Here is a 53,057-nt window from a genome sequence, read left to right as displayed (position 1 = left end):
CGTTGCGGGGCGGACTTCCTGTCCCGGGTGGAGGTCTTGCTGGCCGTGGCGGACTCGCCGGCGCGGGCGCGTTCCTTGTTCACGGTGCGCGCCGCGATCTCCTTCGCACGGCCCTCGGACGCTCCGCGCTTCTCGGCGCTCTCCTTGATGTGCTCGTACTGACGCTCACGCTTCGGACTCGAACCTCGCGGCATGGTGCTCTCCTCTCCCACCGGCGTGGCCGGCTCGCTCGGCCACCGGTCGTACAAGCCGGGTACCCGCCGTCCCTCGCTCTTCACGGTCACGGGACGGCGCGATCTCATCGCTGGTCCCTTTCAGCCCTGTGCGGGAGGGTAGGGGCCGGCCTTGAGCTGCCGGGCGAGGTGTTCGCAGCCAGGGTTTTCGTGGTGGAGGCAGTCGCGTCGGGGGTTTTGTCGAGATCCTGGTAGTGGGTGCCCTGAGTGGCTTCGCCGACCCAGTAGGTGACGGCGCCGGGAGCGAGGGAGAATCCGACGTCGTCGGGGCTCTGGAACAGGTCGGCGCTTGTGGGCGCCGCCTTCGTTTCCGACCACGCAGATCGCGGCGACCTTGCCGTGGGTGAGCATGCGGCCTTCGTCGTCGGCCTCGGAGATCTCCGCCTCCAGACGCTCGAGGACTCACTGGGCGATGGTGGAGGGTCGAATTCGTCGGCCTCGACACGGTCCTCGCCTGCTAGCTACCCCACTCCTGGTCAGGCGCTCGCGGCCTGAGGTGAACTGGGGGCCGGAGCCACGGAGAAGGCCCGGCCCTCACCTCCGCACAGCGGCAGTGGTGGGCAGCCGTCGTCACGGACCGGCCTTGGTGAGTGGCGGCAAGCGCCGCCTGCCGCGGGCCCAGCCGAGGGCGGCGGCGAGGAAATTGAAGATCCTCTGGTGCTCGGGGCGTACGGCTCGCAATAGTGGCCTCGGGCTACGACGTGGCGGACGGTGGCTCAGTGGTGCCGTACGCCTGCCTCCTCGCCGTATTCGCCGAGGATGACGACGTCGAGGGCCGCCCCCGCGAAGACTTTCACGGCGTGCAGGGCGTCGCCGAGGAGGTGGCGGTGGTGGCCTATGGAGAAGGCGGTCGCACCGCGGGCGGCGGGACCGTGAGGGGCCGGACCTGGGGTGAAAGTGACTGCGCTCATATATCCATCATGGGAGCTAATACCTCATATGGCGTCGGTCCAAGGTCTGAACCTCGACACCCCTCCGGAATCAGGGAACGATCAGTGGTTGGGGAGTCACCGACTGTTTCCGTCCGCGTGCCGCCGCATCAGGGTGCGGGGGAGCGCTCGCTCAGTGCTTTGAGCGGTCCGACACCGTGTCCGCAGTGCCGCGGCGGGGCTCTTGAGGGTGTGACCCACCGGTCTGCCCGGTGATCCGGGGCTGGCCGGCTACGCGAGGGCGGCACGGTCGTGGGCGTGGCCGGCGGGACGGGAACACCTGCGGTCAGCCAGGCGGCCTGGCGGGTGGCGAGCGTATGCCTCGGACACCGCGGTGTGCATGCCGTGCATCAGGGCTCACGTGCCGAGACCGCAGGCGGGTGACCGTCCCTGGTGGGCGAAGCTGGTGGGCGCTGAGCGGGCGCTTGCGTCTGCTCACGGTTGCCGGCAGCGGATCGGTGGCAAGGCCGTGAGGGAGCGTGACGGATGGCTCAATGTCGTTCCCGGCGGCCGCGGTGGGCCAACCGGCTCCGCGGATGGGGCAGCGCACTGGTGCGTCGCCGACGTAGGGCAGCCCTGGCGGCGTTCGCCCCGGGTGCGCCATGGACGCCTCCGCCCGGGTGGGCGGAGGCGGAGGCGAGGTAGAGCCCGGGGACGGGGGTCTCCGGGCGGCCGGTGCCGGGAAGGGGGCGAAGGGCCAGTTGCTGGTGCAAGGCCGTGGTTCCCCCGTTGATGGCACCCCCATGGAGGTTCGCGTCCAAGCTCTCCAGGGTGGGCGGGGCGAGAACACGGCGAGCCCTGATGAGGTCTCGGAAGCCGGGGGCGTAGCGCTCGACCTGTGCCTCGACGCGGTTCGCCATCGCCTCCTGCTCCCGGACGTCCCAGGTTCCGGTCAGTCCGTCGTCGCCGGCGTCGCCCCGCACTCGTTGCGGTACGTGCGTGTATGCCCAGGCGGACTCGGTACCCAGCGGGGAGCGCCTGGGGTCGGCGGTGGTCATCTGGCCGAAGAGGGCAAAGGGGTCGTCGGGGACGAGGCCCATGGCGATCTGTGCCGCGAAGCGGGTGAGGCCGTCCACACCCTCCGCGAGGTGAACGGTTCCCGCTTGCGTGGCTTCAGGGCAGGTCCAGGGCACCGGGCCGTTGAGTGCCCAGTCGACTTTGAAGGTGGAGAAGTCCCATTGGAAACGCTTCAGGTCGCGGAGCAGTCGCTCAGGGAGGTGCCGTTCGCCCACCAGGGAGCCGTACAGAGCCGGTGCGGAGACATCGGCCAGGACCGCTCTGCGAGCCGGGACCGCCTCACCGTCCCGGGTGCGGACGCCGACGGCCCGTCCACCGCGGATGACGACCTCGGTGACCTCTTCCCCGCAGCGGACGATGCCGCCGCGGCGCGCCAGGCGGCGGACGAGAGCGGAGGTGAGTGCCCCGGAGCCTCCGGCGGGAACGGGAAAGCCGTAGGTCTGGCCGAGCATGGACATGAGCCAGCCGAAGCCGCCGCTGCCCGCCGCCTCCGGTGCGAGGTCCGCGTGGAGTGCGTTGCCCGCGAGCAGAAGCCGCCCGCCTTCGCCGCGAAACTCCTCCTCGCCCAGACGCCGCACCGGCAAGAGCATGGTCCTGGCCAGTCGCAGCCCACCGGCCCCACGCAGTTGCAGCGCCAGCCGGGCTCCCGCGCGAAGTGGCGGGAAGGGGGTGAAGAGCGCGGAGAGGATGCTGCCCCGCACGGTTTCCCAGACCTCCCGCAATTCCTTCCACGCCTCCCCGTCGCCGACGGCGAACGTCTCCAGATTTGCGGCGGTCTCCTCCAGGTCGCGGCTGAGAACCGCGCATCGGCCGTCACGCAAAGGGTGAGCGAGCACCTTCGGGGCGTGGCTCCAGGTCAGCCCCTCCCGTTCCAGGTTCAGGCGGGCCAGGACCGGAGATGCCGCAGCGAGGGGATAGAAGGCGCTGAAGAGGTCGCTGGTGAAATCAGGGTCGACGCCACGGTCGTGTCGAACGGCTCCCCCGGGCTTGTCCTGGGCTTCCAGCACCTCTACGCTCCAGCCGGCGTCGGCCAGGAGGTTCGCCGCGACCAACCCGTTGGGGCCCGCCCCGATCACTACGGCATCAGGCATGCTCACTCCCGGCTCGGTAGGTGGCGTCGCCTTCAGGGACCGTCTCCGGGCCCCGACGCCGGTTCAGTCGCCGCGGGGCCGCGGTTGCGCGGTGAGGAGGGAGGGGTTCTCGGTCTCTTCGCACAGGCGGGCGAGACGGGCCAGCATCACGCGGTGCCGAACTTGTTGCACTGCGTCCAAGAGGCCGTTGTGCAGAGCGCCGCCCGCCCCGCGCAACGGGTGCTCGTCGAGAATCAGCAGAGTGTGCTCGCCCCACGGCCGTAGTTCGATCGCGATCCTGGCTGTTCCCAAGCAGCCGCTGTCCGCTTCGAGTTCGAGGACCGATGTCGGCTCGCTGCGGCGTACGACGGTCTGGTTGTCCAGGGTGAGCGGACCGACCTTGATGTGGTAGCGGAGGGTAGCCCCCAGTTGGGGCCACTGTCCCTCGCTCGGTTCGACCCGTGAGGTTCCGACGACCCAATCTCCGTACCGTTCCACGTCGGACAGAACCTCCCACACGTCCTCGGGAGATTTCCTGATCAACCGATGGCGTACGGCCATGTCTTCCTCCGAGGTCCGAAGTGTCACGCCGCTTCCTGGGTCTTCCACGCTAGGCCCCGGTACGGACTCCCGCGCGAGGGCGGCGGGCCGAAGGGGGCCCGCCGTTGCCCTGGCCGCTCTGTGTACGGACAGCGGACTGTTCCCAGAGGTGGAGGTGTCCCGCCTCCGGCGGGGCACGCTTGCGGGTGCGAAATGGTGCGGGCGCCGACATGGTGGTAAGTACTGGGCACAGCATGGGAGACGGACATGGCGAAGGATCATGAGCCCTCGAGGAAGCGGGACCTGTCCAAGGGCGACAAGGTCGCCTGGAACAGTCACGGCAGCAAGGCCTCGGGCTCCGTCGAGAAGAAGATCACCAGGCGGACGGAGGCTGCGGGTCGGACCGTGGACGCCTCACCGGACGAGCCGCAGTACGAGGTTCGCAGTGACAAGTCGGGACGCACCGCTGTGCACAAGCCCTCCGCGCTGAAGAAGAAGGGCGAGTAGTCCCACTGCTCGACAGGACCCGCGCGAGAGGCGGGGCACATCCGGGACTGGCCTCGAAGTGCGCGTATCCCGGCAGCCGGACGATGTGGCTGCCGGGATGCGGGCGCTACGCACGACTACTTGGGGCGGATCGCGTCCTTGGCCTTCTCCTTGGCCGCGCGCAGGTCGCCTTTGGATTCTTGCGCGCGCCCACTCGCGGCCATGGACTCATTGCCTACCGCGTCTCCGATCACCTTCTTGACCTTGCCTTTGGTTCGTTCACCCTTGGCTTTGGCCTTCTGGTTCGCGGCCATAGCTCTCACGCCCTGTCTTGCTGGAGGAGGATCAAACCTGGACTTACTCCAGGTTACGCCTTCGAATGGGGAGCTTCATTGACAATCCATGAGATATAGCCATTGAAAGATGAAAAGGGGTGTAGTCGGCGGCGGCAATCGGCAATGCACCCTGGGGCGTCAGCGGTGCCAGGCGACTGCCCTCGGGAAGTGAGGCGCCGGCGCATCCCGTGCCGCCGCTCTATTCGGCACGGCGTGCCTTGTGCCTGCCCACGTGCAACAGCGCGTGGGTGGGGAGACGGGTCAACCCGGTGGACTCGCGTGCGTGGGCCACCGGGCCGCGACACAGCGCCTGGAGCGTGGGGGCTGGAAGCCCGTGATCCGTCAGCGTGAGGGCGACGTTGAGCTGGGGGCCCGTGGCCCGTCCGGCCAGGTGAGCGTCGGCCTGCTCGACGTCGGGCAGAGCGCGCGCCTCCAAAGCCACGGCGTCGCCGAGGGCCCGCCCCCGTAGTTCGACGCTCTCGGGCGGAGGCGTGCCGCCCAGGTGCACCGCGCCGGGGCGGTGCCGCAGTTGGGCGAGAAGCCAGGTGAGGGCCAGGATCGCGGCCAGGGCCAGGACGGCGATGACGGCGGGCCACCACCACCAGCCCTGGTCGCTCCAGCGGACACGGTCGGCGTTGCTGAGCAGGACGTCGTGGGTCGTGGACGCGGGCCATCCGGCGGGTGGGCTCAGCCGAAGCCGGTGGTAGAGGTCGAACCCGGCAGCGAGGATCAGCAGGCCGCCTCCCAGCAGCACCACGCCGCACAGGCCCAGAAGGAGACGGTTGACGGTGGATCGACCGTTCATGGCGCGCTCCCGGTGCGATGTCAGTGAGTGTGGTGGTGCAGTCGGACCGTGACTCGTGGGGTGTGGGCCAGTGCGAGCTGTCGGCACTGCTCGCGCAGGGCCTGGGAGAGCTCGTCGCGAACGGCCGCCATGTCGCGGAATCCGACCTCCGCGCGGGCGATGACGCGACGGCGTCCGACTCGAACCCGTGCACGGCTGACACCGGGGACACGCATCGCAGCATCGCGCAGGACAAGGGCGGCGCTCCTGCGATCCAGCCAGGCCCCCAACTCCGGGGAATCCTCGGGTGCCCGCAGGGGCAGAAGTCGACGCAGTCCGGGTGTGACGGCGAGGATGAGCAGCCACAAGCCGAGGACGACGGCGACGGCGCCTGTGGCGAGCAGCCAGGGGTCGTCCACCGGCCGGGTGGTCGCCTCTTCGACGAGGCGGGTTCGCCACGCACCGGCCCGGTGTCCGGCACGCACCGCGATCACGTCGTAGAGCAGTGCGCCGACGACGACGAACACGATGAGAGCGACCAGAGCCGCCGGGATGCGGCGGGCGGACCACAGGCGGGACGATCTCGCCCCCAGACCCCCACTCGGCGACGGCTTTTCCAGGAGCACGTTGCTGCCGGGTTGCCCTCGGCCTGTTCCGGCCGATTTCTCGGTCGCCTCGGTGCGTTGTGGGACTGTCATGGTGTCCGACCTCCGTCATCGGTCGGTGGTGGTGTGCCGACCGGGCCCGCGCAAGCGCCGAGCAGGGGCGTCCGGGCGGTCGGGGCTCATTGGACGCGAGCCGGCAGCCCGGAGACGACAAGGCGCCGCACTGTCAGCATCACTTCGCTGATGTCCAGTCCGGTCAGACGGGCCACCTGTTCGCTGATCTCGTGTTGCAGCTGTCGGCAGGTGCCGGTGATGTCCGTGGGATACGGGAGGTCGACGGTCAGCGCAAGTCGTGCCGTTCCGTCGTGCGTGGTCGCGTGGGCTCTGGGCGCTGTGAGGTCTGCGCCCGCGTACTCGGGGCCGGTGATCCGGTGGAGGGCTGTGCCGGCCGCTCGTGCGGCGATGCGGGCGACGACGCGGTCGGGGATCACCGTCGCGCCCCGTTCTTCGGGCGGTGGTGCGGATCGGTGCGCCTCATTCTCGTGTCCGGCGCCTTCGGCCGCGGGAGGTTCGTCGGTGCGGGGGGCGGCGCTCACCGTTGCCGCCGGCTGAACAGGTCGACATCGCCCTGGAGGACGAGGCCGAGGACCAGGCCCGCCGCGCCCAGGACCGCGACGAGGAGGAAGGCCCAGAAGCCGCCGAAGTACCCTGCGAATCCCAGTGCCATTCCGGCTGCCAGCCCCACTGTCGCCGTGTTCATCGTCTGCTCACCTGTCCTTCGAGGGTGTTCAGCTGCTTTCGGCGGGTCCGACCCGCGGCCGGAGGTCACTGGACACGACCTTCGCTCGGCTCGGCATCGTCTTCGTCGGGCAGGTTCACGTCGTCGACGACGAGGTTCACCTCGACCACCTCGAGGCCTGTCATGCGTTCCACCGCGGAGATGACGTTGACGCGTACTTCCGAGGCCACCTCGACGATGGGGAATCCGTACTCGACGACGACGTCGATGTCCAGCGCCGCCTGACGCTCACCGACCTCGACCTTCACCCCGCGGCTGACACCGCCCGACCCCGTGCCGGGGACGCGCTCACGGACAGCTCCCATGGCGCGAGTCATGCCCGCGCCAAGGCTATGGATACCGGGTACTTCGCGGGCGGACATTCCTGCGATCTTGGCTACGACGCCGTCGGCGATGGTGGTCTGGCCCCGGGTTTCAGGTGAGGTGCCAGCACCGGTTGGACCCTTCAGCATGGTCGCGGAATCCGTAGTGCCGTCCGGTCCGGAAGCGGGACGTTCGGGGCTGTCCGTCATGACAGTCACCTCGCTCAGTCGATGCGGGCGCCGACGCGGCGTCCGTCACAAGGTTCGACACACCCTGGCCGCGATTCGTCACATAAATGCATGAAACAGCTTTCCGGCTCACGAGGTGGGCACTCGTACCAGAGCTCATGAAGCGGGCACTCGTACCAGAGCGGACAGGAGGTGCAGGCGTGCCACACAGCACCGGTCCTCCCCGGCGCCGGTCCGCCCGCGGCGCCCCCTCCTTCGGGCCTCCTGTCCCCGGTACGTCCGACGGACTGCTCTCCGCCTCGGACGAACTGCTGGCGACCCGCGCAGGCGAAGGTGACGAGCAGGCCTTCACCATTCTGATGCGGCGCCACAGCCGCTCCCTGCTCGCGCTGGCCCTCCACACGCTCGGGAACGCGCAGGACGCCGAGGACGCGGTGCAAGACGCTTTCACCAGCGCCTGGAGACGTCTGCCCGAGTTCCGGCACGCCTGTGCGTTCAGCACCTGGATGTACCGCATCACCGTCAACCGCTGTCTGAATTCCCTGCGACGTCGTCCCGCGCCGGTACCGTTGAACACAGTGGCCGAACCCGCTGCCGGCCCGGGCAGCTCGCCCGCGCGGGTGGCTGAGGAGGATGCCCTCGCCGACGCTCTGGCCGAGGCCCTGGGCAACCTCGAACCCCGTCAACGGGTCTGCTGGGTCCTGCGGGAACTGCAGGGACTGTCCTACGAACAGATCGCCCACGTAACGGGAACCAGCGAGCAGACGGTCCGCGGAAGGCTGTACCGGGCTCGCCGGTCTCTGAAGGAGATGATGGCCCCGTGGCGCTAGACGACCACCGCGCTCCTCCTCGGCCCACCGGCCGCCTCCCCGAGAAGTCCGAAGCGTCGCCCCGCGGCCAGAATCCCCCGCGTGAGGAGGCAGGGGACGCCGGTACCGCGGGCGCCCACGCTGCCGCCTGCCCCGACGACCGGGACTCCGTGGCCGACCCGGCGACGGACACCGCGACGAGGCTCCTGCGGAATCGGAAACCGCCGAGCACGCAGCGTCTCATCGACCGCGTCACGACCGTCGTCCGTGACGAGGCGTGGCTGGGGCCGTGGTTGCCCTTGGGTGACCGTACGGGCACGCTACGGATCACCGAGCAGGCCGCGTCCGTCGCCCTGAGACATGCCGCGGACGCCGTACCAGGCGTGACTGCCGCCAGTTGCCGTCTGGCCCGTGCCGATCAGGCCGCGGGCATGCACGTGCGCATGACGGTGACCGCTGGTCTGGATCGCCCGTTGCCTGAGACGGCAGGACTGGTGCGCCGCTCTGTAGTGGATGCCTCCGGCCAAGCCCTGGGCATCGCGGTGACGGCCGTCGACATCACGGTGATCGACGCTTACCGCACAGGCGCTTAGCAGAGCATCCACGACGGACCAGTAGTTCGTCTCCGACGGCGCCTTCGCCGACTAGTGAGCGCGCCGACCACGCGCGAACGGATTCGCCGAGACGCTCGGCTGCGGCCGGTCGAGCAGCACGTCGCTGGTGTCGGCCCCCGCCTCCGATGTCCTGCGATTGGCCGCGGCGACGACATCGCGGACCGTTCCGTGCGCCCGTCTGGTCTCCTCGACGTGCGCGATGCCCGAGATTGACCAGACTTGTAGACATGGCAGAAGAACGTCGGCCGCGTGCCGGGAAAGCCTCGACGGCAGCCACTCGCCGACCGCCACCCGTGAGGGGCGCCGGTCAAGCCGCGCGGGCCGCCTGCCAGAGCCTGGAGGGGCTGATCGGCCACCCCACGGAGGGCGTATCAGCGGTGAAGCGTGTCGAAGAAGGCTGGTGTGTCGTCGTGGACGTCCTCGAGCTGCCACGGATTCCGGACACGACGAGTCTCCTCGCCTCGTACGAGGTGCAGATCGACCAGGACGGCGAGCTCTTGGAGTACAGCAGGATCCGCCGCTATCGGCGTGGATCCGCCGATGAGTGACCCAGATTCTGCCGACAACCGGAAGGACGACCTATGCCTGCGACCACCTACTCCGACGAGGTAGTGGCGTGCCCACCACGCGCTGGCACGTTGTACGACGTGCTGGAACTCATTCTCGATCGGGGCATGGTGATCGACGTCTTCGTCCGGGTCTCCCTGGTCGGCATCGAGATTCTCAAGATCGACGCACGCATCGTCATCGCGAGTGTGGACACCTATCTGCGATTCGCCGAGGCATGCAACCGACTTGACCTGGAACGGGACTCCGGCAGCACCACCGTCCCGGAACTTCTCAGCGGCAGCGCCGCGAAGTCAATCGGCAAGCGAAAGGTCCGCAAGGCCGCGGACAGTGTGGGCGAGACCGTCCGCAAGGCGGTCGGAGGCTTGGGGGGCAGCTCCGACGACCACGACGAACACGACGAGGACGAGGAAGAACAGCAGGAGCGGCCGAGGAAGCGGCGCGCACCTGCCCGTGGCGGTTCTAGCCGACGACCTGTGAGGGCCTGAGCCGTGACAGCCGACGGGGTGTACGTGTACGCGATCACCGGGGCCGGAAGGCCGTTGCCGACCGACGCGCGCGGTGTGGGCAACCCCGCCGCGCGTCTGCGCACGATCCGGCAGGGCGGGATCGCGGCCGTTGTCAGCGACGCTCCCGCGAATCTTCGTGCCAGGCGACGCGACCTCCTGGCGCACCAGGAGCTCCTGCTGCGCCTGTCGGACCGAGGCCCGGTCCTGCCGATGCGATTCGGGATGGTGGCGCCGGACGAAGAGACGGTGCGCGGGCAACTGGAGGCCCGGGAGACGGACCACATGGCGGTGCTGGAACATCTCACCGACGCGGTCGAAGTCAACGTCAAGGCACTCCCGGCACAGAACGCGCTGGCAAGCCTCGTCGCGGAGGACAGGAACGTCCGGCGATTGCGCGACGAGGCGCGCCGGCGACCTGGTTACGAAGCCAACGTACGACTCGGTGAAGCCGTCGCGACCGCGCTGCGGAGCAGGGCCACCGAAGCCGGCCGGCGAGTACTGCGCGAACTCACGCCCCAGGCGCGCGCCACCGCCCCGGGACCGGACGTCCAAGGGTGCGTTCTCAACGTGTCGTTCCTCGTCGGTCGCGTCGACAGCGACGAATTCATGAGCGCCGCGGAGCAGTTCGCCAAGTCCCACCGGGACCGCGTCGAGTTGCGTCTCGCAGGCCCGTTGCCCTGCTACAGCTTCGTCTCCGTCGAGACCATCCGTGTTCGGACCGCGGGCGTCTGACATGGGACTGATCACCGGAATCCTCACACTCCCCATCGCTCCGGTCCGCGGCGTCGTCTGGGTGGCGGAAAAGCTCAACGACGCGGCGGAGCGCGAGCTGCACGACCCAGGGGTGCTCCGTGCCCAGCTGGCGATCCTGAACCGGGAGTTCGAAGAGGGGGACATCAGCCTGGAGGAGTTCGAACGAGAAGAGGAACGACTGCTCGACCGGCTCTATGCCGCACGGGTCGCTCCCGCACCGCACGATCGAAGGGGACACGCTCATGAATGAGAAGGAAAAAGTAACGCTTGCAGCCGCCGTAGTGGGCGGCTACGTGCTGGGGCGAACGAAGAAGGGGCGGCTGGCGCTGTCCATCGCGACCTACCTGGCGGGTCGGCGATTCGGTCTTGAACCTCGCCAGATCGCAGCCGAGGGGATGCGAAGGCTCGGGGAGATCCCTCAGTTCGCCGAACTGCAGGAGCAGTTGCGCGGAGAGGTCCTCGAAGCAGGGCGTAAGGCGGTGGCCGCCGCGGCCGACCGGGGGATGAGCACGCTGGCGGACGCCATCAGCGACCGCACGGCACGCCTGGGTGAGATCGCGGGCCAGGACGAGGAGGACGAGGAGGAGTACGCACCGGAAGAGGAAGACGAGGAGGACGAGGAAGAGGAGCAGCCGGAAGCCGAGTACGAGGACGACGAGGAGTACGAGGAGGAAGAGGAGCCGGAAGCCGAGTACGAGGAAGAGGGAGCGCAGGACGAGGACGAGGAGGAGGACGAGGAGGAGGAAGAGCCGGAAGAAGAGCCGGAAGAGGCGCCGCGGCCTCCGCGGCACCGCCGCAGTTCGCCCCGGTCCCGCAGGGCTTCCGCACCGACACCGCCCAAGAAGGCCACTCCCAGTCGTGCGGAGAAGCGCCGGTCGGCCAAGGCCGCGCCGGCCAAGAAGTCCGCCCCGGCGAAGAAGACGGCGGCGAAGAAGTCCGCGCCGGCCAAGAAGTCCGCCCCGGCGAAGAAGACGGCGGCGAAGAAGTCCGCGCCGGCCAAGAAGTCCGCCCCGGCCAAGAAGGCAGCCGCGAAGAAGTCCGCGCCCGCAAAGAAGACCGCGGCCAGGAAGACGACGTCGTCGAAGCGAGCAGCATCCAAGCGCGCCGATCGGCGGAGGTAGGCAGTCATGGCCAAGACGGAGAAAGACCAGCCCGCAGAGGAGACTTCGGGTGTGGATCAGCTTCGCGGCGAGCTGACCAAGTTCCTCTCCGCGCAGGTGGAGCACCTCGCCGAGAAGGCGGGGGAGAAGCTGACGGATGTCACCGGCAAACTGTCCGAATCAGCTGAGACCGGCTCGCTTCCCGCCATTGGATCTCGCATCCTTCAAGGTGACTCACCGCTCAAGGCGTTCGTCTCGGAAAAGGCCAAGGGCGTCAAGGACAACGTCGTGGGCAAGGTGAAGGACGCCTTCGGCGGAGGAAAGGGCAGACGCAAGTCCAGCGGCGGCAAGGTCATGAACATCATCGAAGTTCTCGATGTGGGAGTGCCCCTGCGGGACGCCTACGACTACTGGACTCAGTACGATCAATTCAGCAGCTTCGCCAAGGGCGTTCGCGACGTCTCGAAGAGCGACGAGGTCGGGAGCGACTGGAAGGTCAAGGTCGGCCCTTCCTCTCGCAGCTTCAAGGCGACCGTCCAGGAACAGATCCCGGACGACCGTATCGTCTGGACTTCCGAGGGAGCCAAGGGCACCACTCGCGGAGCGGTCAGCTTCCACGAACTGGGGCCAACCCTGACGCGCATCGTCCTGGTCGTCGAGTACTACCCCTCAGGGTTCTTCGAGAAGACCGGCAACTTGTGGCGGGCCCAGGGACGCCGCATGCGGCTGGACTTCAAGAACTTCCAGCGGTACGTCACGCTCACCAACGAGGAGCCCGAGGGGTGGCGGGGCGAAATCCGCGACGGCGAAGTCGTCGTGTCGCACGAGGACGCCGTCGAAGAAGAGGAAGCCGAGCAGGAGGAGGCCGAGAACGGCGAACTCGAGGGCGAGGACGAGGACGGTTCCGAGGAAGGCGCCGACTCCGCGTACGAGGACGAGGACGAAGACGAAGGCGCTTACGAGGACGAACCCGAGGCCGAGGAGGAAGAGGGTCCAGAGGGCGAGGAAGCCGAAGACGGATACGAGGACGAGGAGGAGGACGCCGAGGAGGAGGACGCCGAAGAGGACGAGAAGGCGTCCAGGAAGCCACGGCAGAGGCGACGCCGTGACTGACGTCGACTTCCGGCAGAGTTCCTATCCCGTCCCCGGCCCTCAGACCACCAACCTCGCCGACATCCTGGAACGAGTGCTCGACAAAGGGATCGTGATCGCCGGGGACATCAAGGTCGACCTCCTCGACATCGAGTTGCTCACCATCAGGATCCGACTCTTCGTGGCCTCCGTGGACACGGCGAAGAAAGCCGGAATCGACTGGTGGGAGAACGACCCGGCGCTCAGCTCACACGCTTCGCACAGCGCTCTGAAGGACGAGAATCGCGCCTTGCGGCAGCGTGTGGAGCAGCTTGAGTCCCAGACCCCGGATGAATCGTCGGAATAGTGAACCCGCGGCGACGATCCCACCCCAGCCAGCGAGGACCAAGGAGAACAGACGAAAATGACGGAGCGCGGGTCTGAGCGTTCGGACGCCAACGCCACCTATGTGTTCGCTGTCTGCTGGAATCCGGACCCGTCGGCCTTCCACGGGCTGTCAGGTGTCACCGACGAGGCACCTGTACGCATACTGCCACTGGAGAAACTCACGGCCATCGTCCAGACCGTCAGAGCCTGCGACTTCACCGACGAAGCCTGGCAGGTGCGCCTGTCCGACCGGCGGGAGCTGGAACGCTACGCCCGGGCCCACCATGATGTCGTCACCGCGGCTGCCGCGTCCTGTCCGACCGTACCTGTGCCGATGGCCACGGTGTATCACGGTGAGCGGAGAGCGAGTGATGCGCTCGGCAGCGAGTCGGACCGGTTCCACGCCGCGCTCGAGCGGATCGCGCACCACGCCGAGTGGGGCGTCAAGGTGTACGCGCCACCGTCCCCCGCGGACGACTCGTTCCGCACCGCCACCCCGAGCGCGGGACGTCGCCCGGCGCCAGGAGCCGGCCTCGCCTACCTCGACCGCAAGCGGAGTGTGCAGGTGCGTCGCGAACGGAGCCGGCACGAAACGCTGCAAGCGGCCGAGCAGGTGGATTCCGAGGTCAGGCTCCTCGCCGCGGCGTCTCGGAGGCTGCGTCCCCACGAGCCGCGACTCTCCGGAGAACGACGTAGTCAGGTCCTCAACGCCACGTACCTGGTCGCTGATCATCGTGTCGAAGAACTCGCTGAACTGACCCGGTCGTTGAGTAGGCGGACCGGGTTGCACATCGACCTGTCAGGGCCGTGGGTGCCCTACTCATTCGTCGGTGAGGTGTAGACCATGACGCACGACGTGGTGCCCTGGGACGATCCCGGACCGCTGAGTGGCCCGATCGGTGTACCTCTCGTCGACCTGTTGGACCGAGTCCTGGCGACCGGAGTCGTCATCAGCGGCGATCTGGTCATCGCCATCGCCGACGTCCCACTGGTGCGGTTGTCACTGCACGCCCTGTTGTCGTCCGTCAACGAACGTGTCCCGGCACCCTGGAGCGACGGAGGCCCACTGTGACCGGGTCCCGGCTCGACCTTGACCGCGACGAGATGGGACGGGACCTCGTCTGCCTGGTACTCACAGTGGTCGAGCTTCTGCGGCAGTTGATGGAGCGACAGGCGATCCGGCGTGTCGAACAGGGCGACCTCAGCGAGACGCAGGTCGACGAGATCGGAACCACCCTGATGATGCTCGATCAACGGATGACGGAACTGTGTGAGCAGCACGGACTTCGACCGGAGGATCTCAACCTGGACCTCGGGCCGCTCGGGACGCTGCTGCCACGAAGCTAGCGCCGAACGGGGAGGGCCGCCTCGTCGCCGGCGCCTCCTCCGGTCGGTCCGGGATTCACCAATAGTGCCGCCGGCCGCCCACGGCGTGCCCGACACCACCCAGAATCCACAGCACCACTCCGATGATGACCAGGACGATTCCGATCGTCCATAGAATGCCGATGCCTGTCAGTAGGCCCACGATGAGCAGGACAACTCCGAGGATGATCATATTTTCCTCCGGATGGGGAGCCGGCCCCCTCATCGCCGAGTCCCCGAGAATTCCGCCCGCAAACGCCGAGGGCATACCGACCTGCTGGGCTTCGCCGCCTCGCCGCCTCGCCGCCTCGCCGCCTCGCCCCATGGCCATCGACATGATCAATACGTACCATCGTGCAGAGGTCGATCCGCTGATTCGCCGTGTGGCGAGCGTCGTTCCGCCGTCGCTCCTGTCGGCCCTCGGTCAGCCCTTGACAGACCGCTTCGCGCCTTCTTTCGCACCCCGCATCATGCCCCGGGCTTCCAGAGCTGCGCCCTTCGCCGCGAGGGTTTCCTTGTGGGCCGCGTGGGCGACCTTCCGCACCGTCTTTCCGAGGACCTGTTCGGCCTTGGCCTTGGCTCGTTCTCCGGTACTCATCCGGGTACCTCCGGGGAGTGTCAACTGATGGTGTGCCGTTGTGACAGCAGTGACGCCATATGTCCTGTCGAAACTTCAAGCCTAGACCAAGGCCGTGACGTCCTGCTCGATCGGTCCCACACCAGTCATGGCACAGAAGCCTCGGAATTCGTGGCGGACGCGAGACGAGGTCGGAGAGGGGCCGGTACTTCGGAGGCGCCGCTCAGACTCCTGTTTCGGGACCGCGGGATTCGATGTACTCCTTGAAGTTCTTGAGGTCGCCGGAGACGCGCCGCTTGACGAGGCCGAGCTTGTCACCGAGCTTCTCGGTGAAGCCCTGGGGGTTGTAATCCAGTCGAAGCGTGACCCTCGTCCTCACCTCATCCAGAGGATCGAAAGTGACGACCGCGGACCAAGTCGGCTCGCCGACAGTCGTCCAGGCGACTCGCTCGTCAGGGATCTGCTCGGTGATCTCGGCGTTGAATTCCCGCGTGACCCCCTCGGCCTTCGTCTCCCAATGGAGGATGAAGTCGTTGACCTGGGTGACCTTCTCCACATCGTCCAAGAAGTGCGGGAACGACTCGAAATGCGTCCACTGGCTGTAAGCGACGCGGAGGGAGACGTCGACCTCGATGGACTTCTCGACCTGCGACACGTGGCGGCTCTTTCCTCTGTACGGCCGCTCCGACGGGGCCATCGGTGCGGGGACGGAACCAAAGATCCCCCCGCGACCCTGCCGCGTACGGCGGAGCAGCCCATGACCACTGGATGGATGTCCAGGCCCGGGATATCGGTCCCGGGCCACAAAGGCACTGCCTCTGAATGGCCTCAAGCTCATTATCGACCCCGGAGCACAGAGTCCGGAAAGAGGCCACTCGCACCATCCTGGGACATGTGAGGAACCGAGCGGGAGGCCGCGGCATGTGACACTTTGGGTTCAGGCATGGTCCGTGGCATCCCCTTCGCGGCGGACCATGCCTGCTGTGCCGGCGGCGAAGTCCTCTCGGAGCATTCACTCCTCCGGCGAGGGCCCGTACAGGGCGGAGCGCTGCTGGTCCCACGCTCCTTCGATGTGGGCGGCGAGCCGGTCCTCCAGGAGGACGGTCGCGGCGCAGCCGAAGGCGATGTCCTCCTCCAGGTCCGGTTCGTCGGCCAGGAGGCCCCCGATGACCTCGTGGCGGACGATCTGTTCATGGACGGCGTCGGCCTCGACGTGCTCGGCGTAGAAGTGCTCGGCTGCCGGTCCCGCCCCGCACCGGCGCATCGCTCTGGCGAGGCGGCGGGAACCGGGGGAGGAGGTGACCTCCACGCAGGCGAAGTGGCCGACCAGGGCGCCGCGCAGCGCCCGGTGCAGGCCGAACAGCGACATCAGGTTCACGGTGGCGAGGAGGGCCGCGGGCGCCTGGTCCAGGTAGCGGCCGTACTCGGGATCGAGACCGAGGTCTGTCATGAGGTCGGCGTAGAGACGGGCGTGGATGCGGTCGGCGCGGCCGGCGCCGAACTCGTCGTACTCGATGGCGACCATCGCGGCCTTGGACCGGCCGGTGAGGCGGGGGATGACCCAGGCGTGCGGGTCCGCCTCCTTGAGGTGGTAGAGCGAACGCAGTGTGGCGTACTCACGTAGTTGCCAGAGCTTGCCGGTCGTTTCGAGCCGGTGGCTGAGGCTGCCGGTGAGGTCCACGGGTTCGACGAGCAGGGGCGCGAAGGTCTCCGCGACGGTCCGCGGCGCCTCGGTCAGGGCGGACCGCAGGGCGCCCAGGAATCGGGTCTCCAGACTTCGACGCAGGCGCAGCAGGTCCGGGTCCCACTCCCGTTCGTCGGGGACGTCGGCGAAGCCTCGATAGTGGAGTTCGTACAGGATGTACAGCGAGAGCTGGCAGTCCTCGTCCCAGATGTCGGCGCTGAGAACCGCATCCGGTTCGTATGCGGGGGGCAGCCCGGTGCGCAGGGATGCCGTGACGGTCTCCGACAGTACGCCGCGTCCTCGGGGCAGGGCAGTGCTGGCGGCAGGCAGTGTGGACTGCTTCATGGGGAGTTCCTGTCCGGTGATGGAGCCCGGCGGGCAGAGGTGCCGTCCCCCTCACGTGTCGGTTCGCAACGGTGGCCGGGAGGGGCGTCGACGGCCTTCTCGCGGGGCCGGTGGCTCGTGTCGCACCAGGGGTAGGTCCGGCTGCGGCGGCAGGTGCAGATCGCCACCATGAAGCGGTCCGAGCGAGCGACCGTGCCGTCGTCCAGGACGATCTCCACGGGTCCCTCGACGAGGACGGGTCCCTGCGGGTCGACGCTCGCCCGGCGAGCCTCGCGGGTCGGTATGTCTTCCGGTGCTGTGTCAGAGCGCTTCGGCACGGATGATCACCAGCTCCTCCTGGTCCTCGCCCACGTCGGCGAGCCCCTGGCTCTGGAGCCAGGCTCGTCGCCCGCGGAGAACGGGCCCCCAGGGCACCAGGGCCCTCGCGGTCGTTCGTCCGGCCAACCCCGCCTGCTCCAGACGTTTCAGCGTGCTGTCGGGGTCGCACATGGCGGAGTGGACCATGAGCAGAATGCCGCCGGGGTACAGGAGGGCAGGAGCGCTCGCACAGATCCTGTCGATGACGAGCCGACCGTCGGGGCCGGCATCCCAGGCACGGGCGGGTCCGCGGGAGGGCAGCCATCCGTTCGGCGCCGGGACGTAGGGGGGATTGGCGAGGACGAGGTCGTACCGTCGGGCGTTCGTGCGGGTGGTGAAATCCCCGTGCAGCACCCGAAGGGGCAGGCGCCGGTGCAGGGCATTGAGGCGGGCGGTCGTCACCGCCCGCCAGGACACGTCCACGGCGGTGACATGTGCGCCTCTGCTCGCGGCGCTGAGAGCCAGGGCACCCGTACCGGTGCCGATCTCCAGAATTTCCGTACCCGGTCGAACCCTTTCCGCCGCCAGAGCGTGAGCGAGCAGTTCTGTGTCAGCCTGTGGCCGGTACACACCGGGCAGGGCCATGAGTCCCGTGGGGAGCACTTCCTGATGTACAGCCGTACTGGGCACCGCAGCCTCCGGAATGTCGTTTGTCCGCAGCGCGGAGCTTGATCGGGTAGCACCGGTGGTCCAAGTGCCTTCACATCGGCGAGAGGGACCCTGCCGGTGGGAGGGACGGGACCTCGGGCGCGGACCGAGGAGAGAGCGACTGAGGCCCCGGCAGGAGAGCCGGGGTGATCACGTGGGCCGTGTACCCGTTCTCCCACGTCTCTCACGGGACTCGGACGTGTGGCGTCGTGAGCGCAGGCCCTACGGGTGGCGGACCTCGGTATCCGGCTCGGTGCGGAATCGGACATGGGCGGGGGTGACCAGCGGCCTCGGTTGCACGAGAAGGTGATGGAGGCCGACATCCTGCTCAGCGCAAACGCCGATCTGGTGCCGCTTCGGGCCGGCCTGGCAGCATCTGGGCGAGCGGACAGGCAGGGGACTCCGCATCTGCCCGACAACGTCCCGCTTCCCGCCACGCCACAGCTCGAAAGCATGGCCTCGGGCCCTTCCGGGCGGTCACAGGAGTGAAGGCGGGTAGCTGTCCGGTCAGAGCAGGGAAAAGGGACGGAGTGGGTATGGACTGGCGTCAGTACGCGCAGCAGATGGCATCGATGGCGCGCGACCTGCTGGCACAGCCGTCGGTGGACGCGACACTGGAGCGGATCACGAGTTCGGCCACCGAGCTCGTGGCAGGCTGCGATGCTGCCGGCATCCTTCTCGTGCGCGGCGTGGAGGTGCAGACGCTGGCGCCGACCGAGCAGCTCGTGGTGGAGCTCGATCAGCTGCAGCGGCGCCTGGGGCAGGGCCCGTGCTTCGACGCAGCCCGCCGGTCCGAGCGGGAGCGGGTGTTCCGGATCCCCGACTTCACCGAGGAGAAGTCACGGTGGCCCGGCTTCGTGCCCGAGGCGCTGAGACTGGGGGTGGGCAGCATGATGGGATTCCTGCTGTTCACGGAGGACGAGGATTTCGGGGCGCTGAACCTTTACTCGTGTCGCCCCGGCGCGTTCACCGAGGTCAGTGAGGACGCCGCCGTGATGTTGGCTTCACACGCGGCGGTCGCCCTGTCCAGCGCCCGCACCCATGCGCAGATGGAGCAAGCCGTCGCCACCCGTCACCAGATCGGCGAAGCCATGGGCATTCTCATGGGCGAGCGCCACATCACGGAGGAACAGGCGTTCGCCTTGTTGCGTCGCCACTCACAGGAGAACAACGTCAAGCTGCGTGAAGTGGCCCGGCAGGTGTGCGAGACGGGCGGCCTCTCCTGAGCCGTGATGTGGGCGGTTCCCCCGGCACGTGGCCGAACCAGGGGGACCTGGGCCGAGTCGGCCCCGCGGGAGTTGTCTCCGCCCCGGTCCTACTTTACGAAGTCCCCCGCCCTGCCGTATTCACACGTCGCACCCGCCGTGTTCCGTGAGGCTGGAAGAACCGTCCGGTTCGGACGGTGCTGCGGTGGTTGCGTTCTTCCGTCACGGGTACCGGGAGAGGGCAAACCGAGCGAGAACAGGAGACATGGGTATGACCTCCAATGCCACCCCCCGTTACACCGTCCCGGGCCTCACGGTGCAGGACGCCGGTACAGTCATCGAGCTGCTGCAACAGCGCCTCCACGCTCTCAACGACCTCCACCTCACGCTCAAGCACGTCCACTGGAACGTGGTGGGCCCGCACTTCATCGCCGTGCACGAGATGCTCGACCCCCAGGTCGACCGTGTCCGCGCCATGGCCGACGATGTCGCCGAGCGGCTTGCCGCCCTGGGGGGCGTCGCGAACGGCACCCCGGGCGTGCTGGTCGAGGAGCGCACCTGGGAGGACTACAGCGTGGGTCGGGCTGACGCCATCGCGCATCTTGGCGCGCTCGACCTCGTGTACACCGGAGTGATCGAAAACCTGCGGACCGTGACCAAGTCGGTCGGTGAGGTCGACCCGGTCACCGAGGACCTCCTGATCGAGCAACTCCGCGACCTGGAACAGTTCCAGTGGTTCGTACGGGCGCACTTGGAGACTGCGGGCGGCACCCTCACCACCGCCGGGGCCACCTCGGAGTCTGAAGCCGCCCGGCAGGCCGCCGCACAGTGAGATCCGACTCCTAGGACGGGCGTCCGATCCTCGACGGCCCCACCCGGGCGGCACGCGACATCGCCGGAGCGGGCTCGGTACCCGCCGTCGGCGCTGCAGCCGCCGTGCTCGGGCCGGCCTGGGCGTCCTGCACCGCCGTGCCGGCCGCCGACACCGCCGTTCCCCGTGGGACGGCGCTCAGCGAGAACTCCCGTATCTGCTCACCGCGTCCGCGACGACCGCCGCCTCGGGAGTGGCGCTGGTTCTCGCGCCGGCGGGAGGGAGTGGCGCTGGTTCTCGCGCCGACGGGAGGGAGTGGCCCGGCGGATGACCCGAAGTGCACCGTCGTACCCCAGTGGAAAAGGAGTGTGATCGCCATGGTCACCGTGTCTCTTGACGGAGCGTCCCAGGAGGATGCCGCCACGGTCTTCGACGTCTTGCGGACGGCGTTCCCCGCCGACGGGCCCTCGGATCCCACGCCCCATGACCTGCCGGGAATCCACTCCGTCGTGCGGACCGCGGAGTTCGAGCCGACGCGGGAGCCCGTGCCCACCGGGCCGACCTCGCTGGAGGGCGAGTTCACCGCCACCCTGCAAGGCGGGTACGCCGCCGTGGACCGGCTCTGCGAGGCACTCGACGCCGCGTTCGCCGTCGACGAGCAGGGCACGGCGCCGGGTGACCAGGAGAAGGAGGTCGATCTGCAGCTCCGGACGAAGCGTCGGTGAGACAGGAGTCCGACATCACGTTCGCCTGTCGACGCACCCGCCGCAGGACCGCTCGCACGGCCGACCCACGAGGAGAAGAGCGTCATGGTCCAGATCGGGTACACGATGATGACCGAGCAGGCCGGCCCGCGCGAGCTCGTCGCCCACGTGGTCGCAGCGGAACGCGCGGGCTTCGACTTCTCCGTCACGTCCGATCACTACTTCCCCTGGCTCGAGTCCCAAGGGCACGCCCCGTACGCATGGAGCGTCCTAGGCGCCGCGGCGCAGGCCACCGAACGCATTCCGCTGATGACCTACGTGACGTGCCCGACGACCCGGTACCACCCCGCCGTCGTTGCCCAGAAGGCCGCCACCATGCAACTCCTCTCCCAGGGGCGCTTCCGTCTGGGGCTCGGCTCCGGGGAGAACCTCAACGAGCACGTGGTGGGCGGCGGATGGCCCGCCGCGCGGGTGCGACTGGAGATGCTGGAGGAGGCAGTGGAGATCATCCGCTCCCTCTTGGCGGGCAAGGAAGTCAGCCACCACGGTGTTCACTTCGACGTCGAGAACGCCAAGTTGTGGGATCTGCCCGAGGTGCCCCCGCCGATCGGTGTCGCAGCCTCCGGTGACCGGTCCTGCGAACTCGCCGGCCGTCTCGCTGATCTTCTGATCGCGACCGAACCCGAGCAGAGCCTGATCACCGCGTTCGAGCGGCATGGAGGCCAGGGCAAGCCCAAGGTCGGCCAGCTGCCCATCTGCTACGACACCGACCGCGACGCGGCGATCGCCCGCGCTCACGACCAGTTCAGGTGGTTCGGCAGCGGCTGGTCGGTCAACTCCGAGATTCCCGGACCCGCCGGGTTCACCGGGGCCACTCAGTTCGTACGGCCCGGGGACGTGGCCGAGTCCATCCCCTGCGGTGATGACGTGGAAGCCGTTGTGGAGGCCGTGTCCCCCTACGTGGAAGCGGGGTTCACCGAGATCGCCCTCGTCCAGATCGGCGGCGACCACCAGGAACCGTACCTGGAATGGGCCCAGCACAAGCTGCTTCCCGCACTGCGAGATCTGTGAAAGGCCGAGGACACCTCAGATGACCACGAAACGTGCCGCGATCTTCGACGTCGACGGAACGCTGGTCGACACCAACCACCTGCATGTCGTCACCTGGTGGGAAGCCTTCCGGCAGGCAGGCCACCGTGTTCCCATGCGCGAGATCCACCGGGCCGTGGGCCTCAGCGGCGACGACCTGATCGATCACCTCCTCGGTGACGACCACGACCCCGACGGCGACGAACAGATCACCGCGGCCCACCACGCCCTCTACGCGACGTACTTCGACCGACTGCCGTCCCTGGACAGGTCGGCCGACCTGCTGCGTGCTCTGGCGGCTCGAGGCTGGGAGGTCGTCCTGGCCACCTCGGCGGGCGGCGCCGAACTCGCCGCGCTGCGTGGAGCCATCGACGCGGACGACGTCATTCGCGGGGCGGCCGGCGCGGACGACGTCGCCGACGGCAAACCCGCTCCTGATCCCGTCGCCGAAGCCAGAAGCATGGCCGGCGTCCCGAGCGAACGGGCCGTGTTCGTCGGGGACACGGTCTGGGACATGCGGGCCGCCGTCCGGGACGGAGTGACTCCCGTGGCGGTACTGTCCGGCGGAATCCCTCGTGCGGACCTGGAATCGGCCGGCGCCCGCGCCGTGTACCGAGACCCCGCCGACCTGCTCGATCACCTGGACTCCAGCGTCTTTGCCGATCAGGGGTGAAGGGAGCCCCGGTGAGGCGCGCGGACTCAGGGGTGAACGGCGCCCCGGTGAGGCGCGCGGACTCAGGGGTGAACGGAGCCCCGGTGAGGCGCGCGGGCAAGGGCGAGGCCGGAAATCCTCACGGCGAACCCGTGAGAAGCATGGGTCGACACGGGGAAGACCAGATCGGGGCCGGCGGCGGCGCCGAGTCGGGCATGCACGACACCGGACCCAGAGGCCGCTCGGGAGTGCCGCGCTCGGCGCAGGGGGACGACTTCGACTTCGACGAGCCCCCGAAGAGCGAGGCGACCGCACCCTACCCGTCTGGCCACCATGTCCGTGCGATGTCCTTGCGGACCACTGGATGCGGAGTCTCGGGCTCTTCGCGGGTTCGGCGGGAATCGATTTTGGTCTGACGCTTCTGCACTATTGCTCGACGCATGACTGTCTCCTTACGACCAACGAGTTTCGCAGAAGTCGCCTGGATAACATGTTCAGCGGATTTTGCTTGATCCGTATGCCTACTCTCAGTGGTTGATGTCCGGTGGGAAGGCGAGCCAGCTGGCTCCGCGTCCTCGCCACGTCCCATTTTCGGCAGTAGTCACTGGTCGTCCGCGGTGGCGATCGCGGCGAGAAATGCCGGCGGCAGCTCGGTCGGGCCGTCGCGCGCGGCGGTGACGTTCTGGCGCGGGTCCCACATCATCTCGGTCGGGATGCGTTCTGGCACGCGCTCGTTGCTGACAGTGAAGGATGCCGTCAATGGTCCGTCGGAGGAGAGCTCGGAAAGCGTGCTCGACGGTGGAACCTCCGGGGCGGAGGCAACATGAATCAGTCTGCGAGTACTTTGGAAGCAGATCGTCCTCCCGGACGAAGGGAGCATCCTGGATGCCTTTCAGCGACAAGGCCGTGGAAACCGCCCTTTTGAAGTTGCTCGATCAGCGAGTTTCCGGCGCATCGGTCTGCCCGTCCGAGGTGGCTCGTGCACTTGATGGTGCTCGGGGCGACGAGTGGCGGGAACTTATGGAGCCGGTGCGCCGGGCGGCTGTCCGGCTTGCTGACCGCGGTGGGGTGGTCATCACCCAGCGCGGCGTCCCGGTCGACGCCCGAAGCGTTCAGGGGCCCATTCGTATCCGGCGCTCGGAGTGACCCTCGGTGCCGGGTCACCGTCTTCACATACGACGAGGCCAATCGTGTCACCTCGATGCTGCGGGCCACCTGGGTGGGCGGTTCCGGAGGTGCGTCGTTCGGTCGTTCGACGAGAGCGGTCATACGTACCGGCCGTGCACCCTGTCGAACGCGCGTCGCCGTCCGGTACATCGCCGGTGCGTCGTGGCACGCACCTGGAAGCAGACCGCCGCGCCGGGCGTGGCGTAGGAGTGGGGCTCCAGCAGTCGCTATCTGCTGAAGCCCCTCTGTGAACTCACCAGCGTGGAGCACACGCGTGGGCGCGCGGTGAGGTTGTGGTGTACCGGCCAACGCGGTGGTTGCGGTCCTGCGGTCGGAACGGCAGGTGTCAGGCGCGGATGCCGGTCATGGACCGACAGGACTCGGCGCAGGCACGACATGCTTCCGCGCACCGTTTCATCTGCGGGTCGTTCTCCAGGCGCATACACGCTTCCGCGGCCATGTCGCAGGCCCGCGCACACAAGGTGCAGACGTCATTGCTCATGGGCGACATGCGCATGCACATGTCGGCGCACATGCGCGTCATGTCGGCGCAGTCCATGAGCGTGCGCATCATGGCGGGGTCGAGGTACTCGCCGCCCTGCTGCAGGCAGTGGTTGATCGATTCCTCGCACATGCTGTAGGCGGCCAGGCAGGCGTCCACGCACTTCTTCATGTCCGAACTCATCTGCTCGGAGTGCATCATGATGTTCCTCCTTGAGGCGTGAGGTGTGTGACCGGCCCTTTGCCGCCCACTGCAACCATGTCCGTTATGTTCTAATGCTCCAGCGGGATGCCGCTACCGGAACGTGCCTTCATGCACGTCCACCGCAGGTGACACTCGGAGCGCGTGATGAAGCGCCGCGGATCCCCCTGCGCAGGGGGAGTGACTCGGATACGCCGGAAACCCGGCACGGGGATCTCGTGGGGCGCGGCATGTCGCGTCTGCTCCCTGCGCGCGGGGATGCTCCCTGCCTTCAAGGGATGAGGTGGGGAGGTGAGCACTGCGGGGGATCGGGCACCGTCCGGCGGGCACGATCCTGGCGGCGACAGCCGCCCACGGGGAGCTGTGGGACCAACTCGGCGTTTGATCGTCGTCGACAGCACGACGATGCGCGGACGGTCGGCTTCTGCTCCTGGCATGGTGCCGCGCCGGAGAGGTCGTCGCTGAGGAGGATGTTCCTGACATCGGCCGTCAGCGCACGTTGTGCCATCCGGGGTCGACGGGTCCGGTGAGCGGGAGGGGAGAAAGGCTCGGGGTCTTGCGAACGAAGGCGGAGCGCAAGGCGTGGTACGGGGCGTGGGGGTCGAAGAAGACGGCGTGCATGCGGGCGAGCTCGGCACTTCGGCAGTCGGCGAGGGAACGTGCGCGTTCGTTCGCGGCGTGGGCGTGGGACTTGGCGGCGATGCGCTGCTCCAGGCCGGGGGCGGCGGCGATCTCGCGGGCCAGCCGCCCGGTCTCGGCGGCGAAGTCCTGCGGTGCGGCCGGTACAAGCCGGTCCACGAGACCGAGCCGCTCGGCGTGGGCCGCGCTGACCGGCAGGGCCTCGGTTGTAAGCCGCTCTGCCTGTTCGGGGCCGACGCGCCGGGGCAGGGTGTACGTCCAGTACTCGGAGCCGTACAGACCCATGCGCCGATAGTGCGGGTTGAGGACAGTGCCGGTGCGGCACCAGACCTCGTCGGCGGCGAGGGCGAGCATGGCGCCGCCGGCGGCCGCGTTCCCGCCGAGAGCGGCGACCACGAGCCGGTCGGTGGTCAGCAGGATCTCCTCGACGAGGTCGTCCATGGCGTTGAGGTTGGCCCAGGACTCCCGGCCAGGATCGGGGGCCGCTTCGATGACGTTCAGATGGATCCCGTTGGAGAAGAAGTCGCGCGTGCCGCCCAGGACGAGGACGCGGGTGCGGCGGGAGAGCGCGAACCGGTAGGCGGCGAGCAGCCGGCGGCACTGCCGGGTGCTCATCGCCCCGCCGGGAAAGGAGAAGGCCAGGAAGCCGACATCGCCGTGCTGCCGGTAGCGGATGTCGCTCCAGGTACGCCGGTTCGCCGGCACCTCATAGGGGAGGCGGGCCTCCGGCAGGGCCGCCGTGTCACGTCCGGTGAAGGCGGCGAGAACAGAGGTGGCCGGACGCCGGAAGGGAGCGGGGTCGCCGGAGTTCTTGCGGGGGCGAAGCTCCGGGATCCAGATCGCGCCGTCCCTGGTGGCTCGGCAGACGGCACCGGCGCGCTTGGCGAGGAGTTCTCCGGGGTGACCGCGGAGCTGGTCCTCTGGATGGCCGCCGTGGAGGAACACCTCCCGGCCGAGGATTTCATCCAGCACGCCCGGCTGCGAATCGGCGGCGCGAAGCTTGTGCAGCACCGTCTCGGTGTCATCACGGTGCCAGTCGATGCGGCGCCGCTCCTGCCGGAAGGCGTCGCGCCAGACCACCGTCACCGACGGGTCTGCCTGCGGCAAGGGCTTGTGCGTGCCTTCCGCGAAGCGTCGTACCGCCGCGAGGACTGCGCTCACCGCGGCGTCAGCGACCTCGCCCCGGTACAGGTCGCTCTTGCCGACGGGCGGCACGAGGAACGGCTCGGCCGCCCAGATCGCGCCCGCGTCCATCGCCGCTTCCGCCTGTAGCACGGTCACACCCCAGCTGGGGTTCCGTGCGTCGACGGCCCAGTCCAGAGCGGACGGTCCCCGGTCGCCGGGCGGACCCGGGTGCACGATCAAACACGTGTGCTCCCGCCACACGTCCTCGGGCAGCGCCGTCCTGAGCATCGGCGCGACGACCAGGCCGGGCCGCGACTCGCGTACAGCGGCCCGGATCGGGTCAGGGCCGTGAGTGGCGAGCACGACCTCCACATGGTGTCCGTGGCCCGACAGTTCGGCGTACAGGCGCTGGGAAAGGCTGTTGAATGCGCTGGCGACGAGCAGGATGTCCACGGCAACGCATCCTTGCGGGCTTTGGGGGGAACAGCGAAGAAGCGCGGCCGCGTTTCGTCCGCCCGGTCAGCTCTCCCTGTGTTCTGCGGACCACGCGTGCAGGCCCGACCGCTCACCTTGCGCATTGCTCAACTTGCCCATAGACCCGATTAGCCCCCACAGCAGATCTCCGCAGTCTCCGCCACGGCTTCGCCACATTGCAGGCGGACAACGCCAGCATGCGCAGGGCATGGTCCGCGTCGGAGTCTGCGATCTCGTAGCCGCGCGGGACCGCCATGAACGCGCCGAGCAGCCGCTGGCCCCCGGTGGCCGGCGGATCATCCGGGCCGGACGGTTCCAAGCCGATCGTCGCGGCGTACCGGCCAGGGTGCTCCGGAACGAAGGCGCGGAAGGCGCGGGCCCCAGCCGCCAGGGCGTCGCGGCCCGCGTACCCCTGGACCGCGCCGCTTACAGCGTCGGCGGCCTCGCTCAACGCCAAGGCCGCGATGCGCCGGTTGAGGTCTTCCTGCCCACCGACGTGCTTGTACAGGGACGGAGTCCGATACCGAAAGGATCATCCCCGCGAGCAGCGGGAGGATTCCAGCCGGGTGCAGTAGGCGCAGGGGCCATCCCCGAGTGTGCGGGGAGCAGAGTCTGAGGCGCTGCTGGAGGAGACGGATCGGGAAATCATGCCCGCACGCGCGGGGATGATCCCGGACACGCATCTGGGGATGCCGCTCCATGCAATCTTCGAGGAATACAACAGCGTCGTCCGAGGATCGTGACAGATCGTGATAACCGCGTCCAATCCCTGGCAAGGGCACAACTTCGCAGTACTGAGCGTCATTCTGCTGGCCGGCACGCTGACAGTTCTGGCGAACTTCGTCTACCTCTGCTCCCGATTCACACTACAAGCCCGCCAAGAGCACACCACTTCTGCCGCGTGGCGGAACGCTTCTTTGGCGACCGTCACCGTGGCGCTGGCCTTCTACATCTGGGGATGTCTACACGTCCTCTTCCTCGAGGACCAAGAACAGGGCGAAGCATGCGAGCAGGCACGCCCGGAGGGGACACCAACCCTGATCGGCCGCAGGGGCGACTTCATTCCGCTACGCCTCGTGTGCGAGGCATCGAACGGCCACGACTACTCGGTCGTCATTCCCCACTACATCAACCCGACCGTCGCCGTCCTGCTGCTGCTCGCACTCGCCTGTGCCCTGGGTTCGGTTCTCCTCCGCTACAAGCAGCGCGACTCGGCGGGGTAGTACTTCATGCCCACGGGGGCTCCGTTCTCCTGGACCATCAAGATCCAAGTCCCACTGGTGTCCAAGATCCTGGGTCAGGACCTTGCGGCGGCGGGGGTGCCCCGGGTGACGAGGGATGTTGAGGGCGTTGGGGGTGTTGAGGTGGTCCCCACACCCGACCTCGAACGCCGTCTCCTGGACGTGGGGCTCGCCTGCTCGGACATGGCCGGGCCTGTGACCGCGACCGGGCCTTCACCGAACTCCTCGGCCACCGGCGCGACTTCCTGCTGACTGAACGGATCCGGTAGGCCGAGCACGACGGGCCCCAGCCCGTCAACGGATTGGCAGGCTTGCTCCGCGGCGCCCGGATGCCGCCGCGGACGGATTGACGGAGTACCAGCGGCCTGCTCGACCTGGATCCGCGCACGGACGGCCGGGTCCGAGGCGAGGGCCCGTCAGACTCGCGCCGTCCCGCGCCCGGTGGGGTGTGGCGAGGGTCGTAGCTCGTCAGTGTCCGGCGTCGAAAATCTCCCGGACTCGCTGGGCGTAGGCCCGCGGGTGGGTGGTGTTCCCGTTGTGGCCGCCGGGCAGTTCCTGCGGTTCACGGCCGACCAGCCGGGCCAGTTCCGTCACGGCTCGGCGATCGAAGACGGTCCGCGGAGTGGTGCGCCCGGCGGTGGGCACGAGGCGGGTTCCGACGTCCTTCAGTGCCGCGGTGTCGAGGGTGTCGTGAACGACCGCGGTGAAGTCGTGCCGGATGAAGTAGTCGAAGTTGGCGGCGCGCAAGGCGTTCACCGGCTGGGGCGTGAGACCGGGTTCCGCGTCCGTGGCGGCGGGGTCGATGCCCAGAGTCCTGGCGATCTCCGGGAGTGCGGCGGCGAGGCCCTCGCGAAGGTAGAGATCCTGGAGTGTGGTGAGTTCGCGTTCGTGGCGGACACGTTCGTCATCGGGCAGGAGGCGCGGGGCGACGGGCTCGTGGGCGATGAGGGCGCCGATCTGTCCGGGATGCCGCAGGGCCGCGTGCATGCCGATGACGGCTCCGAGACTGCAGCCGAGCATGAGAGCGGGCGCGTCGGTGAGCGAGGCCAGCAGACGGTGGACGTCGTCGGCGTGCTCGACCAGAGTCGCGCCCCGGCCGGGTTCCTCGAGGCGGCTGCGGGACAGGCCGCGGCGGTCGTAGGTCACCACGGTGTAGGAGCCGGTGAGATGAGGAACGAGGTCGACCGTGCGGTCGGCGTCGCCCTCTCCGCTCTGCGAGATGAGCAGCAGCGGGCCGGTACCACAGACCTGGTAGTGCAGGTCCGCGCCAGGAACGGACAGTGTGCCGGTGGTCTTGGACATGATGCCTCCCCCTCGCGGGCGGCGGACCGTCCGTCGCTCTTGCCGACCACCATAACCCATCGAGTTGGATGCATCAATCTCGATGGATCAATTTCGATGTACCTTGGGGGAGTGAACGGAGTCGAGCTGTTCCTGCTGGGGCGCACCCTGATGAAGATCGGCGAGGAGGCCCTGCCGGAGCCTCCGGGCGGCACCGGCCGCTACGCCGGCAGCACCCGGCTGGTGCTGGTCGTGGCCAGCGACATCGCCGACCACCCCGACACCGCCGTCGGCGAGATCGCCGCGCGCACCGGCCTGCCGCAGAGCCAGGTGTCCTCGGCCGTCGCCCGCCTCAATGAGGCCGGATCGGTGCACACGGCCCCGGATCCCGCCGACCGGCGCCGGCTGCTGGTGCGTCAGGCCGACGAGGTGTCCGAGCGCGTGGCGCAGGTCCGCGCCGCCGGCATCGACGAAGCGCTGATCGCCGCCCTCGGATCCGACGAGCCGCGCCGGTTGAGGCAGGTCACGGAAGCACTGGACGTTCTCGCCCGCAACTTCCTGTCGCCTTCAGGGACTCCAGGACCACGCCGTGGGGACACCGTTCCGTCGTCGGAGTGACACGGTCGCGGGGAACTCGCACGATGTCCCGCTCCTCCGTGCGGATCAGGCATGCCCGGCAGACCGGACAGAGTGTCAGAAGATGCGGTCACGCGAGAGAACGGCGGTAGACGCCTCGGCCAAGCAGTCGATCTCGGGCACGGTGAAACCGTACGGACGCTGCACCTCGCCGTGCGTCTGGGTGCGATGCGACGGCTGCGCGATCCTGGTCCGGCGCCCAGGGGCTCTCCGCCTACCCGGGCCGCCCCGGCGGAATTGACCCTCAGACGTTGCGGCTACTGGGGCGACGGCCGTTCGTCGATGACGTTCTTCATGACGAGGGTGGAGGTCAGGCGCTGGCCTCCGGGAAGCTGGGCCAACTGCTGGTCGTAGAGCTGCTGAAAGGCGGCAAGTCGGTGGTGGCCACGCGCAGGAGGCAGTCCGGTTCGCCGAACAGACGCCGCGACTGCAGCACGTGGGGGACGGTGGACACGGCCTCTCCGAACGCGGTGACGGTGTCGGGTTTTTCCCAGCGCAGGCTGGGAGGGCGAGGCCCTCGAAGTTGAGGCCGACGGCGGCCGGATCGACGACGACCTGGTAGCCGCGGATCGCTCCCTCACGTTCCAGGTCGCGCAGTCGGCGGTGGCGGGGTGAGACGCTCAACCGCACACGAGCGGCCGGCTCGGTCACCGTCAGGCGGCCATCGAGCCGCAGCGCCGGCCTGCGGAGACGTTCGATCGTCCCGGCCGTCACCGGTCCGATCTGCCGGCCATGCGGTCTACGTGCTCGTGGCCGTCACGGGCCTGGCAGTCATCGTGGCGAGCTCAGCGGCCGCGCTCACCGCCCTGACCGTGGCGGGCGCCGGCTACCTGCTGTGGCTGGGTTGGGGGTTCCGCGAGAGCCGGCCGTGCCGACAGCCGCCGGAGAAAGTGCTGACCCTTCCCGGCTGCGGGTCCTGCTCAAGGGCGCCGGGACCGGCGGCCTGAACCCGAAGGCGCTCCTGCTGTACTTCTCGCTGTTCCCGCCGTTCATCCACCCTGCCACGGGCTGGCCGGTCGTCGCGCGGACTGGCTCCTCAACACGGCGCATCCGGCCGCGTGCACAGTCGCCCACCTCGCCGTCGGTGTCCTGGCACGGACGGTCCCGAGCACCCGCCCCTCGGTCGCCCATATCGTCACGCGCATCAGCGGTGCCATGATGATCGCCATCGGAATTTTCCTGCTGGCGGAACGCCTGGCCGGCCGAGGAACCCGTCCCGCTCCACCCGACACGGATCCGAAGGAGCGCACGCGCGTGGAAGACCAGCAGGAACAGTCGAGCCCCGCGGTGCGCGAGCGCATCCAGGCCAGCTTCGACCAGCAGGGCCTGATGTCCCACCTCGGCGCACGGATCACCCACATCGGGCCCGGCCGGGTCCACATCGTGCTCCGGGCCCGCCCCGAGCTGACACAGCAGAACGGCTACATCCACGCCGGCGCCACCAGTGCCATCGCCGACAGCGCCGGCGGCTACGCCGCGTTCACCCTGTTCGACGACGAATCCGAGGTCCTCACCGTCGAGTACAAGATCAATCTCCTCGCACCCACCGCCGGTGACCACCTCGAAGCCATCGGAACCGTCCTCAGACCCGGACGCACCCTGACCGTCTGTCAACTGGAGGTCTACGGTGTCCAGGCCGACGGCGCCCGCAAGCTCGTCGCCAACGGCCAGCAGACCCTGATCCGCGTCAACCGGCCCGCCGCATGAGCCCCCGGGCCTCCGACACGACCCCGCCGTCCTGGCTGACGTGGTGGCAGCGTCCCTTCCCTGACGCCAACACCCTCCTGCTGCCCGGACGGCGACCGGCCCTGGTCGACACCGGCTTCGTCGGCCACGCCGACGAGACCGCCACCTGGGCCCGCGCACACGCCGGCCCCATCGACCTGGTCGTCAACACCCACTGGCACTCCGACCACGTCGGCGGCAACGCCCTCCTCCAGGCCCAAGGCGCCGCCATCGCCGCCGGGACACCGGAGGCCGACGCCATCACCCGGCGGGACCCCGGCTGCTGCGGGGCCGAGTACCTCGACCAACCCGTCGCCCCGTACACCGTGGACGTCCCGCTCGACGACGGCCAGGTCCTGCGGCTGGGCGACGCCGACTGGCAGGCCGTCGGTACCCCCGGCCACACTCCGGGCCATCTCGCGCTGTGGCAGCCGGAGGAGCGGATCCTTGTCGTCGGGGACGCACTGTCGGACTACGACGTCGGCTGGGTCAATCTCGCCCTCGACGGCCCCGACGCGACGACCACCGCGCTCGCGTCCCTCAAACGGATGGCGGACCTCGGCCCCCGCCTGATCCTGCCCTCGCACGGCCCGATACCCACGGACCCCGCGGCCGCGTTCTCCGCCGCCCTTCGCCGGGCCCAGCGACTCGTCGACGACCCCGCCGGAGCCATCTGGTACGGCGCTCGCCGGATCTTCGCCTTCGCCCTGATGATCCGCGACGGGATCCCGGCGGACGAGGTCGAGCCGTACCTCCACGCCCGCGCCTGGCTGACCGACGCCGCCCACCTCCTGGCCGTAACCCCCGAGGCCCTTGCCATCGAACTGGTCACGACCATGCTCCGCAGCGGTGCCATCGTCCTGCGCGACGGACGCGTCCGGGCGGCCGCCGAGCACACTCCCGTGGCGCCCGAGGCGTTGCGCGTGCCCTACCCAGGCGCCTGGCCCGCGAACGAGGCGAGCTGACACCTGCTGGTACGAGGGGCGGGCGATCGGCCTCCAGTCGATCGCCCGGCCGCCGCGTCTCCCGCGAAGTCGCGTCTCCCGTGAAGTCGCGTGCCGCCTCGCGCAGCACGCTGTGCATGTTGGCGTCCCTCTTCGCATACCGAGCCCGCCCATCCGCGGGGGCTCCCGCTCCGCCACCTCAGATCTGAGGTCCCAGGCCGACCGCGCCCTGCGGAAATGCCCGCGACGTGCGGCTGGTCGACCGCGCCACCGACCTGAGACCGCGACCGAGCTCCTGGTCAGTGGGGAGGGACCGTGCCATCAGCAATGGGACCTTGCGCCGGCGTAGGGGCGGCGCCGGTCGGATCGACCCCGCCATGACGGTCACGCGCAGGTTCTGCACGTCTGGCGAGTCACCTCCGGCCGGGCTCACCGAGCAGAGCGGTGCTCCATGGAGTAAACCGGTCTAGGAATCCTGAGTGGGCCGGTCCAGGAAAGGTTTCAACATGACCACCGACCTCATTCGCTGCGACGCGAGCGAACTCGCCGAGCTGATCCGGACCGGGAAGGTGTCCTCTGTCGAGGTGGTGCGGGCGCACCTCGACCGCATCGAAGCCACGAATCCGAGGCTCAACGCCATCGTCACGCTCGCCGATGGCGCGCTGGAGGCCGCGAGGGCGGCAGACGAGAAGCTCGCGGCGGGCGGCGAAGTGGGGCCGCTGCACGGTGTGCCCTTCACCGTCAAGGACTCGTTCGACACCGCCGGAGTACTCACCCAGCGCGGTTCGCCGATCTTCGCGGGGCGCATCCCGGCCAAGGACGCCACCGCCGTGGCACGCGTCAAGAGAGCCGGAGGGGTCCTCCTGGCGAAGACCAACCTCCCGGAGTTCTCGTACTGGATCGAGACCGACAACCTCCTGACGGGCAGGACGAACAACCCCTGGGACCTCAACCGCTCGTCCGGCGGTTCGAGCGGCGGGGAGTCCGCGGCGATCGCGGCCGGGATGTCGCCGCTCGGACTCGCGAGCGACCTGTCCATCTCGGTGCGCGGGCCGGCGGCCGACACCGGTGTCGTGTCCTTCAAGCCGACGCACGGCCGCATCCCGATGACGGGGATCTGGCCGCGGGAACCCCGCCGCAACTGGCACGTCGGTCCCATGGCCCGCAGTGTCCGCGACCTCGCACTGGCGTATTCATTGGTGGCCGGTCCTGACGGCGCCGACGGCTTTGCCACCGCTCCGCGCGAGTTCGACACCGGCCTCGGTGCCTCCCCCGACCGGCCCGTGCGCGTGGGCTGGCTGGTCGACTCGGGACTCGGTCCGACCGACGCGGAGGTCGCGGCGACCGTGCGGGCGGCTGCCGACGCCCTGCGGACGGCGGGGGCCCGGGTCGACGCTGTCGACATCCCCGCTCTTGAGCGCGACGACCCCCTCAAGATCTGGACCAAGCTGAGCACCATGGAGGTGAAGCCGGCCTTCGCGGAGGTCACCGCGGGTCATGAGGACCAGATGTTCAGCTACTCCAAGTTCGTGGCCGGTATGCCCGACACGTCGATGGAGGACTACGTCGAGGCCGAACAGGGCGTCGAGCGGCTCCGGGACGGTTTCGCGGAGTACTTCCACGAGTACGACGTCCTGCTGCTCCCGGTGACCACGATCCCCGCGCACGAGCATCAGCTCGGGGAGTTCACCCTCGACGGCCGGACGGTGGGCCCCTTCCACGTGTCGTCGACGACCGTCCCCTTCAACCTGACAGGACACCCAGCTCTGTCGATGCGATTCGGTACGAGCGGCGACGGGATGCCGATCGCTGTGCAGCTGGCGGCCAACCTGCACGCGGATTCGACGGTCCTGCACATCGCCGCGCTGCTGGAGACGCTGAGCCCGGTGCGCGACCAGCACCCCGCCCTCTGACAACCGGGGAACGAATCCCCGCGACTACGCGACGGGCCCAGCGCAGGGGTGCTCCGGCATCGGCCGGAACCTGCAAGCCCCGGCGAAACCGGTCCTGCGGGGGCAGAGGATCGCCGGCCGCGCTCCCGCCGTTCACGACGAGGCCCTGGCCGCTGGATCGATCGACTGGATCGCGGTCGGTGACCAGTGGACTTCGTCGGAGACGAACAGCAGGTGGAGCTCCGGTGGGGGCGAGGACGAGCGCGGAGAACCCGGGGGCCCGGCCTCCATGCTCGTCAGCGCCGACGGCCACGAAGGTGCGATGGGCCTCGATGCGATCAGGACCGATCCGGTGGCCCGCGACTGCGGCCAGGTACGTGCCCTCGTAGGTGCCCGGGCCACGCACGAGCCGTGTGAGTCGCTCGGCATCCCGTGCGACGCGAGTTGCGGCGACGCCGCCCGCCAGGTGCTCAGCGGCGGTATGCGGCTGTCGCGATCTCGATGAACGACCGGATCAGCGGGTTGGTGTCACCCTCGTTCCACACCGCCACCACTCGGCTCGGCGCCATGTCGGTCAGCGGCACCACGGCCAGCTCCGCGGGCAGGTCGTGCCCGAGCGGGGCCAGGCCGACCGTGCCGTTCCACAGCACGGCCTGCAGGCATTCGTGGACTACGCGCACCACTGGGCCCTCGCGCGGCTCGCCACCGTTCCAGTACGACTGCCAGATCGGGTCCGTTCCCTGAGGGAACTGGAACCAGCGCCGGTCTCCCAGGTCGGCCAGCCGCAGCCGGCTGCGGTGGGCCAGCGGATCGTCGGCGCGCAGGACCACGCCCACCGGATCGGTACGCAGCTCACACACCGTCAGGGCGGTCTCGTCGAACGGCGCCCGAGTCAGGGCGACGTCGACCAGTCCGGCGCGCAGCCCGCAGGTCGGGTCGGTCAGGTCGGTGTCGCGGACGCGGATGTCGATGCCCGGGTGGCTTCGACGGTACGCGGCGGCCAGCCTGGTCGCTCCCGGGTCGGTGCTGTCGCCCAGGATGCCGACGGTGACGGTCGCGACGCCGGCCGCCGCGGTCACGACCGCGCGGACGCGGTCGGCGTGGTCGAGCAGGGCCCGCGCCTCGTCGAGCAGCACGGTGCCCACCGCGGTGAGCGTGACGCCCACGGGCGAGCGGGCGAACAGGAGGGCACCGACCTCGGTCTCCAGCCGCTTGATCGCCCGGCTCAGCGGCGGCTGGCTCATGTGCAGTCGAGTGGCGGCCCGGCCGAAGTGGAGTTCCTCAGCGACCGCCACGAAGTAGCGCAGGGTACGTAGCTCCACGCTGCAACGATACCCAAACGGCATAGGCGTCGCGGAATGGGTCTTGGACAGCAGCGGGGCCCTGGCGGTGCACTCGGAGCATGACCCAAGAAGCGAAGACCAGCGCACCGCAGGCCGACCCCGCCGTATCGGTGGTCGGCCCCGACGAAGGCGAAACGATCGTCATGGGCACCACGCGCATGCGCGTCCTCGAAGACGGCAGCCACACCGGGCACCGCCTCGGAATCGCCGAATCCGTCCTCGCCCCGCGCACCCCCGGACCGCCGCAGCACCGCCACGCCCAGCACGACGAAGGCTTCTACATCGTCTCCGGCTCGGTGCGGTTCACCGTCGGGGACCAGGACTACGACGCCACCGCGGGCGCGCTCGTGATGGTCCCGCCCGGCGCCCCGCACACCTTCGCCAACATCACCGACCAGCCCGCAGTCATGCTCAGCACATTCACCCCCGACCTCTACGTGCAGTACTTCCGAGACCTCCAGGACCTGCTCGCCGATGGCCGGCCACTGACGCCGCAGGCCGGCGCCCAGGCGATGAGCCGCTACGCGACCGAGCCCGCCACTGACCTCACCCGAAGCCGGCGGGATGACACCGCCCGGCCGTCTTCCACCTGACCGGCGCAGCCAGGGCGCTCCCGCCCTCCGCTTCCGGATCACTCAGACCGTGGCTCGGACCTTCTCCAAGGGCTGCCCCGGGAACCGACGGGTCACCGCAACCGGTGACCTGGATGGGAATCATGAACATCACGTATTGGATCGTCGCCGGACCGCTCGCCCTCTTCTACCTCTACTCAGGCGCGATGAAGACTTTCCGCGGCCGAGATCGACTCCGCCCGATGATGGCCTGGGTGGACCGCCTGCCCCTGCCCGTGGTGAGGGCGCTGGGGACGGTCGAGATGCTCGGCGCGACCGGGCTGATCCTGCCGCCCCTGACCGGAATCGCACCCGGGCTGGCACTGGTCGCGGCCATCGGGTTCGTGCTCCTGCAGATCGGTGCGATCGCCGTCCACCTGACCGGCGAAGACCGCCGGATCACACTCAACGTCGGGCTCATCGCCATCGCGGTCGTGAACATCTGGCTGGCCGTCACCTGGCTGTGAACGAGGACCGGCGATGTGGCCGCGGACCGTCTGCTACGAGATCCCCGTCACGTGACCCACGCTCAGGGCCTTCGCGATCGGTCGATGAGGAGCAGGGCCAAGCAGATGACGGCGCAGGCCAACCATGCGTACAACAGGAACGGGGCCCAGAACCACACCTCTTGGGTGCTGTGGCCACTGGTCCAGTGGCAGGTGATGGACGGAGGGAAGCTGTCCACGTTCACCGAGGTCAGGCTGTATTCCCGCCCGGCATCCGTGTACACGCCGTCGGCGGTCTTGTCCCCGCATACGTCAAGCGGGTTCGTGAAGGCGAGCCCGTAGACGGTTCCGGCCCCATAGGCGGCGATCGTCGCCGCGCTGCCGATCACGGCCCAGCGGGTCGTCTGCGAGGGTTTCCTCCTGGTCACCCACCACGCGTAGGGGAGTGTCCCGAATGCGAAGAGGAGGATGGTGATCGCCGGCGGGCCCGACAACGCGGACAAGGACACCATGCACCCTGACGTCACTGCGGGTGGATCGGGCGCTGGTACGGCGGGTCGTCCACGCCAGGAGGCACGACACCCGTCGACTCGTCGAGATCTCGGTGGCCGATGGAGAACCGTCCAGCACGGCGGGTCACCGTTTCTTCGTCGCTCGACGAACCCGACGGTCCTGAGTCGAGGATCGCCGTTCCGTCGATGACGGCCACCGCCGTGGCGAGCGGTCTGCTCCCGTCGAAGACCTGCCGGAGACACCACTCGAGACAGAGCGGCCCTCTTGCCGACCGTCGCGCCCGTGGATCGGTATCGTCCGCCCCGATGCCCCGGATCCGCGGCTCAGCGGCCGGCACCGAGGAGGAGCACCATGGCCGACCGCCAGCAGGGAACCGCGTCGGATGACGGATCCGCGTCGCGGACACCGGAAGTCCGTCGGGCGAGCGCGCACGACTCGGTGCGCCTCGCGGTGGTCATCGGTGCTCTCGGCGTGGTCTTCGGCGACATCGGCACCAGCCCGATCTACACCCTCCAGACGGTGTTCAACCCGAGCGATCCGCATCCCGTCCCGGTCACCACGGACAATGTGTACGGCGTGGTCTCGCTGGTGTTCTGGTCGGTGATGATCATCGTCACGGTCACCTACGTGCTGCTGGCGATGCGCGCCGACAACGACGGCGAGGGCGGCATCATGGCGCTGATCACCCAACTGCGGCGGTGGAGTTCGCAGCGTGGGCGTCAGGCCGCCGTCGTACTGGCCGCACTGGGCATCTTCGGCGCGTCGCTGTTCTTCGGTGACAGCATGATCACCCCGGCGATCTCGGTGCTCTCCGCAGTCGAAGGGCTCAAGGTCGTCGAGCCGTCCCTGGGCGGCGCGGTCGTACCCATCACCGCGGTGATCATCGTGATGCTGTTCCTGGTGCAGCGCCGGGGAACCGCAGCGGTGGGCCGGGTGTTCGGACCGGTCATGATCGTCTGGTTCGTCGCCATCGGCGCGTGCGGCGTCGTCGGCATCGCCGGCCACCCGGACATCCTCGAGGCGCTGTCCCCGACGTACGCGCTGGGCTTCCTGTTCGGCCATTGGGGTACGGCCTTCTTCGCTCTGGCCGCGATCGTGCTCGCGGTCACCGGCGCCGAGGCGCTCTACGCCGACATGGGGCACTTCGGCCGGCGGGCGATCACCCTGGGCTGGATGTTCCTCGTACTGCCCGCCTGCGTCCTGAGCTACATGGGCCAGGGCGCGCTGATCCTCGACGATCCTGACAACATCAGCAGTCCCTTCTTCCTGCTCGTGCCCGACTGGGGCCGCTGGCCGATGGTCGTACTGGCGACGGCGGCGACCGTGATCGCCTCCCAGGCCGTGATCACCGGTGCGTACTCGGTCGCCTCCCAGGCGGCGCAGCTCGGCTACCTGCCGAGGCTGCGCATCGCGCACACCTCCGAATCCACGATCGGCCAGATCTACGTCCCCTGGATCAACTGGCTCCTGATGGTCTCGGTGCTCACCCTGGTCTTCGCCTTCCGCAGCTCTGCGGCGCTGGCCTACGCGTTCGGCATGGCGGTCACCGGCACCATCACCATCACCACCCTGCTCTTCTTCTATGTCGCCCGCGCCAAGTGGGGTACGCCCCGGTGGCTGCTCGCCATCGGCGCCGGCGTGCTCCTGTTCGTGGACCTGCTGTTCGTGGCCGCCAACATGACCAAGCTCGTCCACGGAGCGTGGCTGCCGCTGCTGATCGCCCTCACCGCGTTCACCGTCATGACGACCTGGCAGCGCGGCCGCGCACTCGTCACCGCGGAACGCGCACGCCAGGAAGGCTCGCTGCCGGAGTTCATCGACGACCTCCGCTCAGGGCGGATGCCGACGCTCCGGGCGCCCGGCACGGCCGTCTTCCTGAACCGGGGCAAGGAGACCGCGCCCCTGGCCATGCGAGCCAACGTCGAGCACAACCACGTACGGCACGAGCATGTCGTGATCCTGTCCATCAGGACCGAGCCCGTGCCCCGCGTCCCGGCCGACCAGCGGATCGTCATCGACGACCTCGGGTATGCCGACGACGGGATCATTCACGTCACCGCCCGGTTCGGCTACATGGAGACCCCGGACGTGCCTGCCACGCTGGCTCTGCTCGACCCGGCCGAAACCGAAGGACCGCTCCAACTCGACCAGGTGTCCTACTTCCTGTCGAAGATCGAGCTCCGGCGCGGCAAGGCCCCGACGATGGCACCCTGGCGCAAGCGGCTGTTCATCGCCACCTCCTACATCTCGGCCGACGCGGCCGAGTACTTCGGCCTTCCCCGCGACCGTACGGTCATCATGGGCTCGCACGTCGAGGTGTGAGAGGGGACTCGATCGGCTCAAGGTGTCACGAGGTCACGGTGCGGTGGGCTCGGACTACCGACGTCAACGGGCGTTCTTGTCAACGGTGTTGACACCGCGAGGGCGGTGGGCGTCACCGCCGTGTCCGGCCGGCTGTCGAAACGCCGCCCTCTCTCGCGGGCGCAGCCGGTGAGGATGACCCCCTCGCAGGACGCGGGCGCCCTGGAGCGGGATCGTCCGCGGGCCGCGGCCTGCTACTTCGGGTCGCGGTCGAACACCGACTTGGACCAGACGTAGCCGAGTACGGTCAGTCCCAGGCACCAGGCCACGGCCAGCCACCCGTTGTGGCCGATCTCCGTGCCCAGCAGCAGCCCGCGCAGGGTCTCGATGGCCGGGGTGAACGGCTGGTACTGGGCGATCGGCTGGAACCAGCCCGGCATCGCGTCGACGGGGACGAAGGCGCTGGAGATGAGCGGCAGGAAGATCAGCGGCAACGCGTTGTTGCTGGCGGCCTCGGCGTTCGGGCTGACCAGGCCCATACCGACCGCTACCCAGGTGAGCGCCGTGGCGAAGAGCACGAGCAGTCCGAACGCCGCCAGCCACTCCACGACGGTGGCATCGGTGGAACGGAAGCCGATGGCCACGGCGACAGCGCCGACGACGACCACGCTGATGACCGACTGCAGGACGCTGCCGATGACGTGCCCGATGATCACGGAGCCGCGGTGGATCGCCATGGTCCGGAAGCGGGCGATGATGCCCTCGGTCATGTCGTTGGAGACGGAGATCGCGGTGCCGATCGTGGTGCTGCCGATCGTCATCAGCAGCAGGCCGGGGACGAGATACGCGACGTACTCGGAGCGGTCGGCGCCGCCGCCGATCCCCGCGCTCATGGTGTCGCCGAAGATGTAGACGAAGAGCAGGAGCAGCATGACCGGCGTGAGCAGCAGATTCAGCGTCATGGACGGGTAGCGGCGAGCGTGCAGCAGATTCCGCCGCAACATCGTGGACGAGTCGCGCACGGCGAGGGCGAGGTGGCTCATCGGACGTCTTCCTTGGTCTGGTCGGGGGTGCCGGCGGTGGTCAGGGCGAAGAACACGTCGTCGAGGTCGGGGGTGTGCATGGTCAGCTCGTCCGCCTCGATGCCGGCCGCGTCCAGCCAGTCCAGGATCGAGCGCAGCTCGCGCTGACCGCCGTCGCTCGGGATCTGCAACGCCAGTGCCTCGTCGTCCCGGGTGGCCCCGCGCAGCGTGGCGGCGGCGGACCGGTACGCGGTCGGGTCGCTGAAGCGGAGGCGTACATGGCCGCCTGGGATCAGTCGCTTCAGCTCTTCCGCGCTGCCTTCGGCGGCGATCTTCCCGTCGTTCAGCAGGGCGATGCGGTCGGCGAGTTCGTCGGCCTCGTCCAGGTACTGAGTGGTGAGGAAGACGGTGACGCCGTCGGCGACGAGTTCGCGAATGATCTGCCACATGTTGTGCCGGGCGCGCGGGTCGAGGCCGGTGGTCGGTTCGTCCAGGAAGATGATCTGTGGGCCGCCGACCAGGGTCATGGCGATGTCCAGGCGGCGTTTCATGCCGCCGGAGTAGGTGGAAGCCGGTTTCTTCGCGGCCTCGGTGAGGTCGAAGCGCTCCAGGAGTTCGGCGGCGACGCGCCGGCCCGCGCGCTTGGGCAGGTGGTGCAGGTCCGCCATGAGGAACATGTTCTCCTCGCCGGTGATCAGGCCGTCGACGGCGGAGAACTGGCCGGTGACACCGATCGCGGCGCGGGCGCCCTGGGGGTCGGCGGCCAGGTCGTGGCCCGCGACGTGGGCCTGGCCCCCGTCGGCGGTGATGAGTGTGGACAGGATCTTCACGACGGTGGTCTTGCCGGCGCCGTTCGGGCCGAGCAGTGCGAACACGGTTCCGGCCGGGACGGCCAGGTCGATGCCGTCGAGCACGGTCTTGTCGCCGTAGGCCTTGCGCAGCCGGACGGCGGAGACCGCGGCGGGTGACTGCCGGCCGTCACCCTTTCTGGGCGTGGGCATGACAGGAGAAGGCATAGGGTCCTCCCTTTCGGAGGCGTGGTGAGCGGTGAAGTCGGAGGGTGTGGTGAGCGGTGAAGTTCGAAGGTGTGGTGGGCGTTGCAGGTGTGGTGGGCCGTGAAGTGGCCTTGGTCGTGTGAAGCGGCCGGACGGGTCAGGGCCGGGCGCGGCGGATGTCGATGTTGCCGTAGCGGGTGCGGGCCCTGACCTCGACGGTGTCCTCGGACTTGTCCGGGCTGTCGGACGCGGTGAGCGCGTTGCGCACCTGCCCGTTGCCCGAGCTGACGTCGAGCCAGGCGGCCGTGCCCTTGCGGATGCCGACGTCGATGGCGCCGTAGGAGGTCTCCAACTGGACGGTGCCACGGGCCACGTCGCCCACCCGAAGGGTGCCGTGGGCGGTGGTCGCGGCAACCGAGCTCTCGGCGCGCTGGATGTCGATGTCCCCGTTGGCACCGCTCACCCGCAGCTCGCCGAGCGCGACGCCGACGGTCGTGCTGCCGTGCGAGTTCTTCAGGACCGCCGGCCCGTCCACCACACCGACCCGCAGGCTGCCTGAACTGGTGGTGATCTCGGCCAGGCCGTCGATCTGGTCCACGGTGATCGAGCCGTGCGACGCGGTCAGCTGCAGCGGGCCCGTCGCATCCAGGCGGACGTCACCCGACGACGTCTTGACGCGGACCTCACCGAGCCGGCCCTCGCCGAGCACCTGGGTCCAGGAACCGGTCGTGTCGACGCGCGAGCCGGTGGGCAGTTCGACCGTCACGTCGACGCTGCCGGTGGGCCCGACGAGGTAGCGCCCCTTGGGCGTCCTGATGGTCAGCATGCCGCTCGCGTACGTGACCTCGGTCTGCTCGGCGACCCGCACGTCCTTGTCCTTCTTCGGGTCGCGGGGCCGCACCTCGACGACCGTGTCGAGGCGGTCGCTCGCCGAGAACTGGATGGAACCGGCGGCCACGTTGGCGGTGACCGAGATCGGCTGGGGAGTGTCGAAAGAAGGCATGGGTGTCCCGTCCTCTTGGGTCTTCGCGGTGTCCCTGCTGGTGGGACGTGGTGTGAGTGAAGTGAAGTGAGTTGAGTGGGGTGGCCTTGGCGCGGTTAGTGCACCCAGCCCGTGAGGCTCTGTCCGACGGTGCGGGTGGTGCGGGTGGTACGGGTCTCCTCCGGCGTACGCGGCCGGGTGCCGCCGTCGACCGCGGCCGACACGGCTCGTACCAGCCACGCGTTGACCGACAGGCCCTCGCGGCTCGCGGCCTCCTCGGCGCGCGCCTTGAGGTGGGCGGGCAGGCGCAGATTGACGCGGGCGGTGCCGCCGTCGTCGCCCTCCGCGGGCGCCGGGGCCGGTGCTCTGAGCGGCTCGGCGGGCCCGCTCCTGTCCTCGTACGCCTCGTCGGCCGCCGGCCGCGTCACCACGAAGTCGGGGTCGAGTCCACGCAGTCGTACGTCGACCGAGCCGGGGGCGAGTTCACGGGTGATCTCGTCCATCGCGGCGGAGAGCACATTGAGCAGCGTCAGACGTGTCGCGGACTCCAGCGGAGCGGTGAGCCGCTCCGCCAACTCGCGCGCCTCTTCGCCACCGGCTTCGGCGGCCACCGCGAGTTCGCGACGGAGGTTGTCGACATACGGCATGAGATCCATGACGCCATAGTGGCACCACTATGGCGCCATGCGCAAGCCGGTAGGGCAAGTGATTGCGGGTCGGGGTCGGCTCAATGGCACTGACCTGCGGAAATTCGCCGACCCGTCAGACGCGCCAACGCGGCACCGGGCCCGGTCTCCCGGCTCGACCATGGCGGACACCGATCGCTTCCCCTGGCGTCACGGGGTCAGCCGGGGCGGCTTCTGGACTCCGGCGACCGATTGCGGGCCCCTTCGATGGGCGCCATAGGGGGCTTGCCCTCGATCCCTCCTTGCCTGGCGGATCTCCCGGACGGCGACGGCGACGGCGACGGCGACGGCGACGGTGGCGGTGGCGGTGACGAGGGCGGTGACGAGGGCGCACCGCACGTCCGGCGCGTACCCGAGCTGTGGCGGGTGGCCGGCCCGCGCTGTCGCGGCCTCTCCGACATTGCGGGGGCATCCAGTGGCACGCGCTGACGCCATAAAACACCTTCGCGTGACGCCATGTGTGTGCCACTATGGCGCCACAGGGATGCAGTCCTCGGCTTCGCGCGGAGGGGTGCCCGTTTGGCGGAGTGAGACATCAGAGAGGTCGGGCCATGGCGACATCACAGAGCCGGCAGCAGGCGGCACCCCGCGCCTTCACCGCCTTCACCCGCTTCGTGCTCTTCGGCGGCGGGGTGGGGCTCGCCTCCAGTTTTGCCGTGGCGGCCCTCGCCGCCAGGATTCCCTGGGTCCTCGCCAACGCCTTGATCACCGTGGTCTCCACGGTTCTCGCCACCGAGCTGCACGCCCGCTTCACCTTCGGCGCGAGCAGGCGGGCGACCTGGCGCCAGCATGTCCAGTCGGCCGGGTCGGCCGCGGCCGCGTACACGGTGACCTGCTTGGCCATGCTTGCCCTGCGGCAGCTGGCGGCGACGCCCGGTGCGCTGCTCGAGCAGGTCGTCTACCTGTCCGCCTCCGCTCTCGCCGGTGTCGCGCGGTTCGCGGTGCTGCATCTCGTCGTCTTCGCGCGAAACCGCTCGCGGGCCGCGACCACCGCCCGCCCCGTGCACGCGAACGTCGCCCACGCCACGGCCCCGGCCGACGCTGAGGCGCTCTGCTACGCCGCCTGACCGTTCCGCCCGCGCGCCGTACAGGGCGGGCCGGAAGACGGCGAGTCTGCGGCAGGTGGTGGCCTGTGGCGGCAGCGGACCGGATGGAACAGCGCATTCGAAGAGCCGTATCGGCTGGACGGAACGGGCCGCAAGCGCATTCCCCAACTGCCCACCGCGGCATACGATCCCAGCTGGGCATGCACTCAGCTGGACCTTTGGGCCTTCCTGCGGCGCGTCGGGATCGACGACCGGCAGGCTGTCAGCGCCGGCCTCGTCATGGCCGACACCGCGGACGAGCCCGTACCGGCTGAGGACGGGAGCTGAGCGAGGGCGCTGTCCGGACTCGACCCTGAAAAGGCCGTGCGGCTCTCGGCCTTGACGGACGAGCTCCGCCCCCTGCCGGCGACCGGCACGGAGATGTCCGCGATCCCGCACGCTCCCGTGACGACAGATGCGAGGTCACGTCACCTACCGCCCTCTCATGAAGGGCCACGTTCCACGACCAGAGCATCCCCTCCGTGACCAGCGGTTACGGGGCGACGTTCAGCGCGGTGCGCGCCAGCCCGCGCAGCCACGCGTGGGCGGGATCGGTGTCGTAGCGCTGATGCCACGACAGGTATACCGGTGCCGGGGGCAGTTCGATCGGGAGGGGGAGCACGACCAGGCCGAGGTCGGCCACCGCGGACCGGGTGGTGGCTTCGGGGACGCTGATCACGAGATCGGAACCGCGCGCGAACTCCAGCGCGGCCGCTTCCGTGGGCGCGGTCGCCACCACGCGGCGGGTGAGGCCGAGCTGCGCGAGGGCATCGTCGAGGGCATTGCTGAGGTTTCCACGTCGCGAGACGGTGACGTGCTCAGCGTCGGCATACCGCTCCGCGGTGACGGTCCTGACGCGAGCGAGGGGGTGCCCCTGCCTCACGACCATGACGAGGCCGGTCTCACCCACGTTCTCGGCGCGGATGTCCGGTGCGCTCGGGCGGTTGGCGTTCGCCTCCAGGTCGACCTCGCCGCGCCGCAACTCGGGGGTGTCGATGCTCGATTCGGCGACGAAGCGCAATCGCACGCCCGGCGCCTGTCCGCGTACGGCCGCGAGCAGTGCGGGGCCGCTCAAGGTGACCAGGGAATCGTGCCAGCGGAGTGTGAATGTGCGCTCCAGCGTCGCCAGATCGAGTTCACGGCTCGGTGCCAGCACCCCCTGGACCTGGTGCAGCAGCTCGTGCACCTGCTCCCGGACGGCGATCGCATACGGCGTCGGGGTCATCGTGCGGCCGGTGCGCACCAGGATCTGATCCCCGGTCGTGCGCCGGATTCGGCCCAGACTCCGGCTCATCGCGGGTGCGGTGACGTGCAGGCGTGCGGCCGCGCCGGCCACGCTTCCCTCCTCGAGCAGCGCGTCGAGCGCGGCGAGCAGGTTCAAATCCAATTGCATGTGAGTAATCCTAGCCGTGCTTAACATGCATTTGAAGTTAATTGAGGGCCTCTATACCTTCGAGACGAGAGCGCAAGACGGAACGCACAGCTCGGCCCGAACGACCTCATCACCCCTCCTCACCCGGGAGTACCGCCATGCCCGAAACGCTTCAGACCACTGACGTCGCCGCCTCCGACGCCGACCTGCTCGACCAGACCGCGATCGCCGTGCGCGCGGCCGGTACGGCGCTGCGCGAGCGCTTCGGCGAGGTGGTCCGCTACCAGACCCGCGATGAGCTGATGCGCGCGCTCGCCGCCAACGACGACACGGCCCTCGACATCCTGCGCCCCCGCCTCACGCGCCTGCGCCCGGACGCCGGCTGGGTGGAGGACGAACTGGACGGCGGGGCTCTGCCGGCCGGCGAATGGTGGGTCGTGGATCCGGCCGAAGGCAATGTCAACCACCTGCACGCCCTGCCGGAGTGGGCGGTGACCGCCACCCTCGTGCGCGAGAACCAGCCGGTGCTCACCGTGGTCCACCTGCCGTTGACCGGTGAGACCTACACCGCGCTCACCGGCGCGGGCGCCCACCTCGACGGCCGGCCGCTGCACGTCTCCCGGACCGAGGACCTCGGCCTGAGCATCGTGGCCACCAGCCAGGCCCGGCCGGACGAGGACGAGAAGGTCGTGCGGCGCGTCGGCTCCTCGATCACCTCGATGCTCTTCGACGCGCTCGTCGTCCGCACCGCCGTCCCCGCGACCCTGCACCTGGTGAACGTCGCCGCCGGGCGGATCGAGGCCTTCTGGCAGTTCGCCGGTGCCCGCGCGGACCTGCTGCCCGGGGCGCTGCTCGTCACCGAGGCCGGCGGACGGATCACCGACGCCGAGGGCCGCCCCTGGACCCCGCAGAGCGAGGGGTTCCTGGCCGCCGCGCCCGGCGTGCACGCCGAGGCCGTTGCCACGCTCTCACGCTGACCACGCACCACAACCCGCACGCACGGAAGGACCAGATCATCATGACCACGATCGCTGTTCTCGGAAACGGCCGCGTCGGCGGCAACCTGGCCACAGCCCTCACCCGCGCAGGGCACGAGGTGACCGTGGCGGACCGCGCGCCGGGCGCCGCCGCCGACGCTGCCCGGACAGCCCGGATCGTCATCAACGCCACCCCGGGCGACGGCTCGCTGGACCGGCTCGTCGTCCTGCGCGAGGAACTGCGCGGCAAGATCCTCGTCGACGTCTCGAACGCCACCGTCGACGGACCGGGCGGACTGCCCGCCGACCTGATCTACCCGGGCTCGAGTCTCGCCGAGCTTCTCCAGGAAGCGCTCCCGGAAACACGGGTCGTCAAGACACTCAACACCATGCTCTTCCCGGTGATGACGGCGCCGGACCTGCTCACCCGGGCGCCCGACGCCTTCCTCTCCGGCGACGACCCGCAGGCCAAGCAGACCGTCCGTGAACTGCTCACCGACCTCGGCTGGCGCGAGGAGTGGATCACTGATCTCGGCGGGATCCAGACCGCCCGCGCGACGGAAGCCGCGATCCTGTTCGTACCGCACGTGATTCGGTCCAGCGGATTCGCGCCCTTCGCGATCTCGATCTCCCGCTGATCCGCGCACGGCGCTGAAAACGATTTCAGGATTGAGGCGAGGCCCGTCGCTGAGCCGTCGAGCGGCCCTTCACCTGACCCACGCACCACCGCGAACCCGCCCGCGTCTGAGTCCACCGGCACAGTCCAGCCGATGTCGGCACCGGCGTCGGCCGCTGCCAGGACCACGGTGAGCGCCGCGGGAAGGCAGGGAGGCCTTCCCGCGGCGCTCGGGATCCGTGTGGTCCGCCTACTTCGCCTCGGCCTCGGCCGGGTCCTTGGTGAAGGCCGCGGCCGTGGTGCGCAGCGGCACCTCCTTGATGAAGAAGGCCAGTACGAAGGCGCCCACCAGCACCACGGCGCCGACCAGGAACGCCACGGTGACCGCGTTCGTGAAGCCGACCTTGAAGGGGTGGGCGAGGACCGGGTCGAGGTGGCTCAGGAACGACGTGTCGTTGAGGGTGCCCACCGAACCGGAGGAGGCGGACGTCAGCGTCTTGAGCTGGTCGGGGTGGGCATGGGCGGCTGCCTGGAAGGCGGCTGTGCCGCGTGCGTCGGCGAAGGCGTCGCTGATCTTGCCGCCCACCACGGAGTAGACGATCGACAGGAACACGGCGACACCCGCCGTACCGCCCATCTGCCGGAAGAACGTGGTGGACGAGGTGGCGACGCCGATGTCGCGCGGCGGCACGGCGTTCTGCATGGCCAGCACGATGGTCTGCATGTTCAGCCCCAGACCGGCGCCGACCACGAACATCGAGATGTCGGTGTAGAAGAGACCGCTGTCGGCCGACAGCCGCCACAGCATCAGCATGCCGATGACGAGCAGTCCGCCACCGATGATCGGGAAGATCTTGTACCGGCCGGTGCGCGAGGTGATCTGGCCCGCGACGACGGAGAGCGCCATGATGCCCAGCACCAGCGGGAGGGTCAGCAGACCCGCCTTGGTCGGGGAGTTGCCCTTGACGAGCTGGAGGTAGAGCGGCAGCAGGGTGATTCCGCCGAACATGCCGATACCGATGATCATGGACTGGGCGGCCCCGACGGCGAACACGCCGTTACGGAAGAGCCGCATCGGCAGCAGCGCGTCCTCGCCCGCCCGGTGCTCGGCGAACAGGAAGCTGACGATGCCGAGGACGCCGACGACGTAGCAGACGAGCGAGGAGGTGGAACCCCAGCCCCACGTCCTGCCCTGTTCCGCGACGATCAGCAGGGGCACCAGTGCGACCATGAGCGAGATGGCGCCCGCGAAGTCGATGCGGTGCTCGCGCCGGTTGTGCTCCAGGTGGAGGACCTTGGCCACCACGATCAGCGCCACGATGCCGATCGGGACGTTGATGAGGAAGATCCAGCGCCAGCCGTCGATGCCGAGCAGGGTGTCCTGGCCGGCCAGAGCGCCGCCGACAACCGGGCCGAGCACACTGGACGTGCCGAAGACGGCCATGAAGTAGCCCTGGTACTTCGCCCGTTCACGCGGCGCGATGATGTCGCCGATGATCGCGAAGGCGAGGGAGAACAAACCGCCGGCGCCTATGCCCTGGAAGGCGCGGAACGCGGCCAGCATGTACATCGAGGTGGAGAGCGTGCAGAGCGCCGAGCCGGTGATGAATACCGCGATGGCGAAGAGGAAGAAGGGCTTACGCCCGTACTGGTCCGACAGCTTGCCGTACATCGGGGTGGCGATCGTCGAGGTGATGAGGAACGCGGTGGTCACCCATGCCTGCGCGGTCAGCCCGTTGAGGCTTTCACCGATCTTGTAGATCGCGGTCGAGACGACGGTCTGGTCCAGGGCTGCCAGGAACATCCCGAGCAGCAGGCCGGACAGGATCACCATGATCTGCTGGTGGGTGTAGCCGGTACTGGGCGCTGCCCCCGTACCGGCCGAGCCGGTATCGGCGGACGCGGCGCTGGTGGAACTCATGCGGTGCTCTCCTTTTGGCTCACCGGGGGACGGAAGCCCTTCCAGTCCTTGGCCGCGAGCGCGGTTTTGTACGTTTCGAAGTCGTCGATGAAGCGCACCAGTAGTGCGGCCAACCTCTCGCGATCGTGGCTGTCCCATCCGTGGAGCATTTCCTCGAAATGCGTGTCGCGTGACCGTGTCCGGTCGGCGACGGCGCGCCGGGCCCTGTCGGTGGCCACCAACTGGCAGGCGCGGCCGTCAGCGGGGTCGGAGCGTCTTTCGAGGAAGCCGTCACGTACGAGTTGTGCCGCATGACGGCTCACGGTGGAGGGGTCGGACTCGACCAGCTCCGCCAGTTGCTTGACGCGCATGGGCCCGTTTTTCACCAGCACGCCCATCAGGATCTGGACCGACCAGTCGACGTCGTCGCGAGCGCGGTCCAGCAGCTGTGCGCGCGTGCGGATGAACATCCGCATAAGGCGGTCGACGCCCTCGGCGAGTTGCCGGATGGGCTCATGGCCCTCGGACTCCCCGGGTGACGTGCTGTGATCCTCGTCCGGGGGTAGATCGCCCATGCCCAAACCTCTCGTGGCCTCACCAAGCAGTTGCATGTGTCGCGCAACTATATATCGCCGGCCGGGCGTCGGAGTCGGGGTGGGCGAGATACGGCGTTCGGAGCAGGCGGGGGCGCGTGGACGCGAGTCGGAACCTTGATCGGTCTGTGCCGGAAGTGCCTGACGTCGACCGCCGTCGTGGCCCCGCGTCGCCCGACTCCGCCACGAAGGTGGTTGCCGGCTTCCGGCTTCGAGCCCGCCGGTGAAACGGATGGGCTGACGGCGCGGTACGAAGCTGATGCGCATGCGGCGGCACTGTGGGAACGTAGATATATCTGGCCCGTCGCGCTCCCCCCCAGCGACGGGCCAGGTGTGTGCCCGGTCTGCCGGGGAGGGGCACGGCGAGGGGGACGCCGGGGCGGGCGGCGTGATGCTCGGCGAGCGTGGCCCGTCCGGTGGGGCCGACGGTGAGACGGCAGCGGATCTTGCGACGGCGTCCGAGGGATGAAGGAGCCGGAGCCGGGACGAGCAGGGATGCCCTGTGTTCCCCAGACGGTCGACAAGGGCGGCGACCTTTTTCGCATCCCGCACAGGCGTCCGACTCGAGTCACCTGATCTCTGCTGCCGTATCCAGGTCGGTCATGCGGCCTCGGACATGGCCGGGACCGCGGCGCCTTCGTGATCGGGAAGTCGGCAGCGCCCAATCCGCGTGGACGTGGAGCTCGCTCCGGACGAGCACGATCGGGACACCGGCCGGCGGGTCCCGATCGTCCCGCCGTCCGGCGGAGGTCACCTCACGGTGGGTCCCGCTACCAGGACGTCATGGGCTGGGTGATCTGCCCGGTCCGGTACCCCGAGGGGATCGTGAACACGAACTCCCTGGGGTCGGCGTGCGCGCTCTCCAGCTTGTCGGGCACGCTGTGGTACCCGAGCGCGTAGAAGTTACGGCTCGGGTCCCAGGTGTTGTAGCAGTAGATCGAGTTGCGCTTGATGGTCATGTGGTTCGACGGGATGTTCAGCACGTACGCGGCGCCGTTGGCCCGCTTGCTCGTCGGAAGGTCGTAGGCGTAGACGTAGTTGAACCGTACGTCCGTCAACACGCCCTCGTTCATGAGGAGATATGCGGCGTCGGAGATGGCCTTGTGGGTGTCGGTGACCTCGAGCCAGCCGGCGGTGAACTTGTGCGAGGCGCCCGGGTACTGCTGTGCGAGGGCCTTGACCTTCGCCTTGACCTTGTTGACGAACGCGTTGTAGTGGTCCGGGGTTCCGTACGCGGCGTCGCTCAGATTGAAGTTGATGATCTTGTCGACCCCGAGGTTCTTCGCCGAGGCCATGAACTCCGTGGTGCGGCCCGGTACGATCATGCTCGTCCCGTCCGTGGGCCACGAAAGATTGTGGTGGCCACCCGCAGCGCACGGGTGGCTGGACGCCCCCCACGTGGTCAGCGGGCACGGGTCCCCGTTCATCAGCGTCGCCAGGTCGCCGTTCTCGCCCTTCGTCACGAGGACCAGATAGACCGGCCGGCCCGCGGCCTTGTGCTCCAGGATGGACCCGGCGAGGCCCAGCGCGTCGTCGTCCTGATGCGGCGAGTAGAAGATCGCCGGTGCCGCCGCCGCAGAGGCCTTCGGTGCCCAGAGCGTGCTGCTCGCCACCGCGGCCCCGGTCATCGCCCCGGCCACCAGCATCTGGCGCCTCGTCATCTGCTGTCCGTCACTCATCCCCATGAATCCGTCCCTCGGTGTGTACGGTGCCCGGTCCGTCGGCGTCACGTCCCCGGCCGCGGCGGGTCCTACGGAAGGCCCGTGCGCACGGCCGGTACCCCGGCAACAGTCGATCACCGCCGCGCCCGGCAGCCCAGGCACTTCCACCGGCAGATCTGACGTCCGGTCCACTTCTGCCGGTACCGGGAGTCCCGTCCGACCGGCGGCGGACTCATCGGCCCCGGGCGGTCCGCATCCGGTCGAGTTCGACCAGCTCCGCGGAGGCCTCGGCCTGCCGGGGGCTGTTGAGGCCACCGAGGGCGTCGTCGGCCGCGCGCAGAAAGTCCCGGGCCTCGTCCAGGTGGTTCAGGTGGCGGAGCACACGCCCGAGGTCGAGCCGGGCGGGTTCGCTCCAGGCGGCCATCCGGGCCCTCTCGAATGTCGTGACGGCCCGGCGCAGCGGCTCTTCGGCCTCGGCCCAGCGGCGCAGGGCTGCCAGGTCGCGGCCGGTCTCGGCGAGTGCGACGGCGTGATACGCGGCCATCAGATCGGTGGACTGACCGGGCATCCCGGTACGGCAGATCGCCTCGCTGCGGCGGTGGACGGCCAGCGCTTCCTCGGCACGGCCCACATCCCGCAGGTTGTTGCCGAGTGTGTTCAGGACGGAGAGTTCCGCGAGCCGTCCGTTGGCGGAGGTCTGGCCTTCGAGGCAGGCGGCGGCTTCGCGGAGCCGGCCTATGGCCTCGTCGATCCGGCCCAGGCGCTGCAGCGCTCCGGCGGCGTAGCCGAGCGCCCAGCCAGTCTGCTGGGTGTCGCCGATCTCGCGGGCGGCGGTGAGGGCGAGTTCGGCGGTCCGCAGAGCGGCGGTGTGGTCGTAGCGGCAGTTGTTGTGGGCCCACGCCAAATAGTTGAGGTGGACTGCCTCGTCTTGCCGACTGCCGAGGGCGCGGGCTGATGCGACGGCGTACGTGAACACCTCGGTCCACAGGCCCCAGTGCTGGTTGAGGTCGGAGAACCAGTGCATGGCCTCCGCCGCGTCGACGACTTCTTGATGACGGCCGGTGGCCTGGGCCAGTTCCAGGGCGGAAAGCCACTCGTCGCGCTCGGTCTCCAGCCAGGTGCGGGCCTGGTCACGGTCGGCGGGAGCGGTGGCGGGGTCCGGGTCGCCGTCGTGGGTGTCGTGGTGCCGGTCGGCGTCGAAGCGCAGGGCTGCGGCGGTGGCCCGGCGCAGCACCCACCGGGCGGTCAGGTCGCGGACGGCGGCGCAGGTCTCGGGGCCGTCCTCGGTGACGGCCCGCTCCTCGGCGAACAGCCGGAGCAGATCGTGGAAGCGGTAACGCTCTTCGGAGGGATGCGGCTGCAGCAGGCCCGCGTCTGTCAGCTCCTCGGCGCACCGCGCGGCCTCCGCCGACGAGAGGCCCGCGAGCAGAGCGGCCGTCGCGGGCCCGAAATCCTTGCCCGCCGCGAGCGACGCGCGACGGAAGACCCTACGGGCGGACGGCCCGAGCCGCCGGTAGGAGAGGGCGAAGGCGGCGCGGACCTGGAGGCCGCCGGCCCGCAGGCCGTCGAGGCGGCGCTCCTCCTGGGCGAG

63 protein-coding genes and 4 pseudogenes (2 of these 67 cut by a window edge) are annotated in these 53,057 nt (G+C 69.1%); 31 read left to right on the top strand and 36 right to left on the bottom strand.

The features are described 5' to 3' along the window. The 5 genes and pseudogenes from ACFVTC_RS18330 to ACFVTC_RS18310 form a co-directional block, all read right to left on the bottom strand. Positions 1-194 carry the 5' portion of a plasmid stabilization protein gene (locus ACFVTC_RS18330; RefSeq protein WP_390128084.1) on the bottom strand. It extends 133 nt beyond the left edge of the window, so the window shows 194 of its 327 coding nt (coding positions 1-194); the start codon lies at positions 192-194; its stop codon lies beyond the left edge, outside the window. A gap of 120 nt (positions 195-314) precedes the next feature. Beyond that, a pseudogene (locus ACFVTC_RS18325) lies at positions 315-656 on the bottom strand (NADPH-dependent oxidoreductase); the annotation flags it as partial. Positions 657-949: 293 nt separating this feature from the next. After that, positions 950-1,144 (bottom strand): hypothetical protein, encoded by a 195-nt coding sequence (locus ACFVTC_RS18320; protein ID WP_390128081.1) that lies wholly within the window; start codon positions 1,142-1,144, stop codon positions 950-952. 509 nt (positions 1,145-1,653) lie between these two features. Further along, complete coding sequence (locus tag ACFVTC_RS18315; RefSeq protein ID WP_390128078.1) at positions 1,654-3,270, bottom strand: phytoene desaturase family protein; 1,617 nt, start codon at positions 3,268-3,270, stop codon at positions 1,654-1,656. A 63-nt stretch (positions 3,271-3,333) separates the two neighbouring features. After that, positions 3,334-3,810 carry an SRPBCC family protein gene (locus ACFVTC_RS18310; protein ID WP_390128409.1) on the bottom strand — a complete coding sequence of 159 codons (477 nt, stop codon included), beginning with the start codon at positions 3,808-3,810 and terminating at the stop codon, positions 3,334-3,336. Positions 3,811-4,056: 246 nt separating this feature from the next. Here ACFVTC_RS18310 and ACFVTC_RS18305 point away from each other — a divergent pair, with 246 nt between their 5' ends. Continuing rightward, positions 4,057-4,296, top strand: a complete 240-nt coding sequence (locus ACFVTC_RS18305) for a DUF2945 domain-containing protein (protein ID WP_390128076.1) — start codon at positions 4,057-4,059, stop codon at positions 4,294-4,296. 116 nt (positions 4,297-4,412) lie between these two features. Here ACFVTC_RS18305 and ACFVTC_RS18300 read toward each other — a convergent pair whose 3' ends face one another. From ACFVTC_RS18300 to ACFVTC_RS18275, 6 genes are all read right to left on the bottom strand, one after another. Then, positions 4,413-4,589, bottom strand: coding sequence for a CsbD family protein (locus ACFVTC_RS18300; RefSeq protein ID WP_390128074.1), 177 nt, complete (start codon positions 4,587-4,589; stop codon positions 4,413-4,415). Between the two features lie 220 nt (positions 4,590-4,809). Continuing rightward, a complete protein-coding gene (locus ACFVTC_RS18295) occupies positions 4,810-5,415 on the bottom strand; it encodes an alkaline shock response membrane anchor protein AmaP (protein WP_390128071.1) in 606 nt (201 codons plus the stop codon). Positions 5,416-5,435: 20 nt separating this feature from the next. After that, positions 5,436-6,092, bottom strand: coding sequence for a DUF6286 domain-containing protein (locus ACFVTC_RS18290; RefSeq protein ID WP_390128069.1), 657 nt, complete (start codon positions 6,090-6,092; stop codon positions 5,436-5,438). 86 nt (positions 6,093-6,178) lie between these two features. Then, positions 6,179-6,490, bottom strand: a complete 312-nt coding sequence (locus ACFVTC_RS18285; RefSeq protein ID WP_390128066.1) for a hypothetical protein — start codon at positions 6,488-6,490, stop codon at positions 6,179-6,181. Between the two features lie 101 nt (positions 6,491-6,591). Next, entirely contained in the window at positions 6,592-6,759 is a 168-nt protein-coding gene (locus ACFVTC_RS18280) for a hypothetical protein (RefSeq protein WP_390128065.1), read from the bottom strand. Between the two features lie 65 nt (positions 6,760-6,824). Continuing rightward, the gene (locus ACFVTC_RS18275) at positions 6,825-7,310 is read right to left on the bottom strand and encodes an Asp23/Gls24 family envelope stress response protein (protein WP_390128063.1); all 486 of its coding nucleotides are present in this window, start codon (positions 7,308-7,310) and stop codon (positions 6,825-6,827) included. A 266-nt stretch (positions 7,311-7,576) separates the two neighbouring features. Here ACFVTC_RS18275 and ACFVTC_RS18270 point away from each other — a divergent pair, with 266 nt between their 5' ends. The 12 genes from ACFVTC_RS18270 to ACFVTC_RS18215 all read left to right on the top strand — a co-directional run bounded on the left by ACFVTC_RS18270 (position 7,577) and on the right by ACFVTC_RS18215 (position 14,446). Then, positions 7,577-8,119 (top strand): RNA polymerase sigma factor, encoded by a 543-nt coding sequence (locus ACFVTC_RS18270; protein WP_390128408.1) that lies wholly within the window; start codon positions 7,577-7,579, stop codon positions 8,117-8,119. Next, positions 8,110-8,691 carry an Asp23/Gls24 family envelope stress response protein gene (locus tag ACFVTC_RS18265; RefSeq protein ID WP_390128062.1) on the top strand — a complete coding sequence of 194 codons (582 nt, stop codon included), beginning with the start codon at positions 8,110-8,112 and terminating at the stop codon, positions 8,689-8,691. Before ACFVTC_RS18270 ends, ACFVTC_RS18265 begins: the two co-directional genes overlap by 10 nt. Before the next feature lie 248 nt (positions 8,692-8,939). Further along, the gene (locus tag ACFVTC_RS18260) at positions 8,940-9,260 is read left to right on the top strand and encodes a gas vesicle protein (RefSeq protein WP_385083500.1); all 321 of its coding nucleotides are present in this window, start codon (positions 8,940-8,942) and stop codon (positions 9,258-9,260) included. 33 nt (positions 9,261-9,293) lie between these two features. Continuing rightward, complete coding sequence (gene gvpJ / locus ACFVTC_RS18255) at positions 9,294-9,767, top strand: gas vesicle protein GvpJ (RefSeq protein WP_390128059.1); 474 nt, start codon at positions 9,294-9,296, stop codon at positions 9,765-9,767. A gap of 3 nt (positions 9,768-9,770) precedes the next feature. Further along, the gene (locus ACFVTC_RS18250) at positions 9,771-10,520 is read left to right on the top strand and encodes a GvpL/GvpF family gas vesicle protein (protein ID WP_390128056.1); all 750 of its coding nucleotides are present in this window, start codon (positions 9,771-9,773) and stop codon (positions 10,518-10,520) included. 1 nt (position 10,521) lies between these two features. After that, positions 10,522-10,791, top strand: a complete 270-nt coding sequence (locus ACFVTC_RS18245; protein WP_385083503.1) for a gas vesicle protein GvpG — start codon at positions 10,522-10,524, stop codon at positions 10,789-10,791. Further along, on the top strand, positions 10,784-11,662 hold the full coding sequence (locus ACFVTC_RS18240; protein WP_390128053.1) for a histone protein: 879 nt from the start codon (positions 10,784-10,786) through the stop codon (positions 11,660-11,662). The genes ACFVTC_RS18245 and ACFVTC_RS18240 overlap by 8 nt, the downstream gene beginning before the upstream one ends. A 6-nt stretch (positions 11,663-11,668) precedes the next feature. Next, on the top strand, positions 11,669-12,754 hold the full coding sequence (locus ACFVTC_RS18235) for an SRPBCC family protein (RefSeq protein WP_390128050.1): 1,086 nt from the start codon (positions 11,669-11,671) through the stop codon (positions 12,752-12,754). Further along, positions 12,747-13,079: a gas vesicle protein gene (locus ACFVTC_RS18230; RefSeq protein WP_390128048.1), complete on the top strand. Its 333-nt coding sequence runs from the start codon at positions 12,747-12,749 to the stop codon at positions 13,077-13,079. Before ACFVTC_RS18235 ends, ACFVTC_RS18230 begins: the two co-directional genes overlap by 8 nt. 57 nt (positions 13,080-13,136) lie before the next feature. Next, positions 13,137-13,940, top strand: coding sequence for a GvpL/GvpF family gas vesicle protein (locus tag ACFVTC_RS18225; protein WP_390128046.1), 804 nt, complete (start codon positions 13,137-13,139; stop codon positions 13,938-13,940). A gap of 3 nt (positions 13,941-13,943) precedes the next feature. Further along, positions 13,944-14,171, top strand: a complete 228-nt coding sequence (locus ACFVTC_RS18220) for a gas vesicle protein (protein WP_390128044.1) — start codon at positions 13,944-13,946, stop codon at positions 14,169-14,171. Then, positions 14,168-14,446 carry a gas vesicle protein K gene (locus ACFVTC_RS18215; protein ID WP_390128041.1) on the top strand — a complete coding sequence of 93 codons (279 nt, stop codon included), beginning with the start codon at positions 14,168-14,170 and terminating at the stop codon, positions 14,444-14,446. The genes ACFVTC_RS18220 and ACFVTC_RS18215 overlap by 4 nt, the downstream gene beginning before the upstream one ends. A gap of 55 nt (positions 14,447-14,501) precedes the next feature. Here the strand turns inward: ACFVTC_RS18215 and ACFVTC_RS18210 are convergent, their stop codons facing one another. The 6 genes from ACFVTC_RS18210 to ACFVTC_RS18185 form a co-directional block, all read right to left on the bottom strand. After that, positions 14,502-14,657, bottom strand: a complete 156-nt coding sequence (locus ACFVTC_RS18210; RefSeq protein ID WP_390128407.1) for a DUF6131 family protein — start codon at positions 14,655-14,657, stop codon at positions 14,502-14,504. Positions 14,658-14,888: 231 nt separating this feature from the next. Next, positions 14,889-15,062 carry a hypothetical protein gene (locus ACFVTC_RS18205; protein ID WP_194280761.1) on the bottom strand — a complete coding sequence of 58 codons (174 nt, stop codon included), beginning with the start codon at positions 15,060-15,062 and terminating at the stop codon, positions 14,889-14,891. A 202-nt stretch (positions 15,063-15,264) separates the two neighbouring features. Beyond that, the gene (locus ACFVTC_RS18200; RefSeq protein WP_390128038.1) at positions 15,265-15,696 is read right to left on the bottom strand and encodes an SRPBCC family protein; all 432 of its coding nucleotides are present in this window, start codon (positions 15,694-15,696) and stop codon (positions 15,265-15,267) included. A 357-nt stretch (positions 15,697-16,053) separates the two neighbouring features. Next, on the bottom strand, positions 16,054-17,070 hold the full coding sequence (locus ACFVTC_RS18195) for an iron-containing redox enzyme family protein (protein WP_390128035.1): 1,017 nt from the start codon (positions 17,068-17,070) through the stop codon (positions 16,054-16,056). Next, a complete protein-coding gene (locus tag ACFVTC_RS18190) occupies positions 17,067-17,288 on the bottom strand; it encodes a CDGSH iron-sulfur domain-containing protein (protein ID WP_390128405.1) in 222 nt (73 codons plus the stop codon). Before ACFVTC_RS18190 ends, ACFVTC_RS18195 begins: the two co-directional genes overlap by 4 nt. Before the next feature lie 82 nt (positions 17,289-17,370). Then, entirely contained in the window at positions 17,371-18,012 is a 642-nt protein-coding gene (locus tag ACFVTC_RS18185) for a HemK2/MTQ2 family protein methyltransferase (protein WP_390128403.1), read from the bottom strand. A gap of 599 nt (positions 18,013-18,611) precedes the next feature. Here ACFVTC_RS18185 and ACFVTC_RS18180 point away from each other — a divergent pair. From ACFVTC_RS18180 to ACFVTC_RS18160, 5 genes are all read left to right on the top strand, one after another. Continuing rightward, positions 18,612-19,301 (top strand): GAF and ANTAR domain-containing protein, encoded by a 690-nt coding sequence (locus tag ACFVTC_RS18180; protein ID WP_390128034.1) that lies wholly within the window; start codon positions 18,612-18,614, stop codon positions 19,299-19,301. 250 nt (positions 19,302-19,551) lie between these two features. After that, positions 19,552-20,112, top strand: a complete 561-nt coding sequence (locus ACFVTC_RS18175) for a Dps family protein (RefSeq protein ID WP_390128031.1) — start codon at positions 19,552-19,554, stop codon at positions 20,110-20,112. 356 nt (positions 20,113-20,468) lie between these two features. Further along, positions 20,469-20,816, top strand: coding sequence for a hypothetical protein (locus ACFVTC_RS18170; protein WP_390128029.1), 348 nt, complete (start codon positions 20,469-20,471; stop codon positions 20,814-20,816). Positions 20,817-20,900: 84 nt separating this feature from the next. After that, on the top strand, positions 20,901-21,866 hold the full coding sequence (locus ACFVTC_RS18165; protein ID WP_390128028.1) for an LLM class F420-dependent oxidoreductase: 966 nt from the start codon (positions 20,901-20,903) through the stop codon (positions 21,864-21,866). 19 nt (positions 21,867-21,885) lie between these two features. Further along, positions 21,886-22,557 (top strand): HAD family hydrolase, encoded by a 672-nt coding sequence (locus tag ACFVTC_RS18160; protein WP_390128025.1) that lies wholly within the window; start codon positions 21,886-21,888, stop codon positions 22,555-22,557. 580 nt (positions 22,558-23,137) lie between these two features. Here the strand turns inward: ACFVTC_RS18160 and ACFVTC_RS18155 are convergent. Continuing rightward, positions 23,138-23,263 (bottom strand): hypothetical protein, encoded by a 126-nt coding sequence (locus ACFVTC_RS18155; protein WP_390128023.1) that lies wholly within the window; start codon positions 23,261-23,263, stop codon positions 23,138-23,140. A gap of 158 nt (positions 23,264-23,421) precedes the next feature. Here ACFVTC_RS18155 and ACFVTC_RS18150 point away from each other — a divergent pair, with 158 nt between their 5' ends. Further along, positions 23,422-23,682: a DUF3253 domain-containing protein gene (locus ACFVTC_RS18150; RefSeq protein WP_390128021.1), complete on the top strand. Its 261-nt coding sequence runs from the start codon at positions 23,422-23,424 to the stop codon at positions 23,680-23,682. A gap of 367 nt (positions 23,683-24,049) precedes the next feature. On the opposite strand, the gene ACFVTC_RS18145 is transcribed toward ACFVTC_RS18150, so the two are convergent. The 3 genes and pseudogenes from ACFVTC_RS18145 to ACFVTC_RS18135 all read right to left on the bottom strand — a co-directional run. Then, positions 24,050-24,406 (bottom strand): four-helix bundle copper-binding protein, encoded by a 357-nt coding sequence (locus ACFVTC_RS18145; protein WP_390128018.1) that lies wholly within the window; start codon positions 24,404-24,406, stop codon positions 24,050-24,052. Between the two features lie 489 nt (positions 24,407-24,895). Next, a complete protein-coding gene (locus ACFVTC_RS18140) occupies positions 24,896-26,623 on the bottom strand; it encodes an enoyl-CoA hydratase-related protein (RefSeq protein ID WP_390128016.1) in 1,728 nt (575 codons plus the stop codon). 214 nt (positions 26,624-26,837) lie between these two features. Then, positions 26,838-27,164: pseudogene (locus ACFVTC_RS18135) on the bottom strand (TetR-like C-terminal domain-containing protein); the annotation flags it as partial. A 397-nt stretch (positions 27,165-27,561) separates the two neighbouring features. On the opposite strand from ACFVTC_RS18135, the gene ACFVTC_RS18130 reads away from it, so the two are divergent. Beyond that, positions 27,562-27,867: a hypothetical protein gene (locus ACFVTC_RS18130; protein WP_390128015.1), complete on the top strand. Its 306-nt coding sequence runs from the start codon at positions 27,562-27,564 to the stop codon at positions 27,865-27,867. A gap of 486 nt (positions 27,868-28,353) precedes the next feature. On the opposite strand, the gene ACFVTC_RS18125 is transcribed toward ACFVTC_RS18130, so the two are convergent. Further along, positions 28,354-29,187, bottom strand: coding sequence for an alpha/beta fold hydrolase (locus ACFVTC_RS18125; RefSeq protein WP_390128012.1), 834 nt, complete (start codon positions 29,185-29,187; stop codon positions 28,354-28,356). Positions 29,188-29,298: 111 nt separating this feature from the next. On the opposite strand from ACFVTC_RS18125, the gene ACFVTC_RS18120 reads away from it, so the two are divergent. After that, positions 29,299-29,784 carry a MarR family winged helix-turn-helix transcriptional regulator gene (locus ACFVTC_RS18120; protein WP_390128010.1) on the top strand — a complete coding sequence of 162 codons (486 nt, stop codon included), beginning with the start codon at positions 29,299-29,301 and terminating at the stop codon, positions 29,782-29,784. Between the two features lie 275 nt (positions 29,785-30,059). Here ACFVTC_RS18120 and ACFVTC_RS18115 read toward each other — a convergent pair. Then, positions 30,060-30,501 (bottom strand): annotated as a pseudogene (locus tag ACFVTC_RS18115) (Lrp/AsnC family transcriptional regulator). Between ACFVTC_RS18115 and ACFVTC_RS18110 the strand changes: the two are divergent. The 4 genes from ACFVTC_RS18110 (at position 30,414) to ACFVTC_RS18095 (ending at position 34,384) form a co-directional block, all read left to right on the top strand. Next, a complete protein-coding gene (locus tag ACFVTC_RS18110; protein WP_390128007.1) occupies positions 30,414-30,749 on the top strand; it encodes a LysE family transporter in 336 nt (111 codons plus the stop codon). The pseudogene ACFVTC_RS18115 and the gene ACFVTC_RS18110 overlap by 88 nt on opposite strands. A gap of 307 nt (positions 30,750-31,056) precedes the next feature. Further along, complete coding sequence (locus ACFVTC_RS18105; protein WP_390128005.1) at positions 31,057-31,509, top strand: PaaI family thioesterase; 453 nt, start codon at positions 31,057-31,059, stop codon at positions 31,507-31,509. Continuing rightward, positions 31,506-32,492: an MBL fold metallo-hydrolase gene (locus ACFVTC_RS18100; RefSeq protein ID WP_390128003.1), complete on the top strand. Its 987-nt coding sequence runs from the start codon at positions 31,506-31,508 to the stop codon at positions 32,490-32,492. The genes ACFVTC_RS18105 and ACFVTC_RS18100 overlap by 4 nt, the downstream gene beginning before the upstream one ends. A gap of 485 nt (positions 32,493-32,977) precedes the next feature. Further along, a complete protein-coding gene (locus tag ACFVTC_RS18095) occupies positions 32,978-34,384 on the top strand; it encodes an amidase (RefSeq protein WP_390128000.1) in 1,407 nt (468 codons plus the stop codon). A 192-nt stretch (positions 34,385-34,576) separates the two neighbouring features. On the opposite strand, the pseudogene ACFVTC_RS18090 reads toward ACFVTC_RS18095, so the two are convergent. Together ACFVTC_RS18090 and ACFVTC_RS18085 are read right to left on the bottom strand one after the other, a co-directional pair. After that, a pseudogene (locus ACFVTC_RS18090) lies at positions 34,577-34,829 on the bottom strand (hypothetical protein); the annotation flags it as partial. 4 nt (positions 34,830-34,833) lie between these two features. After that, positions 34,834-35,709 carry a LysR family transcriptional regulator gene (locus ACFVTC_RS18085; RefSeq protein ID WP_390127998.1) on the bottom strand — a complete coding sequence of 292 codons (876 nt, stop codon included), beginning with the start codon at positions 35,707-35,709 and terminating at the stop codon, positions 34,834-34,836. Positions 35,710-35,765: 56 nt separating this feature from the next. Between ACFVTC_RS18085 and ACFVTC_RS18080 the strand changes: the two genes are divergently transcribed. Together ACFVTC_RS18080 and ACFVTC_RS18075 are read left to right on the top strand one after the other, a co-directional pair. Further along, positions 35,766-36,299, top strand: coding sequence for a cupin domain-containing protein (locus tag ACFVTC_RS18080; protein WP_390127996.1), 534 nt, complete (start codon positions 35,766-35,768; stop codon positions 36,297-36,299). Positions 36,300-36,421: 122 nt separating this feature from the next. Beyond that, entirely contained in the window at positions 36,422-36,784 is a 363-nt protein-coding gene (locus tag ACFVTC_RS18075; protein ID WP_390127994.1) for a DoxX family protein, read from the top strand. A gap of 62 nt (positions 36,785-36,846) precedes the next feature. Here the strand turns inward: ACFVTC_RS18075 and ACFVTC_RS18070 are convergent, their stop codons facing one another. Continuing rightward, positions 36,847-37,275 (bottom strand): hypothetical protein, encoded by a 429-nt coding sequence (locus ACFVTC_RS18070; protein WP_390127992.1) that lies wholly within the window; start codon positions 37,273-37,275, stop codon positions 36,847-36,849. Positions 37,276-37,627: 352 nt separating this feature from the next. Between ACFVTC_RS18070 and ACFVTC_RS18065 the strand changes: the two genes are divergently transcribed. Further along, positions 37,628-39,598 (top strand): potassium transporter Kup, encoded by a 1,971-nt coding sequence (locus ACFVTC_RS18065; protein WP_390127990.1) that lies wholly within the window; start codon positions 37,628-37,630, stop codon positions 39,596-39,598. Between the two features lie 233 nt (positions 39,599-39,831). Here the strand turns inward: ACFVTC_RS18065 and ACFVTC_RS18060 are convergent, their stop codons facing one another. The 5 genes from ACFVTC_RS18060 to ACFVTC_RS18040 form a co-directional block, all read right to left on the bottom strand. Further along, a complete protein-coding gene (locus ACFVTC_RS18060) occupies positions 39,832-40,620 on the bottom strand; it encodes an ABC transporter permease (RefSeq protein ID WP_390127988.1) in 789 nt (262 codons plus the stop codon). Then, on the bottom strand, positions 40,617-41,615 hold the full coding sequence (locus tag ACFVTC_RS18055) for an ATP-binding cassette domain-containing protein (RefSeq protein WP_390127986.1): 999 nt from the start codon (positions 41,613-41,615) through the stop codon (positions 40,617-40,619). The genes ACFVTC_RS18060 and ACFVTC_RS18055 overlap by 4 nt, the downstream gene beginning before the upstream one ends. Positions 41,616-41,751: 136 nt before the next feature. Beyond that, complete coding sequence (locus tag ACFVTC_RS18050) at positions 41,752-42,597, bottom strand: DUF4097 domain-containing protein (protein WP_390127984.1); 846 nt, start codon at positions 42,595-42,597, stop codon at positions 41,752-41,754. Positions 42,598-42,692: 95 nt separating this feature from the next. Beyond that, the gene (locus tag ACFVTC_RS18045) at positions 42,693-43,232 is read right to left on the bottom strand and encodes a hypothetical protein (protein WP_390127982.1); all 540 of its coding nucleotides are present in this window, start codon (positions 43,230-43,232) and stop codon (positions 42,693-42,695) included. Positions 43,233-43,412: 180 nt separating this feature from the next. Then, a complete protein-coding gene (locus ACFVTC_RS18040; protein WP_390127980.1) occupies positions 43,413-43,697 on the bottom strand; it encodes a hypothetical protein in 285 nt (94 codons plus the stop codon). A gap of 116 nt (positions 43,698-43,813) precedes the next feature. Here ACFVTC_RS18040 and ACFVTC_RS18035 point away from each other — a divergent pair, with 116 nt between their 5' ends. Next, on the top strand, positions 43,814-44,329 hold the full coding sequence (locus ACFVTC_RS18035) for a hypothetical protein (RefSeq protein WP_390127978.1): 516 nt from the start codon (positions 43,814-43,816) through the stop codon (positions 44,327-44,329). Between the two features lie 511 nt (positions 44,330-44,840). Here the strand turns inward: ACFVTC_RS18035 and ACFVTC_RS18030 are convergent. Further along, positions 44,841-45,740: a LysR family transcriptional regulator gene (locus tag ACFVTC_RS18030; RefSeq protein WP_390127976.1), complete on the bottom strand. Its 900-nt coding sequence runs from the start codon at positions 45,738-45,740 to the stop codon at positions 44,841-44,843. A 137-nt stretch (positions 45,741-45,877) separates the two neighbouring features. On the opposite strand from ACFVTC_RS18030, the gene ACFVTC_RS18025 reads away from it, so the two are divergent. Next, complete coding sequence (locus tag ACFVTC_RS18025; protein ID WP_390127974.1) at positions 45,878-46,696, top strand: 3'(2'),5'-bisphosphate nucleotidase CysQ; 819 nt, start codon at positions 45,878-45,880, stop codon at positions 46,694-46,696. A gap of 41 nt (positions 46,697-46,737) precedes the next feature. After that, positions 46,738-47,334: an NADPH-dependent F420 reductase gene (locus ACFVTC_RS18020; RefSeq protein ID WP_390127972.1), complete on the top strand. Its 597-nt coding sequence runs from the start codon at positions 46,738-46,740 to the stop codon at positions 47,332-47,334. 228 nt (positions 47,335-47,562) lie between these two features. On the opposite strand, the gene ACFVTC_RS18015 is transcribed toward ACFVTC_RS18020, so the two are convergent. The 4 genes from ACFVTC_RS18015 to ACFVTC_RS18000 all read right to left on the bottom strand — a co-directional run. Continuing rightward, positions 47,563-49,233 (bottom strand): MDR family MFS transporter, encoded by a 1,671-nt coding sequence (locus ACFVTC_RS18015; protein WP_390127969.1) that lies wholly within the window; start codon positions 49,231-49,233, stop codon positions 47,563-47,565. Continuing rightward, positions 49,230-49,787, bottom strand: a complete 558-nt coding sequence (locus ACFVTC_RS18010) for a MarR family winged helix-turn-helix transcriptional regulator (RefSeq protein ID WP_390127967.1) — start codon at positions 49,785-49,787, stop codon at positions 49,230-49,232. Before ACFVTC_RS18010 ends, ACFVTC_RS18015 begins: the two co-directional genes overlap by 4 nt. Before the next feature lie 788 nt (positions 49,788-50,575). Continuing rightward, positions 50,576-51,484 carry a PIG-L deacetylase family protein gene (locus ACFVTC_RS18005; RefSeq protein ID WP_390127965.1) on the bottom strand — a complete coding sequence of 303 codons (909 nt, stop codon included), beginning with the start codon at positions 51,482-51,484 and terminating at the stop codon, positions 50,576-50,578. Positions 51,485-51,698: 214 nt separating this feature from the next. Next, positions 51,699-53,057 carry the 3' portion of an ATP-binding protein gene (locus ACFVTC_RS18000; RefSeq protein WP_390127963.1) on the bottom strand. 960 nt of this gene lie beyond the right edge of the window, so the window shows 1,359 of its 2,319 coding nt (coding positions 961-2,319); the start codon falls outside the window, past its right edge — the gene reads right to left on this strand; it ends in the stop codon at positions 51,699-51,701.

The organism is Streptomyces sp. NPDC057950 (assembly GCF_042887295.1).
In the GTDB taxonomy this organism is placed as follows: domain Bacteria; phylum Actinomycetota; class Actinomycetes; order Streptomycetales; family Streptomycetaceae; genus Streptomyces; species Streptomyces kaempferi.
The sequence above is the reverse complement of the archived record's forward strand: the minus strand, read 5'-3'. Positions and strand labels throughout refer to the sequence as shown.

Coding starts and splice junctions, on each gene's coding strand:
- ACFVTC_RS18320 (WP_390128081.1), bottom strand. CDS start 1,144: ATGAGCGCAGTCACTTTCACCCCAGGTCCGGCCCCTCACGGTCCCGCC.
- ACFVTC_RS18315 (WP_390128078.1), bottom strand. CDS start 3,270: ATGCCTGATGCCGTAGTGATCGGGGCGGGCCCCAACGGGTTGGTCGCG.
- ACFVTC_RS18310 (WP_390128409.1), bottom strand. CDS start 3,810: ATGGCCGTACGCCATCGGTTGATCAGGAAATCTCCCGAGGACGTGTGG.
- ACFVTC_RS18305 (WP_390128076.1), top strand. CDS start 4,057: ATGGCGAAGGATCATGAGCCCTCGAGGAAGCGGGACCTGTCCAAGGGC.
- ACFVTC_RS18300 (WP_390128074.1), bottom strand. CDS start 4,589: ATGGCCGCGAACCAGAAGGCCAAAGCCAAGGGTGAACGAACCAAAGGC.
- ACFVTC_RS18295 (WP_390128071.1), bottom strand. CDS start 5,415: ATGAACGGTCGATCCACCGTCAACCGTCTCCTTCTGGGCCTGTGCGGC.
- ACFVTC_RS18290 (WP_390128069.1), bottom strand. CDS start 6,092: ATGACAGTCCCACAACGCACCGAGGCGACCGAGAAATCGGCCGGAACA.
- ACFVTC_RS18280 (WP_390128065.1), bottom strand. CDS start 6,759: ATGAACACGGCGACAGTGGGGCTGGCAGCCGGAATGGCACTGGGATTC.
- ACFVTC_RS18275 (WP_390128063.1), bottom strand. CDS start 7,310: ATGACGGACAGCCCCGAACGTCCCGCTTCCGGACCGGACGGCACTACG.
- ACFVTC_RS18260 (WP_385083500.1), top strand. CDS start 8,940: ATGGCAGAAGAACGTCGGCCGCGTGCCGGGAAAGCCTCGACGGCAGCC.
- gvpJ (WP_390128059.1), top strand. CDS start 9,294: ATGCCTGCGACCACCTACTCCGACGAGGTAGTGGCGTGCCCACCACGC.
- ACFVTC_RS18245 (WP_385083503.1), top strand. CDS start 10,522: ATGGGACTGATCACCGGAATCCTCACACTCCCCATCGCTCCGGTCCGC.
- ACFVTC_RS18240 (WP_390128053.1), top strand. CDS start 10,784: ATGAATGAGAAGGAAAAAGTAACGCTTGCAGCCGCCGTAGTGGGCGGC.
- ACFVTC_RS18235 (WP_390128050.1), top strand. CDS start 11,669: ATGGCCAAGACGGAGAAAGACCAGCCCGCAGAGGAGACTTCGGGTGTG.
- ACFVTC_RS18225 (WP_390128046.1), top strand. CDS start 13,137: ATGACGGAGCGCGGGTCTGAGCGTTCGGACGCCAACGCCACCTATGTG.
- ACFVTC_RS18220 (WP_390128044.1), top strand. CDS start 13,944: ATGACGCACGACGTGGTGCCCTGGGACGATCCCGGACCGCTGAGTGGC.
- ACFVTC_RS18210 (WP_390128407.1), bottom strand. CDS start 14,657: ATGATCATCCTCGGAGTTGTCCTGCTCATCGTGGGCCTACTGACAGGC.
- ACFVTC_RS18205 (WP_194280761.1), bottom strand. CDS start 15,062: ATGAGTACCGGAGAACGAGCCAAGGCCAAGGCCGAACAGGTCCTCGGA.
- ACFVTC_RS18195 (WP_390128035.1), bottom strand. CDS start 17,070: ATGAAGCAGTCCACACTGCCTGCCGCCAGCACTGCCCTGCCCCGAGGA.
- ACFVTC_RS18185 (WP_390128403.1), bottom strand. CDS start 18,012: ATGGCCCTGCCCGGTGTGTACCGGCCACAGGCTGACACAGAACTGCTC.
- ACFVTC_RS18180 (WP_390128034.1), top strand. CDS start 18,612: ATGGACTGGCGTCAGTACGCGCAGCAGATGGCATCGATGGCGCGCGAC.
- ACFVTC_RS18175 (WP_390128031.1), top strand. CDS start 19,552: ATGACCTCCAATGCCACCCCCCGTTACACCGTCCCGGGCCTCACGGTG.
- ACFVTC_RS18170 (WP_390128029.1), top strand. CDS start 20,469: ATGGTCACCGTGTCTCTTGACGGAGCGTCCCAGGAGGATGCCGCCACG.
- ACFVTC_RS18165 (WP_390128028.1), top strand. CDS start 20,901: ATGGTCCAGATCGGGTACACGATGATGACCGAGCAGGCCGGCCCGCGC.
- ACFVTC_RS18160 (WP_390128025.1), top strand. CDS start 21,886: ATGACCACGAAACGTGCCGCGATCTTCGACGTCGACGGAACGCTGGTC.
- ACFVTC_RS18150 (WP_390128021.1), top strand. CDS start 23,422: ATGCCTTTCAGCGACAAGGCCGTGGAAACCGCCCTTTTGAAGTTGCTC.
- ACFVTC_RS18145 (WP_390128018.1), bottom strand. CDS start 24,406: ATGATGCACTCCGAGCAGATGAGTTCGGACATGAAGAAGTGCGTGGAC.
- ACFVTC_RS18125 (WP_390128012.1), bottom strand. CDS start 29,187: ATGTCCAAGACCACCGGCACACTGTCCGTTCCTGGCGCGGACCTGCAC.
- ACFVTC_RS18100 (WP_390128003.1), top strand. CDS start 31,506: ATGAGCCCCCGGGCCTCCGACACGACCCCGCCGTCCTGGCTGACGTGG.
- ACFVTC_RS18095 (WP_390128000.1), top strand. CDS start 32,978: ATGACCACCGACCTCATTCGCTGCGACGCGAGCGAACTCGCCGAGCTG.
- ACFVTC_RS18085 (WP_390127998.1), bottom strand. CDS start 35,709: ATGCCGTTTGGGTATCGTTGCAGCGTGGAGCTACGTACCCTGCGCTAC.
- ACFVTC_RS18080 (WP_390127996.1), top strand. CDS start 35,766: ATGACCCAAGAAGCGAAGACCAGCGCACCGCAGGCCGACCCCGCCGTA.
- ACFVTC_RS18075 (WP_390127994.1), top strand. CDS start 36,422: ATGAACATCACGTATTGGATCGTCGCCGGACCGCTCGCCCTCTTCTAC.
- ACFVTC_RS18070 (WP_390127992.1), bottom strand. CDS start 37,275: ATGGTGTCCTTGTCCGCGTTGTCGGGCCCGCCGGCGATCACCATCCTC.
- ACFVTC_RS18065 (WP_390127990.1), top strand. CDS start 37,628: ATGGCCGACCGCCAGCAGGGAACCGCGTCGGATGACGGATCCGCGTCG.
- ACFVTC_RS18060 (WP_390127988.1), bottom strand. CDS start 40,620: ATGAGCCACCTCGCCCTCGCCGTGCGCGACTCGTCCACGATGTTGCGG.
- ACFVTC_RS18055 (WP_390127986.1), bottom strand. CDS start 41,615: ATGCCTTCTCCTGTCATGCCCACGCCCAGAAAGGGTGACGGCCGGCAG.
- ACFVTC_RS18050 (WP_390127984.1), bottom strand. CDS start 42,597: ATGCCTTCTTTCGACACTCCCCAGCCGATCTCGGTCACCGCCAACGTG.
- ACFVTC_RS18045 (WP_390127982.1), bottom strand. CDS start 43,232: ATGGATCTCATGCCGTATGTCGACAACCTCCGTCGCGAACTCGCGGTG.
- ACFVTC_RS18040 (WP_390127980.1), bottom strand. CDS start 43,697: ATGGCGTCAGCGCGTGCCACTGGATGCCCCCGCAATGTCGGAGAGGCC.
- ACFVTC_RS18035 (WP_390127978.1), top strand. CDS start 43,814: ATGGCGACATCACAGAGCCGGCAGCAGGCGGCACCCCGCGCCTTCACC.
- ACFVTC_RS18030 (WP_390127976.1), bottom strand. CDS start 45,740: ATGCAATTGGATTTGAACCTGCTCGCCGCGCTCGACGCGCTGCTCGAG.
- ACFVTC_RS18025 (WP_390127974.1), top strand. CDS start 45,878: ATGCCCGAAACGCTTCAGACCACTGACGTCGCCGCCTCCGACGCCGAC.
- ACFVTC_RS18020 (WP_390127972.1), top strand. CDS start 46,738: ATGACCACGATCGCTGTTCTCGGAAACGGCCGCGTCGGCGGCAACCTG.
- ACFVTC_RS18015 (WP_390127969.1), bottom strand. CDS start 49,233: ATGAGTTCCACCAGCGCCGCGTCCGCCGATACCGGCTCGGCCGGTACG.
- ACFVTC_RS18010 (WP_390127967.1), bottom strand. CDS start 49,787: ATGGGCGATCTACCCCCGGACGAGGATCACAGCACGTCACCCGGGGAG.
- ACFVTC_RS18005 (WP_390127965.1), bottom strand. CDS start 51,484: ATGAGTGACGGACAGCAGATGACGAGGCGCCAGATGCTGGTGGCCGGG.